At 65.7% G+C, this 56,712-nt stretch carries 55 protein-coding genes (1 of these 55 only partly in view); 37 read left to right on the forward strand and 18 right to left on the reverse strand.

Features of this window, described 5'->3' with window-relative positions:
• The 3 genes from C7411_RS20840 to mqo form a co-directional block, all read right to left on the reverse strand.
• Positions 1–219 (reverse strand): succinate dehydrogenase, cytochrome b556 subunit (locus tag C7411_RS20840; RefSeq protein WP_423802832.1); only part of this gene is annotated, 219 nt, incomplete at its 3' end.
• Between the two features lie 160 nt (positions 220–379).
• Positions 380–682 carry a DUF3579 domain-containing protein gene (locus C7411_RS20845; RefSeq protein ID WP_042270414.1) on the reverse strand — a complete coding sequence of 101 codons (303 nt, stop codon included), beginning with the start codon at positions 680–682 and terminating at the stop codon, positions 380–382.
• Positions 683–792: 110 nt separating this feature from the next.
• Entirely contained in the window at positions 793–2,469 is a 1,677-nt protein-coding gene (gene mqo, locus C7411_RS20850; protein WP_373682619.1) for a malate dehydrogenase (quinone), read from the reverse strand.
• Positions 2,470–3,395: 926 nt separating this feature from the next.
• Here mqo and C7411_RS20855 point away from each other — a divergent pair.
• Complete coding sequence (locus tag C7411_RS20855) at positions 3,396–3,590, forward strand: hypothetical protein (RefSeq protein ID WP_243413265.1); 195 nt, start codon at positions 3,396–3,398, stop codon at positions 3,588–3,590.
• Between the two features lie 104 nt (positions 3,591–3,694).
• Complete coding sequence (locus C7411_RS20860; RefSeq protein WP_133253684.1) at positions 3,695–4,141, forward strand: DUF3331 domain-containing protein; 447 nt, start codon at positions 3,695–3,697, stop codon at positions 4,139–4,141.
• A gap of 19 nt (positions 4,142–4,160) precedes the next feature.
• On the opposite strand, the gene C7411_RS20865 is transcribed toward C7411_RS20860, so the two are convergent.
• A complete protein-coding gene (locus C7411_RS20865; RefSeq protein WP_110385964.1) occupies positions 4,161–5,099 on the reverse strand; it encodes a LysR family transcriptional regulator in 939 nt (312 codons plus the stop codon).
• 157 nt (positions 5,100–5,256) lie between these two features.
• Here C7411_RS20865 and C7411_RS20870 point away from each other — a divergent pair, with 157 nt between their 5' ends.
• The 3 genes from C7411_RS20870 to C7411_RS20880 all read left to right on the forward strand — a co-directional run bounded on the left by C7411_RS20870 (position 5,257) and on the right by C7411_RS20880 (position 8,018).
• Positions 5,257–6,852 (forward strand): efflux transporter outer membrane subunit, encoded by a 1,596-nt coding sequence (locus C7411_RS20870; protein ID WP_110385965.1) that lies wholly within the window; start codon positions 5,257–5,259, stop codon positions 6,850–6,852.
• Positions 6,853–6,936: 84 nt separating this feature from the next.
• Positions 6,937–7,137, forward strand: a complete 201-nt coding sequence (locus C7411_RS20875; RefSeq protein WP_110385966.1) for a DUF1656 domain-containing protein — start codon at positions 6,937–6,939, stop codon at positions 7,135–7,137.
• 17 nt (positions 7,138–7,154) lie between these two features.
• Positions 7,155–8,018 carry an efflux RND transporter periplasmic adaptor subunit gene (locus tag C7411_RS20880; RefSeq protein WP_110385967.1) on the forward strand — a complete coding sequence of 288 codons (864 nt, stop codon included), beginning with the start codon at positions 7,155–7,157 and terminating at the stop codon, positions 8,016–8,018.
• Positions 8,019–8,053: 35 nt separating this feature from the next.
• Here the strand turns inward: C7411_RS20880 and C7411_RS20885 are convergent, their stop codons facing one another.
• Positions 8,054–9,661 (reverse strand): carbamoyltransferase family protein, encoded by a 1,608-nt coding sequence (locus C7411_RS20885; RefSeq protein WP_110385968.1) that lies wholly within the window; start codon positions 9,659–9,661, stop codon positions 8,054–8,056.
• A 50-nt stretch (positions 9,662–9,711) separates the two neighbouring features.
• The gene (locus tag C7411_RS20890; RefSeq protein WP_110386108.1) at positions 9,712–10,764 is read right to left on the reverse strand and encodes a HoxN/HupN/NixA family nickel/cobalt transporter; all 1,053 of its coding nucleotides are present in this window, start codon (positions 10,762–10,764) and stop codon (positions 9,712–9,714) included.
• Between the two features lie 467 nt (positions 10,765–11,231).
• Here C7411_RS20890 and C7411_RS20895 point away from each other — a divergent pair, with 467 nt between their 5' ends.
• From C7411_RS20895 to C7411_RS20990, 21 genes are all read left to right on the forward strand, one after another.
• Positions 11,232–12,317, forward strand: coding sequence for a hydrogenase small subunit (locus C7411_RS20895; protein ID WP_110386109.1), 1,086 nt, complete (start codon positions 11,232–11,234; stop codon positions 12,315–12,317).
• A gap of 68 nt (positions 12,318–12,385) precedes the next feature.
• Complete coding sequence (locus tag C7411_RS20900) at positions 12,386–14,242, forward strand: nickel-dependent hydrogenase large subunit (protein ID WP_110385969.1); 1,857 nt, start codon at positions 12,386–12,388, stop codon at positions 14,240–14,242.
• 59 nt (positions 14,243–14,301) lie between these two features.
• Positions 14,302–15,012, forward strand: coding sequence for a Ni/Fe-hydrogenase, b-type cytochrome subunit (gene cybH, locus C7411_RS20905; protein ID WP_110385970.1), 711 nt, complete (start codon positions 14,302–14,304; stop codon positions 15,010–15,012).
• Positions 15,013–15,019: 7 nt separating this feature from the next.
• Positions 15,020–15,682: a HyaD/HybD family hydrogenase maturation endopeptidase gene (locus tag C7411_RS20910; RefSeq protein ID WP_110385971.1), complete on the forward strand. Its 663-nt coding sequence runs from the start codon at positions 15,020–15,022 to the stop codon at positions 15,680–15,682.
• A gap of 8 nt (positions 15,683–15,690) precedes the next feature.
• Entirely contained in the window at positions 15,691–16,026 is a 336-nt protein-coding gene (locus C7411_RS20915) for a HypC/HybG/HupF family hydrogenase formation chaperone (RefSeq protein WP_221207075.1), read from the forward strand.
• Entirely contained in the window at positions 16,023–16,493 is a 471-nt protein-coding gene (locus C7411_RS20920; protein WP_110385973.1) for a thioredoxin domain-containing protein, read from the forward strand. Before C7411_RS20915 ends, C7411_RS20920 begins: the two co-directional genes overlap by 4 nt.
• Before the next feature lie 50 nt (positions 16,494–16,543).
• Positions 16,544–17,404 carry a hydrogenase expression/formation protein gene (locus C7411_RS20925; protein ID WP_110385974.1) on the forward strand — a complete coding sequence of 287 codons (861 nt, stop codon included), beginning with the start codon at positions 16,544–16,546 and terminating at the stop codon, positions 17,402–17,404.
• Positions 17,405–17,406: 2 nt separating this feature from the next.
• On the forward strand, positions 17,407–17,640 hold the full coding sequence (locus tag C7411_RS37585; RefSeq protein WP_165822851.1) for a rubredoxin: 234 nt from the start codon (positions 17,407–17,409) through the stop codon (positions 17,638–17,640).
• 14 nt (positions 17,641–17,654) lie between these two features.
• Positions 17,655–18,188: a [NiFe]-hydrogenase assembly chaperone HybE gene (gene hybE, locus C7411_RS20930; protein ID WP_165822852.1), complete on the forward strand. Its 534-nt coding sequence runs from the start codon at positions 17,655–17,657 to the stop codon at positions 18,186–18,188.
• Positions 18,185–19,252: a nickel-dependent hydrogenase large subunit gene (locus tag C7411_RS20935; RefSeq protein ID WP_110385976.1), complete on the forward strand. Its 1,068-nt coding sequence runs from the start codon at positions 18,185–18,187 to the stop codon at positions 19,250–19,252. Before hybE ends, C7411_RS20935 begins: the two co-directional genes overlap by 4 nt.
• A gap of 61 nt (positions 19,253–19,313) precedes the next feature.
• Positions 19,314–19,676, forward strand: a complete 363-nt coding sequence (locus tag C7411_RS20940; RefSeq protein WP_110385977.1) for a hydrogenase maturation nickel metallochaperone HypA/HybF — start codon at positions 19,314–19,316, stop codon at positions 19,674–19,676.
• A gap of 16 nt (positions 19,677–19,692) precedes the next feature.
• A complete protein-coding gene (gene hypB, locus C7411_RS20945; protein ID WP_110385978.1) occupies positions 19,693–20,703 on the forward strand; it encodes a hydrogenase nickel incorporation protein HypB in 1,011 nt (336 codons plus the stop codon).
• Positions 20,700–21,875 (forward strand): Kae1-like domain-containing protein, encoded by a 1,176-nt coding sequence (locus C7411_RS20950; protein WP_110385979.1) that lies wholly within the window; start codon positions 20,700–20,702, stop codon positions 21,873–21,875. Before hypB ends, C7411_RS20950 begins: the two co-directional genes overlap by 4 nt.
• Positions 21,866–22,132, forward strand: a complete 267-nt coding sequence (locus C7411_RS20955; protein WP_110385980.1) for a HypC/HybG/HupF family hydrogenase formation chaperone — start codon at positions 21,866–21,868, stop codon at positions 22,130–22,132. The genes C7411_RS20950 and C7411_RS20955 overlap by 10 nt, the downstream gene beginning before the upstream one ends.
• Positions 22,129–23,265: a hydrogenase formation protein HypD gene (gene hypD, locus C7411_RS20960; protein WP_110385981.1), complete on the forward strand. Its 1,137-nt coding sequence runs from the start codon at positions 22,129–22,131 to the stop codon at positions 23,263–23,265. Before C7411_RS20955 ends, hypD begins: the two co-directional genes overlap by 4 nt.
• Positions 23,262–24,338: a hydrogenase expression/formation protein HypE gene (gene hypE, locus C7411_RS20965; RefSeq protein ID WP_110385982.1), complete on the forward strand. Its 1,077-nt coding sequence runs from the start codon at positions 23,262–23,264 to the stop codon at positions 24,336–24,338. The genes hypD and hypE overlap by 4 nt, the downstream gene beginning before the upstream one ends.
• Positions 24,339–24,468: 130 nt before the next feature.
• Positions 24,469–25,956, forward strand: a complete 1,488-nt coding sequence (locus C7411_RS20970; RefSeq protein WP_110385983.1) for a sigma-54-dependent transcriptional regulator — start codon at positions 24,469–24,471, stop codon at positions 25,954–25,956.
• The gene (locus C7411_RS20975) at positions 25,953–26,972 is read left to right on the forward strand and encodes an NADH-quinone oxidoreductase subunit B family protein (RefSeq protein WP_110385984.1); all 1,020 of its coding nucleotides are present in this window, start codon (positions 25,953–25,955) and stop codon (positions 26,970–26,972) included. The genes C7411_RS20970 and C7411_RS20975 overlap by 4 nt, the downstream gene beginning before the upstream one ends.
• 5 nt (positions 26,973–26,977) lie before the next feature.
• Positions 26,978–28,435, forward strand: coding sequence for a nickel-dependent hydrogenase large subunit (locus C7411_RS20980; protein ID WP_110385985.1), 1,458 nt, complete (start codon positions 26,978–26,980; stop codon positions 28,433–28,435).
• 37 nt (positions 28,436–28,472) lie between these two features.
• Positions 28,473–29,888, forward strand: a complete 1,416-nt coding sequence (locus C7411_RS20985; protein ID WP_110385986.1) for a sensor histidine kinase — start codon at positions 28,473–28,475, stop codon at positions 29,886–29,888.
• 398 nt (positions 29,889–30,286) lie between these two features.
• The gene (locus tag C7411_RS20990; RefSeq protein ID WP_110386110.1) at positions 30,287–30,889 is read left to right on the forward strand and encodes an acyloxyacyl hydrolase; all 603 of its coding nucleotides are present in this window, start codon (positions 30,287–30,289) and stop codon (positions 30,887–30,889) included.
• 33 nt (positions 30,890–30,922) lie between these two features.
• Here C7411_RS20990 and C7411_RS20995 read toward each other — a convergent pair whose 3' ends face one another.
• Complete coding sequence (locus C7411_RS20995) at positions 30,923–32,074, reverse strand: porin (RefSeq protein ID WP_110385987.1); 1,152 nt, start codon at positions 32,072–32,074, stop codon at positions 30,923–30,925.
• A 550-nt stretch (positions 32,075–32,624) separates the two neighbouring features.
• Between C7411_RS20995 and C7411_RS21000 the strand changes: the two genes are divergently transcribed.
• Positions 32,625–33,773 (forward strand): porin, encoded by a 1,149-nt coding sequence (locus C7411_RS21000; RefSeq protein ID WP_110385988.1) that lies wholly within the window; start codon positions 32,625–32,627, stop codon positions 33,771–33,773.
• A gap of 14 nt (positions 33,774–33,787) precedes the next feature.
• Here C7411_RS21000 and C7411_RS21005 read toward each other — a convergent pair whose 3' ends face one another.
• Complete coding sequence (locus C7411_RS21005) at positions 33,788–36,991, reverse strand: EAL domain-containing protein (protein ID WP_110385989.1); 3,204 nt, start codon at positions 36,989–36,991, stop codon at positions 33,788–33,790.
• A 273-nt stretch (positions 36,992–37,264) separates the two neighbouring features.
• Between C7411_RS21005 and C7411_RS21010 the strand changes: the two genes are divergently transcribed.
• From C7411_RS21010 to C7411_RS21040, 7 genes are all read left to right on the forward strand, one after another.
• The gene (locus tag C7411_RS21010) at positions 37,265–38,047 is read left to right on the forward strand and encodes a GntR family transcriptional regulator (RefSeq protein ID WP_110385990.1); all 783 of its coding nucleotides are present in this window, start codon (positions 37,265–37,267) and stop codon (positions 38,045–38,047) included.
• Between the two features lie 135 nt (positions 38,048–38,182).
• Positions 38,183–39,826 (forward strand): gamma-glutamyltransferase family protein, encoded by a 1,644-nt coding sequence (locus tag C7411_RS21015; protein ID WP_279306307.1) that lies wholly within the window; start codon positions 38,183–38,185, stop codon positions 39,824–39,826.
• Between the two features lie 124 nt (positions 39,827–39,950).
• The gene (gene oxlT, locus C7411_RS21020; RefSeq protein WP_110385991.1) at positions 39,951–41,273 is read left to right on the forward strand and encodes an oxalate/formate MFS antiporter; all 1,323 of its coding nucleotides are present in this window, start codon (positions 39,951–39,953) and stop codon (positions 41,271–41,273) included.
• 194 nt (positions 41,274–41,467) lie between these two features.
• Positions 41,468–42,337, forward strand: coding sequence for a transporter substrate-binding domain-containing protein (locus C7411_RS21025; RefSeq protein WP_110385992.1), 870 nt, complete (start codon positions 41,468–41,470; stop codon positions 42,335–42,337).
• A gap of 29 nt (positions 42,338–42,366) precedes the next feature.
• Complete coding sequence (locus tag C7411_RS21030) at positions 42,367–43,011, forward strand: amino acid ABC transporter permease (protein WP_110385993.1); 645 nt, start codon at positions 42,367–42,369, stop codon at positions 43,009–43,011.
• Positions 43,008–43,667 (forward strand): amino acid ABC transporter permease, encoded by a 660-nt coding sequence (locus C7411_RS21035; protein WP_110385994.1) that lies wholly within the window; start codon positions 43,008–43,010, stop codon positions 43,665–43,667. The genes C7411_RS21030 and C7411_RS21035 overlap by 4 nt, the downstream gene beginning before the upstream one ends.
• A complete protein-coding gene (locus tag C7411_RS21040; protein ID WP_110385995.1) occupies positions 43,664–44,530 on the forward strand; it encodes an amino acid ABC transporter ATP-binding protein in 867 nt (288 codons plus the stop codon). Before C7411_RS21035 ends, C7411_RS21040 begins: the two co-directional genes overlap by 4 nt.
• A 52-nt stretch (positions 44,531–44,582) precedes the next feature.
• On the opposite strand, the gene C7411_RS21045 is transcribed toward C7411_RS21040, so the two are convergent.
• From C7411_RS21045 to C7411_RS21085, 9 genes are all read right to left on the reverse strand, one after another.
• The gene (locus C7411_RS21045) at positions 44,583–45,413 is read right to left on the reverse strand and encodes a phytanoyl-CoA dioxygenase family protein (protein WP_110385996.1); all 831 of its coding nucleotides are present in this window, start codon (positions 45,411–45,413) and stop codon (positions 44,583–44,585) included.
• A gap of 74 nt (positions 45,414–45,487) precedes the next feature.
• Entirely contained in the window at positions 45,488–46,705 is a 1,218-nt protein-coding gene (locus tag C7411_RS21050; RefSeq protein WP_181431357.1) for an amidase, read from the reverse strand.
• Complete coding sequence (hpxZ, locus tag C7411_RS21055; protein WP_110385997.1) at positions 46,702–47,091, reverse strand: oxalurate catabolism protein HpxZ; 390 nt, start codon at positions 47,089–47,091, stop codon at positions 46,702–46,704. Before hpxZ ends, C7411_RS21050 begins: the two co-directional genes overlap by 4 nt.
• Positions 47,088–48,281, reverse strand: a complete 1,194-nt coding sequence (locus C7411_RS21060) for a YlbE family protein (RefSeq protein ID WP_110386113.1) — start codon at positions 48,279–48,281, stop codon at positions 47,088–47,090. The genes hpxZ and C7411_RS21060 overlap by 4 nt, the downstream gene beginning before the upstream one ends.
• A gap of 2 nt (positions 48,282–48,283) precedes the next feature.
• On the reverse strand, positions 48,284–48,988 hold the full coding sequence (locus tag C7411_RS21065) for an SRPBCC family protein (RefSeq protein WP_110385998.1): 705 nt from the start codon (positions 48,986–48,988) through the stop codon (positions 48,284–48,286).
• Positions 48,989–49,013: 25 nt separating this feature from the next.
• Positions 49,014–49,535, reverse strand: coding sequence for a (2Fe-2S)-binding protein (locus C7411_RS21070; RefSeq protein WP_110385999.1), 522 nt, complete (start codon positions 49,533–49,535; stop codon positions 49,014–49,016).
• The gene (locus tag C7411_RS21075; RefSeq protein WP_110386000.1) at positions 49,532–50,365 is read right to left on the reverse strand and encodes an FAD binding domain-containing protein; all 834 of its coding nucleotides are present in this window, start codon (positions 50,363–50,365) and stop codon (positions 49,532–49,534) included. The genes C7411_RS21070 and C7411_RS21075 overlap by 4 nt, the downstream gene beginning before the upstream one ends.
• A complete protein-coding gene (locus C7411_RS21080; protein WP_110386001.1) occupies positions 50,362–52,770 on the reverse strand; it encodes a xanthine dehydrogenase family protein molybdopterin-binding subunit in 2,409 nt (802 codons plus the stop codon). The genes C7411_RS21075 and C7411_RS21080 overlap by 4 nt, the downstream gene beginning before the upstream one ends.
• 18 nt (positions 52,771–52,788) lie before the next feature.
• Positions 52,789–54,051 carry an amidohydrolase/deacetylase family metallohydrolase gene (locus C7411_RS21085; RefSeq protein WP_110386002.1) on the reverse strand — a complete coding sequence of 421 codons (1,263 nt, stop codon included), beginning with the start codon at positions 54,049–54,051 and terminating at the stop codon, positions 52,789–52,791.
• A 328-nt stretch (positions 54,052–54,379) separates the two neighbouring features.
• Between C7411_RS21085 and C7411_RS21090 the strand changes: the two genes are divergently transcribed.
• Complete coding sequence (locus C7411_RS21090; RefSeq protein ID WP_110386003.1) at positions 54,380–54,946, forward strand: MarR family winged helix-turn-helix transcriptional regulator; 567 nt, start codon at positions 54,380–54,382, stop codon at positions 54,944–54,946.
• A gap of 75 nt (positions 54,947–55,021) precedes the next feature.
• Here C7411_RS21090 and C7411_RS21095 read toward each other — a convergent pair whose 3' ends face one another.
• Entirely contained in the window at positions 55,022–55,282 is a 261-nt protein-coding gene (locus tag C7411_RS21095; RefSeq protein WP_110386004.1) for a hypothetical protein, read from the reverse strand.
• 158 nt (positions 55,283–55,440) lie between these two features.
• Here C7411_RS21095 and C7411_RS21100 point away from each other — a divergent pair, with 158 nt between their 5' ends.
• Both C7411_RS21100 and C7411_RS21105 read left to right on the forward strand, forming a co-directional pair.
• Positions 55,441–56,058 carry an HAD family hydrolase gene (locus tag C7411_RS21100; RefSeq protein WP_110386005.1) on the forward strand — a complete coding sequence of 206 codons (618 nt, stop codon included), beginning with the start codon at positions 55,441–55,443 and terminating at the stop codon, positions 56,056–56,058.
• 68 nt (positions 56,059–56,126) lie between these two features.
• Positions 56,127–56,712, forward strand: partial view of a DUF4410 domain-containing protein gene (locus C7411_RS21105; RefSeq protein WP_110386114.1) — the 5' portion only. It continues 74 nt past the right edge of the window; the window shows 586 of its 660 coding nt (coding positions 1–586); it begins with the start codon at positions 56,127–56,129; the stop codon falls past the right edge of the window.

Genomic DNA, 56,712 nt, shown 5'->3' on the forward strand with positions numbered 1-56,712 from the left:
GTTGGAGAGGAAGCCCTTGAAGACCTCGAAGCTAAGCTCCGAAGTGAGGCTCTGGTCCAACAGGAACAGGATGAAAGGCAGGAACAGGAACAACAACGCACCGCTCACGCGGTGGCCGATCGACACACGGCCGGCCAGAGGCAGGCGGTATGCGGACAATATCTGCCCAAGCCCGATGTTCCGGTATTCCGGCCTCGGTTTTTTTGTGGCTTCTGCCATGCTAGACCCCTTGCAGCGTAAAATCGACTTCAAAGTTGAAAGCATCAGGACTGCGGTGCAACCTGATTAATGCGGTCTCTCTGGGAAGCCGAAAAGACCGGAACATCTGTGCGCCGCGCGCTGTTTTGACAAACCGGCGCGGCAGCGCGGCGCGAGTTGCCTACCCCTTGCTTTGCACCACGAGATCATTGTCCCGGGCGAACTTCAGCACGAAGTCGAAGGCGTACGGCGCGACCTCGCGCAGCCGGGCGTCGAGTACGACACACTTCAGGTTGCCGATAATCATCGGGCACACATAGGGCGAATAGCCGATGTGCAGGTTTTCCCTTCTGACGCCGCGGGCCCTCGGCCCGAAGCTCGACAAGGCGCCGGCCAGGCGCTCGGACCAGTCGCTGGGCCGGAATGTCTTGCCCTTGCTGGTGATACCTTGAATGACGTATGCAGAGGGATTCGCGGTGGTCATATGCCAATCTTTTCAGGCTCTGAAGAGGTGGACGCTCTTCAAATGAGGCGTTCCGTGCTCCAGCGCCCGATGCGGGTAAAAGTCACTCGAACCGGGCGCGGCCGCGGCGTTCAGTGCGCCAGTTCGACACGTCTGCCGCTCGCATTCGTAGTCGCACTCGTAGTCGCACTCGTAGTCGAACAGGCAGCACGGGCCTCGGGCATGTCGGGCCCGGTCGCGCCGCCGTCCGCCGGCAAGCTCAGTTGCAGTATTTCGCTCGTCGTTTTCAACGACTCGCGCGCCTTGTCTGGATTCGACGAAAGCTGCGTGCCGTAACCCGGAATGATCTTGCGGATCTTTGCCTGCCACGCGGACGTTCGAAACTTGCTCTGAAAGGCCCTTTCCAGCAGGTTCAGCATGATGGGCGCCGCCGTCGACGCGCCGGGGGAGGCGCCCAGCAGGCCCGCAATGCTTCCGTCCTTCGAGCAGACGATTTCGGTGCCAAGCTTGAGCACGCCGCCCCTTGTCTTGTCGCGCTTGATGATCTGCACGCGTTGACCGGCTTGCCAGAGTCGCCAGTCTTCCTGGCGGGCAAGCGGAAAATATTCCTGCAATGCCTGGAGGCGGTTGGCGTCGGAGAGCGTTAGCTGACCGGCCAGATACTTGATGAGCGAGAACTCGGAAAGCCCCACACGCACCATCGGAACGATGTTGGTCATTTTCGTGCTGGCGAGCAGGTCGCTGTACGACCCGTTCTTCAGGAACTTCGTCGAGAACGTGGCGAACGGTCCGAACAGAATGGCCTTCTTGCCGTCGAGAATGCGCGTGTCCAGGTGCGGCACCGACATGGGCGGCGAGCCCACAGAAGCCTTGCCGTATGCCTTGGCGAAATGGCGGCTCGTAATCTCGCTGTTGTCCGCGACGAGGAACGAACCGCCAACCGGAAAGCCGCCGTACTCCTTCGCTTCGGGAATGCCGGATTCCTGCAACAGCGGCAGGGAACCACCGCCTGCGCCCACGAAAACGAAGCGGGCGTCGATCTGGCGGGTCTGCACGCGCAACCGGGTATCTTCCAGCGTCACGCGCCATGTACCGTCGTCATTGCGCGAGATCTTCTGAACGTTGCTGTTCAGGAGCAGATTGAAGTTGGACTGACTGCTCAGGTAGCGCACGTATTGACGTGTGACTTCGCCGAAGTTCACGTCGGTGCCCTGCGGCGCCCACGTTGCAGCAACCTTCTGGCGGGGATCGCGGCCTTCCATCATGAGCGGAACCCACTGTGCGATCTCGGCGTGCGATTCCGAATATTTCATGCCCTGAAAAAGCGCATTGGTCTGCAAGGCAGCGTAGCGATTTTTCAGGAAACGGGTGTTATCGTCGCCCCAGACGAAGCTCATGTGCGGCGTCGTGTTGATGAACGAGCGCGGCTGCTTCAGTATTCCGCGGCTGACACCCCAGGCCCAGAACTGCCGCGAGACCTGAAAGTCCTCGTTGATGCGCACGGCCTTCGTGATGTCGACGGCGCCGCTCGAAGTTTGCGGCGTGTAGTTGAGCTCGGCGAGCGCAGTGTGCCCGGTGCCCGCGTTGTTCCAGCCGTTCGAACTCTCCGCGGCGACGCTGTCGAGCCGCTCGGCCATCATCATCGACCACTGCGGTTCGAGCTCGTGGAGCAGGACGCCGAGCGTCGCGCTCATGATGCCGCCGCCGATGAACAGGACGTCGACCCTGGCGTGGTCATTGCCGGATCCTGGTAGCGAGCGGCCAGAATGTTCCTGTCCCGATAGTGCTTCTCGTTTCATTTGTGCCAAGATTCTCACCCGCTGTGGTTGATGCGGAAGTGGTTTGCCGTAACGGCCGCGTGAGCTTGCTTCTTCCCGCAGGCCTTTTGTCGATCTATCCTGCCGAGCTCGCTCGTTTCGATCAGTAATGAAGAACGACAAAAAATGGAATTCAGTTCGTTGACAGTTAATTGAAAAGAAAACCGCGAACACATGACCGATTTCCTTCTTGTCCAGACGAACGTAATGGTATGGGGTCACAACTGCTACATATAGCCGCAGTGTGGTAATGGACCTTTGCTTGATGGGTGTGAATTCCTGATGCAGGACGCGAGCGAACCTCGCAAACGCATTCTGCCGATGATTTCGCTTCAGTATGTGCGAGCGTCAGGATTTCTTTTATTCCAGCGCACATCTATTCAGCGCTCAGGGTCTATGCCGTTGCGAAGAAATGGCGCGTCATGGGAGCAGATTTGGCGACGGATGCGCGAACATGGATGGCGCAGTCAATAAGGCCGCGAGCCGGCGCCGGCGCAGGATCTGCAAGCTGTGGAAAAGATCAATGGCAGATTCCGGAGCGGACTGTTCCAGAATTCCGGGTGAATCCTGGCAACGTCGAGCGGCGTAGAGGGGAAAGTGAAAGGGTGGAAATGGAAGGAGTCGTTTTACCGGGAGGGCGGTCAATCGATATATCGATGCCGTATTCACTGACTATTAAAAGAAGCAGTCGGTAATGCGGAATTGGCCAACGTAGCATTTCCATTTTCAGCATTATGATGTGGTCTTGATAGCCGGCGCATGGGGTGCTGTTTGCCAGCGGGGCGCATGGAAGAAACTCTTCCATTGCCGGCACTTAATCAAGGCGGGGCGGCAAACTATAGTTCGCGGCACAGCAGCACGTTACGCTGCGCGTAAGGAGTTGAGTCGTGAAAGTTATGCCATGCATTCTGGTCGCCATGTCGCTTTTCGCCACCGCTGCGTATGCACAGGGAAACCATGCGCAGCCGTCCGCCGCCACCGAAAACGCCACGCAGAATGAAGCGGCACCGGAGGCACAGAAGTTCGGCCGCGTTGACCACGATCGCCGTGAAGGCAAAAAGGACGACTGTGTCGGTCCGGTGTCGTTCTGCAATATCTATTTCGGCAGCTGAGCGCATGCTTTGGCAAATCGCTCCGGGCAAGTCGGTGCTGGAAGCGCATGATATGGCCCGCCCATTGATCTGAATCGTTTTGCTGAACGGTTCGGAGGTGAAAATTGGACAACTCGAATGGGCATGTGTGGAAAAGCACCGTTGCGCTGCTCGGCCGGATCTCTTCCCCGGATGCCGGCGTAGACAAGTACACAGTGAGCGGCCCCGATAATGGGCCGGGCCTCGCGAAAAGAGCCGCACCGGCGCGCGCCGGAGGACGGGTGGCCGATCTGGCCCACTGCACCATCGTCGATCGAATTTCCGCGTGTTCCATCATGGTTCGCTGGGGCGACGCGACCGTGGGGCACTACGGCGAACAACTCTGGAAGCGCGGCATCGCGCGGCGCTCGACATATTGCATCTTGAGCGGAATGCGGGTGAGGCGAGGGGATATCGTGTATCGGCCCTGCACGCGCGGACTGCGTCCGGCGAATTGCGAAGAGGTGATCCTGGCGGGTGTGCTGGAAGAGGTTGACGCCGGAGTTTGCCAGGTTTCGTCGGGCATCGATTAGGGCGTTGCCCTGTGCAATCTCAGCTGCGCGAGAACTTGCGCAACTCGGACTCGTCCTGCATGAGTGTCGAAGGTAGTTGCTCCCGCAACATCTCCACCCACAGGCGCACCTTCGTGCCGGTATGGCTGCGCGAAGGATGGATTGCGTAGACGCCCAGCGCGCGCGACGTGTAGTCGGGCAATATCCACGCGAGTTCGCCGCTGCGCAGCCCGTGCATTGCCGTGTAGATTGGCAGGAGGCCCACGCCCATGCCTTCGCGCAACGCGACGGCCAGGGCATCCGCAACGTTGACGCGGAACTTCGTCTGTTTCAGGTTGATCGTCTCTTCGCCCGAGGGGCCGCTGAAGCGCCATTGCGCGGGCGGGGCCTCGGGCGTCACGAGTTGCAGGCAGGTGTGCGCGGCAAGGTCGGATGGCGTGCGCGGCACGCCGCGCTGTTCGAGATACCGTGGCGATGCGCACGCAATGCTGAACGTGCTGGCGAGGTAGTGCGATACGTAGCCCGAAGCCGGCAACGCGGGCGCGAGAACGAGCGCCACGTCATAACCCTCTTCGAGCAGGTCTGGTGTTGGCTGCGTGAGCGTCAGTTCCACGCTCACATCGGGAAAACGCCGCCGGAATTCTCCAACGGCAGGCACCACGTAGTTCTGGCCGAAGCCCGTTATCGCATGAACCTTGAGTTTTCCCGACAGACAAGGGAGTGCGTCGGAGGCTTCGACTTCCGCCTGATCGACGCAGGCGAGGATCTGCTCGCAGGAGTTCAGGTAGCGTTTGCCCGCTTGCGTGAGCGCCATGCGGCGCGTTGTGCGGTTCAGCAGGCGCGTGCGCAGACGCGCTTCCAGATCCGATACCGCTCGCGACGCACACGCGGTTGTGGAATTCAGGCGCCGGGCGGCGCCTGTGAAACTGCCGGCCTCGACCACGCGTACGAATATACGCATGTTTTGAAGCGTATCCATGCTCATCCTTTTTTTGATGCCGGGATTGTTACACGTTTCAAAAAAAGAATTGTCGTCTATATCGTGAATAATGCCTTCTAGCATTGCCGGTTATTCCGATGCCATTCAAAAAATACAATGGCGCGTCGCAAACTAACGGCAAGTAAAGGAGTAAATTGTGCAGTCTCCGGTACCGAGAGGACTCGCCGCGCTCACGGTTCTTGCGTTCTCATTGATCATTGCGGGCTGTGCCAGTACCGGGGGAATCGCGCCGCAAGCGCAACATGTGCAAGCGTCGGAACTGGACGCGGGGTCGGCCATTCGCGCCGCCAACAGCGACGCCCAGTGGCCCGCGAGCGACTGGTGGCGCAGCTACAATGACGCGCAGCTCAATGCCTGGATCGAAGCCTCAATCGCGGATAACCCGACGCTCGCGGCCGCCCAGGCGCGCGTGCGCGAAGCGCGTTCGATGGTGGGCGTGGCGCGCGCCGGCTTGCTGCCGCAGGTCAATGGCAGCATGTCCGTGCAGCGCCAGCACTGGTCCGACAATATTTATTACGGTCCGGGCGCGCTCGGCGATTCCAATTCCTGGAACAATACGGCGACGCTCGGTCTTTCCTATCACCTCGACCTGTGGGGCCAGGACCGCAATAACGCCGAGCGTGCGCTCGACATGGCGCACGCCACTGCGGCCGACGAACGGGCCGCCCAACTCGAACTCGAAATCAATGTTACACGCGCGTATATCGATCTTTCGATGAACTACGCGTTGCTCGACATCGCGAAACAGACGCTGGCGCAGCAGGAGAAACTGCTTTCGCTCGCAAAGGGGCGCTTTGCGGGAGGGCTTGGCACGCAGCTCGAAGTGAGCGAGGCCGAAACGCCGCTCCCGGAGTACGAACGCCAGATCGATGCGGTCGAGGAGGACATTGCGCTTGGCAAGAACCGCCTTGCCGCGCTCGCGGGCAAGGGGCCGGGCGCCGGTGAGTCGATCGAGCGTCCGGCGCTCTCGCTCGCCGCGCCTGCGGGGCTGCCGTCTGCGTTGCCGGCCGAACTGATCGGGCATCGGCCCGACGTCGTCGCGGCGCGCTGGACCGTGGCAGCCCAGGCGCGCGGTATCGACGTGGCCAGGGCCGACTTCTATCCGAACGTGAACCTGCTCGTTTCGATGGGCGGCTACGCGGCCGCCGGCCCGCTGTTTCAGTTCCTGAAGTCGATGAGCGGAAGCTACACGGGCGGTCCCGCCGTTTCGCTGCCGATTTTCGACGGCGGACGTCTGCGCGGGCAACTCGGCGCACAGTCGGCGATTTACGACGTGGCTGTGGAGCAGTACAACCAGACCATCGTGACCGCGCTCAGGGAGATCGCCGACCAGGTGGTGCGCATGCGCTCGCTCGCGACCCAGGAAGAGGACAGCCATCGCTCGGTGGCGAATGCACAACGCACATTTGATCTGGCCACCGAAAGTTATCGGCGCGGGTTGCGCGACTATGTGAACGTCGTGATCGCGCAGAAGGACCTGCTGGCGGCGCAGCAGGGTCTCGTGCGCATTCAGGCCGGGCGCCTGAGCGCGCACGCGGCGCTGGTCGGCGCTTTGGGCGGCGGTGCCATCGATTCGTCAAGCAATCCTGTGCAGGCGGAGCTGCTTCCCGCGCACGGCAAAAAGAAACGCGACTTGCCGCCGATGCCCGCAGCATGGCTTGCACCACCGCTGCCCGATGGGGGCGCGCAGCCCACGGCACCGGTGGAGCACCCCACTTCGCACGGTGACTGATGCGCGCTATCCGCGAGGTTCTATTTGTGTGCGCCGCCAATCCGTTCGTTCAGCCGGACCGTTGTCGTTCGGCCGGAGTTTTTCATGCCTCGTGACATTGCCGTTTTCGAAGCTCTCATTCCGACCGCCGTGCTGCTGTTTTTTCTCGGCGCGGCCGTTACCTGGATACTCGATTCGGCGCTCGCCCGCATTGGCGTTTACCGGTTCGTCTGGCACGTATCCCTCTTTCGGGTGAGCCTGCTGGTCGTTGTGTGCTGCGCGCTGGGTCTCGTCGTCTATCGTTGAACTCGATTCGAAGAATTATGAAATTGCGCAATATCATCGGCTTCTTTGCGACGGCCATTATTTTTGCCGTTGCCATAGCGAGCGGCCGCGCCTTGTGGGTCCACTACATGGAAGCGCCGTGGACGCGCGACGGGCGCGTGCGCGCCGAAGTGGTCAATATCGCGCCGGACGTGTCGGGCGCCGTGGTGGAATTGCCCGTGCACGACAATCAATGGGTTCGCAAGGGCGACCTGCTCATGCAGATCGATCCGTCGCACTACCGCATCGCGGTCGAGCAGGCGCAGGCCAATGTCGCTTCGCGCAAGGCCGAATTGCAGATGCGCCGCGACGACGCGAAGCGGCGCGCCGATATGGACAGCCTCGTGGTATCCACGGAGAACCGCGAGAATGCCTCGCACACCGCCAATGCCGCGCAGGCGCAATACGATCAGGCGGTCGCCGAACTCGATGCGGCGAAGCTGAACCTGGAGCGTACGCGCGTGGTATCTCCAGTGGACGGCTATGTCACGAATCTGCAAGTCTGGAAGGGTGACTACGCAATCCTTGGCCAGCCGAAGCTGGCCGTGATCGACAGCCATTCATTCTGGGTTTACGGCTATTTCGAGGAAACCAAACTGCCGGGTGTGAAGCTCGGCGAGAAGGCCGAAATGCGGCTCATGAGCGGCGCCAGATTCGAAGGTCACGTCGAAAGCATCTCCAGCGGCATCTACGACCGCGATAATCCGCAAAGCCGCGAACTGCTCGCCGATGTCAATCCGACCTACAACTGGGTGCGGCTTGCGCAGCGCGTGCCGGTGCGCATCCATATTGACAAGGTGCCCGACAACATGCAGCTTGCCGCCGGCCTCACGTGCACCGTGGTCATCAAGCCCGGAAAATGAACTCGCGGTGAACGGCGGCTGAATTCAGCCGCCGTTCAGATTTTTTCGAGCAGGCACTCGCCGATCAACAGGGCGTCGATGTCGTTTTGCGCGAAGCCGCGCAGGGCGTCCGACGGGGATTCGACGAGCGGCTCGCCCGCCACGTTGAACGACGTGTTGAGGAGCACCGCGATGCCTGTTTCGCGCTCGAACGCGCGCAGCAGCGCGTGGAGGCCGGGGTTGTCCTGCTGCGAGACCGTCTGCGGTCGCGCCGTGCCATCCACGTGCGTGACGGCCGCAAGGCGCGCTCGCCATGCAGGCCTTACCGGGCAGATGCGCAGCATGTAGGGGCTCGCAAGGTCGAGTTCGAAATAGCGCGCGGCGTCTTCGGCCGGCACACATGGCGCGAACGGGCGGAACGCTTCGCGGCGCTTCACGTCGAGGTTCATGCGCTCGCGCGCGCTTGCGCGCTCGGGGCTCATCAGCAGCGAGCGATTGCCAAGGGCGCGCGGTCCCATCTCCGCGCGGCCGGCGTGCAGCGCCACGCAGCGCCCGGCCGCGAGCAGTCTTGCCGCTTGCCCGGCGAGTTGTGCCGGCGTGCCGCGCGTCTCGCGGTAGCGCAGATGCGGCGGCATCGCCGCGAGCGCCGCCTCCACGCTGGCGAGGTCGTATGGTTTGCCGCCATAGGGCGAGAACGGGCCGGGCCGGAACGGCTCGCCGAGCACGCCGTGCCAGCCCCACAACGCGGCGCCGAGGGACGTGCCGCAATCCGCGCCGGCCGGCCCGGCGAACACGGCGTCGAATCCCGCCTGGCGCCACACAAGATCGTTGGCGCGTCCGTTGAGCGACACGTTGCCCGCGAGGCACAGGTGGCGCACGCCCGTCATCGCGCGCACCGTTCGCGCGAGATGCAGCATGGCGCGCTCACATTCGCGCTGCGCCGCATAAGCGAGCGCGGCGCGCGCCGCCTCGTCCGGCAGCGACGGCGCGTGGCGCAGATGCGAGCCGTGCGCATCGCAATCGGCGCTGTAGTCGACGTCGAGCCCATCGAAGCGGCCTCGAAATACCGGCGCGCGCGCCGGGTCGCCGTAGGGCGCGAGGCCCATTGTCTTGCCCGTTTCGCGCGCGCCGAAGCCGATGGCCTGGGTGACGGCCTCGTAGAGCGCGCCGATGCCGCACGACGTGCTGCGCGCCACCTCCTCGATCCGCTTGCCGCGTGCGATCCAGACGCTCTGCGACGCGTGGCGCGCACCCTGATCGCGGCGATGGCCGTCGACGACGAGAATGGCCGCTTCGTCGAACGGCGAGCAGTAGTATCCGGCCGCTGCATGGCACAACGCGTGTTCGACGTCGAGTTGCGCGACGTTGCCGAAGTGCGGCGGCGGGAACGTCGCGCCGCCGCCCGCGACGCGCGCAACGAGCGCCGGCCGGGCATGTTCGGGCAGCCCGAGCGCGCTGCGGCACGCGGCCATTGCGTCGCTCGGGTAGGCGTTCGAATGCTTGATGCGGTCGAGGCGCTCCTGACTCGCGTGCGCCACCGCGCGCGCGCCGTGCGCGCTGAGCACCCAGGCCGCGCCGGCGTCGGCGGCCGGTCCGGGTTGCAGGCCCAGTACGCCGCCGGCGCGGGCGTTGCCGGATATCGAGGAGGTGAAAGCGGTTGACATGAGGTGGGCTTGCTTTGATGGTTCGGGCGGCGGCGTGAGACGAGCCGCGATCATACCCGTGCGCCCGTGCGAACTCTTCGGCGCTGATACCCGGCAGCGAAAAGCCAGCTACCTGCGAAGACGGCCACGATGGCATACCCGGTCGAGCCCAGGTGCGCGTCCAGCGCGCCCACGCCGTCCCAGAGCGATCCGTGCAGCGCGAACTTATCGCCGATCAGCCCGATGCCCTCGATCCCGCCAATCAGCAGCGCAAGCGCCGCAGAGAGCGCCGTGACGCCAACGTTGTAGCGGTGCTTGCGGGCGGGGTCGCGCAGCGCCCAGCCATAGACGCCGAGCATCAGCATGCCGTCGGCCGTGTCGATGAGCGTCATGCCGGCCGTGAAAAGCGCCGGAAAGACCATGATCGACCAGATCGGCAAGTCATGCGTCGCGCTCGCGGCGGAGAGACCGAGCACGCCGATCTCGGTCGCGGTGTCGAAGCCCAGACCAAACAGCACGCCGAGCACATACATGTGCCAGCTTTTCGTGACGATGCGCGTGAGCGGCCGCAGGACGCGCGCGAGCAGGCCGTGCGCATGCGGCGCGGCGTCGTCGTGCGCGCTGCCGGGCCTCGTGCGGCGGTACGACTGGATCACGGCCCGCAGCGTGAGCAGGTTGGAAATCGCGATTGCGAACAGAAAGACCGTCGAAACGGCGGTGGCGATCGTGCCTGCGACGTCGCGCACGGCGTCGAGCCGTTCGCGCAGGCCGAACGCGGCGGCGGCAATCGCCGCCGAGGCGAGCACCACGATGGTCGAGTGCCCCAGCGAGAACATCAGTCCGATCGTCACGGGCCGCTTGCCGTCGTGCATCAGCTTGCGCGTGACGTTGTCGATCGCGGCGATGTGGTCCGCGTCCACGGCGTGACGCAAGCCGAACGTGTAGGCCAGCATGCACGCGCCAAGCAGCGCGGGGCGCGAGCCGAACATCGCGACGGCCCAGCACCACGCGGCGAGATTGCAGGCGAGAAGCATCGACAGCACGACGCCGATTTTCGCGCGCGTGGCGGAGCGTTTCGGGAGTGACGGCGGGCGATGCGGGGAGGGAGGCAACGGAATATCCATCGTTTCATGCTCGAATCGGTCGCCGGCCGTCTCGAGTGAACGGCGCGCCAGCGAAAGGCATTCGATCAAGCAACCTCCGTTCCACCTTGCTGGCCATGCCTGTGGCCAGTGCCATTAGAGGGTTTCCCAGCGCGATACGTGGTCGCGCTTGCCTCCCCGCCAACGGATTGCGCGCGCGGCGCGAGTGGTCACGCCGTTGCCACTTTGGCGCGCGAATGGTCGCGTCGTGGCTACCTGCGCCGCCTGAACGCTGCGTCGCGACAGGCGTACGACATACCGTCCGCTGAAGCAATTTTTCTTTTGTGATCTAGATCAAGGGCACCTCCGACGCCGGTTTGGTGCACCCTCGCGCGCAGTTGGCACGAATCTTGTTCCTTGAGACCGCTAAACGCCGACAGGGGGGCGCCCGGAGACGCCGCCGTATGCCGGCGTCTCCGGGCCGAAGGCCATCAAGGAACCACACAGTGATCGAAACGTTTTATGAAGTCATGCGACGCCAGGGGATCTCGCGCCGCAGCTTCCTCAAATTCTGCTCGCTGACAGCGACGTCGCTCGGCCTCGGGCCGGCGTTCATGCCGAAGATCGCCCACGCGATGGAGACCAGGCCGCGCACGCCGGTGCTCTGGCTGCACGGGCTCGAATGCACGTGCTGCTCGGAGTCGTTCATCCGCTCGGCGCACCCGCTGGCGAAAGACGTCGTGCTCTCGATGATCTCGCTCGACTACGACGACCTGTTGATGGCCTCCGCGGGACACCAGGCCGAGGCCATCCTCGAAGAAGTGATGGCGAAATATCGCGGCAACTACATCCTCGCGGTCGAAGGCAATCCACCGCTGAATCAGGACGGCATGAGCTGCATCATCGGAGGCAAGCCGTTTGTCGATCAGTTGCGCCGCGTGTCGAAGGACGCGAAGGCCGTGATCTCGTGGGGCTCGTGCGCGTCGTGGGGCTGCGTGCAGGCGGCGAAGCCGAACCCGACGCAGGCGGTGCCGATCCACAAGGTCATCACCGACAAGCCGATCATCAAGGTGCCCGGCTGCCCGCCGATCGCCGAGGTGATGACGGGCGTGATCACCTACATGCTCACGTTCGACCGCATGCCGGAGCTGGACCGCCAGGGCCGCCCGAAGATGTTCTACAGCCAGCGCATTCACGACAAGTGCTACCGCCGTCCGCATTTCGACGCGGGCCAGTTCGTCGAGTCGTGGGACGACGAAGCGGCACGGCGCGGCTACTGCCTCTACAAGGTCGGCTGCAAAGGCCCGACGACCTACAACGCCTGCTCGACCGTGCGCTGGAACGGCGGCACGAGCTTCCCCATTCAGGCGGGCCATGGCTGCATCGGCTGCTCCGAGGACGGGTTCTGGGACAAGGGCTCTTTCTATGACCGGCTCACCCAGATCAACCAGTTCGGCGTCGAAGCGAACGCCGACAGGATCGGCGGCACCGCGGCCGTCGTGGTGGGCGCCGCCGCGGCGGCGCATGCTGCCGCTTCGGCGATCCAGCGTGCCAGATCGAAGCACGACGCGAAGCAAGACCGCGACGGCCGATAGCCGCATCTAGCGTCCCGCGCCGGGGCGCCGCCGACAAGCACAGGAAGCAGCACAGGAAAAAAACAAGCATGACAGCCATTTCCACCCAAGGGTTTCAGCTCGACAACAGCGGGCGGCGCATCGTCGTCGATCCGGTCACGCGCATCGAAGGTCACATGCGCGTCGAAGTCAACGTCGATTCGAACAATGTGATCCGCAACGCCGTCTCCACCGGCACCATGTGGCGCGGACTCGAAGTCATTCTCAAGGGCCGCGATCCGCGCGACGCGTGGGCGTTCGTCGAGCGCATCTGCGGCGTGTGCACGGGATGTCACGCGCTCGCCTCCGTGCGCGCCGTCGAGGACGCGCTCGACATCCGCATTCCGCCGAACGCGCACCTGATCCGCGAGATCATGGCGAAGACCTTGCAGGTGCACGACCACGTGGTGCACTTCTACCACCTGCACGCGCTCGACTGGGTCGATGTGGTCTCGGCGCTGAAGGCCGACCCCAAGCTCACGTCCGAGTTGCAGCAGCGCATCTCGCCCGCGCATCCGATGTCGTCGCCGGGCTATTTCCGCGACGTGCAGACGCGCTTGCGCAAGTTCGTCGAAAGCGGCCAGCTCGGTCCGTTCATGAACGGCTACTGGGGCAACCCCGCCTATGTGCTGCCGCCGGAAGCGAACCTGATGGCCGTGACGCACTACCTCGAAGCGCTCGACCTGCAAAAGGAGTGGGTGAAGATCCACACGATCTTCGGCGGCAAGAATCCGCACCCGAACTACCTTGTGGGCGGCGTGCCGTGCGCGATCAACATCGACGGCGATCTGGCCGCCGGCGCGCCGATCAACATGGAGCGCCTGAACTTCGTGAAGTCGCTCATCGACGAAGCGATCACCTTCTGCCGTAACGTTTATGTGCCCGATCTGCTTGCGATCGGCACGATCTACAAGGCGCGCGGCTGGCTTCATGGCGGCGGGCTCGCCGCGACCAACGTGATGGACTACGGCTCATATCCGCTCGTCAACTACAACCCTTCCACCAACCAGATGCCGGGCGGCGCGATCCTCAATGGCGACTGGAACACGATCCTGCCGGTCGATCCGCGCGACCCCGAGCAAGTGCAGGAGTTCGTTGCGCACTCCTGGTATCAATACCCGGACAACGACCGCGGGCTGCATCCGTGGGACGGCATCACCGAGCCGCATTACGAACTCGGGCCCAACACGAAGGGCACGCGCACCGCGATCGAGTCGATTGACGAGAGCGCGAAATACTCGTGGGTCAAGTCGCCGCGCTGGCGCGGGCACGCCATGGAAGTCGGGCCGCTTGCGCGCTACATCCTCGGCTACGCGCATGCGCAGCAGGGCAATACGCATTGCGGGCGCATCAAGGAGCAGATCGAAACCTCGCTCGTTGCCGTGAACCAGGACATGCCGAAGCTGCTTGGCTTGCCGGAAACTTCGCTCGGCGCGAGGCAACTGCTGCCGACCACCATCGGCCGCACGCTCGCCCGCGCGCTCGAAGCGGAGTATTGCGCCGAGATGATGGCTGACGACTGGCAAAGCCTCATCGACAACATCCGCAACGGCGACACCTCGACCGCGAACGTCGACAAGTGGGACCCTTCGACGTGGCCCGCCGAAGCGAAGGGTGTGGGCGCGGTCGCGGCGCCGCGCGGGGCGCTCGGCCACTGGATCAGGATCAAGGACGGCCGCATCGAGAATTACCAGTGCGTCGTACCGAGCACCTGGAACGGCGGCCCGCGCGACGCGAAGGGGCAGATCGGCGCGTTCGAGGCGAGCCTCATGAACACGCCCATGGCGAACCCCGAGCAGCCCGTCGAGATCCTGCGCTCGCTGCATTCGTTCGATCCTTGCATGGCGTGCTCGACGCACGTGATGAGCGAGGACGGCGCCGAAATGACCGCCGTGACCGTGCGCTAACTCCACCAGGCCGCCACGGCGCCTGCGCTTGCCGGCGCCGTGGCGGCCAAGAAAGGATGATGACGATGCAATCGTATTCCCGATGCGAAGAGGCGCGCGACACCGTTCCGCCCGCCGAGGCGATTTACGTGTACGAAGCGCCGGTGCGCATCTGGCACTGGATCAACGCGGCGTCGATCGTGGTGCTGGCGGTGACCGGCTATCTGATCGGCTCGCCGCTTCCCACGCAGCCCGGCGAGGCGAGCGCGCATTTTCTGATGGGCTATATCCGCTTCGCGCACTTCACCGCCGCCTACCTGTTCGCCATTGGACTGGCGGCCCGCGCGTATTGGGCCATTGTCGGCAATCACCACGCGCGCGAAATGTTCTGGGTGCCGGTGTTCTCGCGCGAGTACTGGCTTGACATGTTCGCGATGCTGCGTTACTACGCGTTCCTCGGGCCCACGCCGCGCCAGTTCAGCGGACACAATCCGTTGTCGCGATTCGCGATGTTCTTCGTGTTTCTGCTGGTCTCGCTCTTCATGATCGTGACCGGCTTCGCGCTGTACGGCGAAGGCGCACAGGCGGGTTCGTGGCAGCAGATCGCGTTTGGCTGGGTGCGTCCGCTGCTCGGCCAGTCGCAAGGCGTGCATACCTGGCATCACCTCGGCATGTGGGCGATCCTGATCTTCGTGATCCTGCATGTCTATGCGGCGGTGCGCGAGGACATCATGGGCCGGCAAAGCGTGGTCGGCTCGATGATCTCGGGCTACCGCACGTTCAAGAAGTGAGGCCGCGATGCTGACTTCCCCGCAAAGCGGCGCGCCGGCCATCGTCGTGCTCGGCATCGGCAACGTGCTGTGGGCCGACGAGGGCTTTGGCGTGCGCTGCATTGAGGCGCTTCAGCAGCGCTTCGAATTCGCCCCGCACGTGAGCCTCATGGACGGCGGCACGCAAGGGCTGTATCTGGTCCAGTACGTCCAGGCCGCCGACAGCCTGCTGATTTTCGACGCCGTCGATTACGGTCTCGCACCCGGCACGCTGAAGATCGTTGAGGATGACGATGTACCGGCGTTCCTCGGCGTGCGCAAGATGAGCCTGCACCAGACCGGCTTCCAGGAGGTGCTGATGCTCGCGCGCCTGACTGGCCGGTATCCGCGCCGCGTGCTGCTGGTCGGCTGCCAGCCCGACGAAGTGGACGATTATGGCGGCAGCCTGCGGTCCGCCGTGAAGGCGTCGCTGGAGCGCGCGCTCGAACTGGGCGTCGAGCGCCTCGCCGCATGGGGCGGCGAGCCCTCGCCGCGCCGCACGCCGCTGCGCGCCGACGATGCGGTCACGCTGCCGCATCTCGCGCTCGCGCGATACGAAGGCGAGCGGCCGAGCGAGGCAGAGGCGTGCCGCACCGGCGACGAGCGTGTGTTGCTGCGCACGCGCCGCGAGGAGCCGCCGTCGTGTGCATAGGCGTGCCGATGCGTGTGATCGAGGCGCAGGGCTTGCAGGCGTGGTGCAACGGGCGCGGTGAGCGCCGCCGCATCGACACTTCGCTGGTTGGCCCTTGCAGCGCCGGTGAATGGCTGCTGGTTTTTCTCGACGCGGCGCGCGAGAAGCTCGACGCGACGCGCGCGGCGGAAATCGACGCGACGCTCTCGCTCGTCGAGCGGGCGCTGGCGGGCGACGCCGCCATGGCCCGCGCGAACGCGCATTTTGAAATGCCGTCCGCGCTCAGCGTGGACGACCTGATCCGGCTGACCGGCGGCGCGCAAGCGGCGCGCGGCGGTCACCGGTCTTCCGGGGAATCAACATGACCAATACGAGCGGCGCCGCGCATGACGCGGCGCCCGTGGTGCAGCGGCTGATCGACGACGGACACGCCGTGTTCGTGGACGAGCGCACGCTCGACGAGTGGCTCGCGGACGGCGGCGAATGTGTCGTGCTACTCGCGGGCGACCCGGTGCGCTTTCCCGAATCCCTTGACGTGGCCGTGGTGCTGCCCGAACTCGCGCGCCTCGCGGCGGGCCGTTTTGGCCGTACATTGCGCTCGGCGGTGGCGACGCGCGCAGGCGAGGACGCGATCGCGCGCCGCTTCGGCTCGCAGCGCTGGCCCGCGTTGCTGTGGCTGCGCGACGGCGGCTATGTCACGACGCTTGCGGGCATGATGGACTGGGACGATTACGTGGCCAACGTCGCCCATGCGCTCGCGCAGCCGACTACGCGGGCGCCTTCGGTCGGAATTCCCGTCAACGCCGCCGACTCATCGGCGCGCTGTCACTAGCCATCGTTAAGCGTCGATTGAACATCGATAAATTATCGGGATTGCAAACCATGTCCATGATTCCGTTTCCCGTTCCCGTCGTGCCGTTCGGCCCTGGCAGCCAGGACGAGGGCGATGCGGTGCTCGACTATCTGCCGATGCCGCAAGGCATGCGAACCTATGTGGCGCCGTCGCTGCCCGAGCGCGCCGATGCGCGCTCGCTCGACGCCGCGCGCGGCGTGCTGCGCGACGTATTGCGCGTGCTGGCGGCATACGAACCTGGCACGTCGCCCGAAGCGGTCGATCTGACGACCTGCGATGTGGCGGCGCTGCGCATTCTCAACGACGTGCTGGGCGAGGGCGAGGTCAGCGCGCGCATCGACGATGCGCAGCGCGGCAGCGTCTTGATCCAGGAGACCGTGTTTACCGGGCTGTGGCGCGTGGTCGAGCCCGGCGGCGCGAGCGCGGCCGACCGCCTTGAAATCGGCGCGGCTCCGGCGCTTCTCGCGCGGCCCGCACAGGGCACGCAGCCGATGGCGCCGTTGCCGGAGTTGCTGCCGCTGGGCGTGATGAACGCGCCTTCGATCCTGAGCGAGGTACGCGATCACGTGGCGCGCTGGCGTGCCGGCGATGCGCCGCACGTCCTCAACCTGACGCTCCTGCCGTTGTCGCCCGGCGACGAACAACTGATCGACGCCGTGCTGGGCGAGGGCGCGGTGCAGGTGCTCTCGCGCGGCTATGGAAATTGCCGCGTGGGCAGCACGGCGGTCGCGAACTGCTGGCGTGTTGCCTATTTCAACTCGCAGGACACGCTGATCCTGAACACGATCGAGATCACCGATCTGCCGGAGGTCGTGCGCGCCGCGCCGGAAGACCTCGCGGATTCGCGCGAGCGGCTGGCCCAGTTGATCGAGTGGGTGGGCGAGGCGTGACGATGGAAGAGCGTACGAAGCAATTCGAGGGCAGCTATCTCGGCGACAGCAGCCGCATCGGGGCGCATACGCGCCTCGAATGCAAGATCTGCTGGTGGATCTACGATCCCGAACAAGGCGACCCGGTGTGGCAGATTCCACCGCACGTGCCGTTCGCCGCGCTTCCCGCGCACTGGCGCTGCCCAGTTTGCGACGGCGCGGCGGACCAGTTCATGGTGCTGGGGGACGCGGCTTGACCGCGCGGGCCGTCGTGCAAGATGCTGTGCGGGACACCGTGCGCGGCGAGCCACGGGTGGCGGCACTGGTCGCGCACTTCGAGACGGCCGCGAACGGCGCGATGCGCGACATGCCGGTCGTGAATCGCGCGTTGCGCGTCGAGGCGATCGGCTTCGCGCAGATGGCAGGCGAAGCGGGGGCGCGAGGCGCATGGCTTGGCGTGCTGATCACGCCGTGGTCCATGAATCTCGTCTGGTTGCCCGGTGCGACGCAGGACTCGGAGCCCTGTCCGCGGCCGGGCGGCAAGACGCGCTTGCGCATAGGCAACGTCGATTTCGAATGGATCGGCGCGCACGCGCAAGACGTGGGCGCGTATGCGTGCTGCTCGCTCTTTTCGCCGATGTTCGAATTCGCGGGGCAGGACAGTGCTGCGGCGACCGCGCGGGCCGTGCTTGCGCAGTTGTGCGGCGGAGAAGGGGGCGGGCAGGGCGATGGGAAGGCCGTCGAGCCGCGCGCGTCGCGTCGCGCGTTCCTGTTGCGGCTGGGCGCGTTCGGGAGCGCTGCATGAGCGCGGCGACGCTGGCCGCGCTGGCCGGGCAGTACCGGGTGCGCCCCGGCCGGCAGGACAGCATCGCGGGCGGCCGCCCGCCGCTCGCCGCCGCGCTGCTGCGCGGGCAAGCGGCGGCAACCGCCGCGTCGCGGCTTGCGGCGCTGTTTGCGCTGTGCGGACTCGCGCACAGGCTCTGCGCGGAGCTTGCCGTCGGCGCGGCGGGCGCTTCAGGGGAGCACGAGCGGGAGGATACCGCCAATGCGGCTCATGCCATGCTGCTCACGCGCGAGACGCTCGCCGTGCATCTGCGCTGCATCTGGACCGACTGGCCCGCGCGGCTTGCCGCCGCCGCGCCGCATAGGCTGCCCGATGTCGAGGCGGCAGGCGCGCCCGGCTGGGTGGAGCGGCATGTTCTCGGCATGCCCGCGCGCGCATGGCTCGCGCACTGGGCGGACGATCCGCGCGGATGCCTGAGCGCCTGGAGCGCGCGGGCCGCGACGTTCCCGGCCCGGTTGCTGGCGGACTGCCGCGCATACGCCGACACGATGCGCGCCACGCCGCGGCCACTCGTGATCGACGAAGCGCGGTTAAGCGAACTGGCCGGGGCGATTGCCGGGAGTGCGGCTTTCGCGCACGCGCCCTTGCAACACGGGCTGCCCGCAGAGTCCGGCGTGTGGACGCGTAGCGACGATCCGCGCGCGCTGGACTACGATACGCCCTGGCTGCGGCTTGGCGCGCGCGTCGCTGACGTGGCCCGGCTGGCGGCGGGCGATGGCAGTGCAGGCGCGCTGCGCTTTGGCGCGCGGACGTGCGCGCCCGGCGAGGCGCTCGGCTGGTGCGAGATGGCGCGCGGCGTACTGGTTCATTGGGTGCGGCTCGCGCCGGACGATGTGGCGCGCATCGAGGACTACCGCGTGGTCGCGCCAACCGAGTGGAACTTCCACCGCCAGGGCACGCTCGCGCAAGCCTTGTCGCGGCTCGACCGCACGCCGGATGATCGAGCGCTGGCCGCGCGCACAGGCGTGTGGATGGGCGCTTTCGATCCGTGTATCGCCTATGCGGTCGACACGGGCAGCGCGTGAATACAGAGCATGGAAACAAGGCATAGAGACAAGGCATCGAATACCGGGCAGGACCCACGATATGCATGAAGTAAGCCTGGCTGGCGGCGTGCTGGCATCGGTCGAAGCGGCCGCCGAGCGCGAGCGCTTTGTCGGCGTGAAGGTGCTGAGGCTCGAAGTCGGGCGCCTCGCGGGCGTCGAGGTCGAGGCGCTGCGCTTCGCCCTCGAAGCGATCGCCCCCGGCACCTGCCTCGCCGGTGCACGCGTCGTGATCGAGGAACCCACGGGCAGCGCGTGGTGCATGAACTGCAGCGCGACCGTGCCGCTGGCCGCGCGTGGCGACCCCTGCGCGTGTTGTGGCGGCTACTGGCTCCAGCCGAACGGCGGCACGGAGCTGCGCATTGTCGACCTGATCGTCGACGATGCCTGGCAAACATCGGATTAGCACAAGGAGAAGCAACATGTGCGTGGTATGCGGGTGCGACAGCATCGGCGATCGGCAAAACGCCGCTCAGGGGCACGAGGGCGCGCAGGCGCACGGCCACTCTGGTTCTCATTCCCACGCCTACCCGGGCGCATCGGGCGAGGACCTCCACTACGGTCTCGGGCTCGCGGGCGTGACGTTGCCCGGCCTCGACCAGGGTCGCACCATCAAGCTCGAGCAGGACGTGCTGGGCGAGAACAATCGCCATGCCGCCGCCAACCGGCGGCACTTCATGGCGCATGGAGTGCGTGCGCTCAATCTCGTGTCGAGCCCGGGTTCGGGGAAAACGACGCTGCTGTGCGCGTCGATCGCTGCGCTGCGCGAGCGGATGCCGGGCCTGCCCCTCGGCGTGATCGAGGGCGACCAGCAGACGGCGAATGACGCCGAGCGCATTCGCGCGGCCGGTGCGCCCGCGATCCAGGTGAACACGGGCAAGGGCTGCCATCTCGATGCGGCGATGGTGACGGCGGCCTTCGGGCGCCTGCCGCTGCACGACCATGCGCACGAGCACGAGCACGAGCGTGGTCGCGGCCACCGCCATGACCACGAGCACGAACATGAACACGCGCCCCTCGCACCCAACGTCCCGCGCAGCGTGCTGTTCATCGAGAACGTCGGCAATCTCGTCTGTCCCGCGTTGTGGGATCTCGGCGAAGAGGCGAAGGTCGCGATTCTCTCGGTCACGGAGGGTGAGGACAAGCCGCTCAAGTATCCAGACATGTTCGCTGCCGCGCGCCTCATGATCGTCAACAAGATCGACCTGCTGCCTTATGTGCAGTTCGACGTCGAGCAGTGCATCGTGTATGCCCGCCGCGTGAATCCGTCGCTCGAAGTGATCCGGCTTTCAGCCACGACCGGCGAAGGCCTCGATGCGTGGCTCGACTGGATCGCGCGTGCGCGCGACCCGATTGGCGAGCGCATCGGCGTGCTGGAGAGCGAGCTTGCGGCGCTGCGCGCGCAGCAGCGGCACGCCGGAGGCGCCGCATGACGGCGCGTGTGCAGCATCTGCCGCATTCCCTCGGCGATCAGACGGTGCTTGCCACCGGCGCGTGGCTCAAGAACGCCGCGTGCGTGTGCATCGGCGGCGAGGTGCACTGGTCGCCGCTGCACGGCGATCTCGACGACCCGGCGCACTGCGTGGCGCTCGATGTGTCGGTGGCCGCGCTCGTCGAGACCGCCGCGCGCGCGGGGCGGCCCGTGCGCGCAATCGCGCACGATCTGCACCCCGACTTTTACAGCACGCGCGTCGCGCTCGAATGGGGCGAGCGCCTCGGCGTGCCGGCCGTCGCCGTCCAGCATCATCACGCGCACATCGGCGCGGTGGCGGCCGAGCACGGGCTGAGCGAGCCCGTTATCGGCCTCGCGCTCGACGGCGTGGGCCTCGGCACGGACGGCGCCGCATGGGGCGGCGAACTGCTGGAGGTGGCGCCCGCCGGCTGGCGGCGCCTGGGCAGCCTCACGTCGCTTGCGCTGCCCGGCGGCGACGCCGCGGCGCGCGAACCCTGGCGCATGGCCGCCGCCGCCTTGCACGCGCTCGGGCGCAGCGACGAAATCGTGCCGCGCCTCGCGGCCGCCGTGGGCGACAGCGCGGCGCGCACGGTCGGCGTCATGCTCGCGCGCGGCCTCAATTGTCCGCTGAGCACCGGCGCGGGACGCTGGTTCGACGCGGCGGCGGGACTGCTCGGCGTGTGCCTGCGCCAGCGCGCCGAAGCCGAGGCGGCCATCGCGCTCGAAAGGCTCGCGCGTGGCTACCTGGTCGCGCACGAGGCCCCCGAGGTGGCGGGCCTGTGGCGAGTCGCGGACAACGGCGAACTCGACCTGCGTGCGCTCCTCGCCGAGTTGCTGACGCTCGCGGACGCGGGTGAGGCCGCGCGCGGCGCGGCCGTCTTTCATCTTGCGCTGGCCGAGGCGCTCGCTCACTGGGCTGCGCTTGCCGCGCAGGGGCGCGCTGTGCTGTTCGGTGGCGGCTGTTTTGCGAACCGGCTGCTCACTGCGCACCTGCGCGAGTCGCTCGCGGCGCGCGACGTGCGCACCCTCATGCCCGAGACGGTGCCCTGCGGCGACGCGGGCCTCGCGCTCGGCCAGGCCTGGGTCGCCGCATACGATCCGCAAGTGTTCTCCCTGCCCACGACCGCACGAGGAGTCAGCTCATGTGCCTAGCCATTCCCGCACGGCTCATCGAATGGTCCGACGCCGAGTCGGGTGTCGTCGATCTCGGGGGCGTGCGCAAGACGGTGTCGCTCGCGCTCGTGCCCGACGCGCGCCCGGGCGATTACGTAATCGTGCACGTCGGCTTCGCGCTGGGCGTGATCGACCCGGAAGAGGCCGAGCGCACGCTCACGCTGTTCGGCGAGGTCGCCCAGTCGCTTGGCGAGGCGCACGACGCGTCCGTCGCGCAACCCGGAGCCGCGCAATGAAATATGTCGACGAATTCCGCGACGGCGAACTCGCCGCTCGCATCGCCGGGCGCATCGAGCAGGAGACGCAGACCGGGCGCCGCTACCACTTCATGGAATTCTGCGGCGGTCATACGCACGCGATTTCGCGCTACGGCGTGGCCGATCTCCTGCCTGAAAACGTGCGGATGATCCACGGCCCCGGCTGCCCGGTTTGCGTGCTGCCGATCGGGCGCGTCGATCTGGCGATTCGCCTCGCGCTCGAGCGCGGCGTGATCCTCTGCACCTATGGCGACACGATGCGCGTGCCTGCCTCGGACGGCCTGTCGCTCCAGCGGGCCAAGGCGCGCGGCGCGGACATCCGCATGGTGTATTCGCCGCGCGACGCGCTGCGCATCGCGCGCGAGCATCCGGATCGCGAGGTCGTCTTTTTCGCCATCGGTTTCGAGACCACCACGCCGCCCACGGCGCTCGTCGTGCGCGAGGCGGCGGCGAGCGGCGCGGAGAACTTCAGCGTACTGTGCTGCCATGTGCTCACGCCCGCCGCGATCACGCATCTGCTCGCCGCGCCGTCCGTCGACGCGAACGCGGTGCCGCTCGACGGCTTCGTCGGTCCCGCGCACGTGAGCATCGTGATCGGCTCCGCACCCTACGAGGCCTTCGCGCAACGGTATCGCAAGCCGGTCGTGATCGCCGGGTTCGAGCCGCTCGATGTGATGCAGGCGATCCTCATGCTCGTGCGCCAGGTCAACGACGGGCGCGCCGAAGTGGAGAACGAATTCGCGCGCGCCGTCACGCGCGCGGGCAACGCGGCCGCGCAGGCGCTCATGCAGGACGTGTTCGAAACGCGCGAGTCGTTCGAATGGCGCGGCCTGGGCGAGGTTCCGGCGAGCGCGCTGTGCATTCGCCCGAAGTACGCGCGCTACGACGCGGAACGCCGCTACGAACTCGCCTACCGGCCCGTCGCCGATCATCGCAAGTGCGAGTGCGGGGCGATCCTGCGCGGTCTCAAGCACCCGCGCGACTGCACGCTGTTCGGCACAGTCTGCACGCCCGAGAATCCCATGGGCTCGTGCATGGTGTCGAGCGAAGGCGCGTGTGCCGCGCATTACTCTTATGGTCGTTTCAAGGATATTCCGGTCGTCGCAGCATGAGCCCAGCCCACCCATCTCCGGTCAAGCCCGCCTACGTGCGGCCCCTGAACTTTCGCGACGGCCGCATCGACATGGGCCACGGCGCGGGCGGCCGCGCGTCGGCGCAACTGATCCGCGAGCTGTTCGTCGCGGCCTTCGATAACGAATGGCTGCGCCAGGGCAACGACCAGGCCGCGTTCGCGCCGCTTGCGCCGGGGCCCGGCGAGCGCATGGTGATGGCCACCGACGCGCACGTCGTCTCGCCGCTGTTCTTTCCGGGCGGCGACATCGGCAGCCTCGCCGTGCACGGCACCGTCAACGATGTCGCGATGGCGGGCGCGCGGCCTTCGTATCTCAGCGCGAGCTTCATCCTGGAGGAGGGTTTCCCGCTGGCGGATTTGCGCCGCATCGTAGAGTCAATGGCCGTGGCGTCGCGCGCGTGCGGCGTGCCGATCGTGACGGGAGACACCAAGGTCGTCGAGCGCGGCAAGGGCGACGGCGTGTTCATCACCACGACCGGCATCGGCGTCGTGCCCGCGGGCATTCATATCGACGGCTCGCAGGCGCGGCCCGGCGACGTCGTGCTGCTCTCGGGCACGATCGGCGAACATGGCGTGGCGATCATGTCGCAACGCGAGGGCCTGGGCTTCGAAACGGAGATCCGCTCGGACAGCGCCGCGCTGCACACGCTCGTGGCGGACATGCTCGCCGTCGCGCCCGGCGTGCGCGTGCTGCGCGACCCCACGCGCGGCGGCCTTGCCACGACTCTCAACGAGATCGCCGGCCAGTCGGGCGTCGGAATGCGCATTCAGGAGCGCGCGATTCCCGTGCTGCCGCAAGTTGATGCGGCGTGTGAGTTGCTGGGCCTCGATCCGCTTTATGTCGCCAATGAAGGCAAGCTGGTCGCGATCTGCGCAAGCGGCGACGCGCCGCCACTGCTCGAAGCGATGCGCGCGCATCCGTTGGGCGCGGCGGCGGCGCGCATCGGCGAAGTGGTCGAGGACGCGCACGGCTTCGTGCAGATCGAGACGAAATTCGGCGGCCGGCGCATTGCCGACTGGCTCTCGGGCGAACAACTGCCGCGGATCTGCTGATGCGTTCGTGCCGGTGGTGACGTTCGGTATCGGGAGACTCAAGGTATGATTGCAGATTGCCAGCCCCTCCAGTCGTGTTGCGTTCGCGGGGAGCCCTGAAAGACCGGTTCCCCACGGCTTCGATCAAGCAATGAGTTCGCCCGTTCCCGCCAGTCCCGCGCCGTTCCCGCTGCACCAGCCCGCCACCGTGCTCGTCGTCGACGACGAGCCGCGCTTGCAGGAGACGACCCGGCGCGTGCTGGACGACGAGTTCGAGGTGTTGACGGCGGGCTCTGCCGACGAGGCGCGCGCGATCCTCCAGGAGCGCGCCGTCTCCGTGATCCTGTGCGACCAGCGCATGCCGGGGCAGACGGGCGTCGAATTCCTGTGCGAGGTGCGCGAGACCTGGCCCGACATCGTGCGCATCATCGTCTCGGGCTATACCGATTCGGAAGACATCGTCGCGGGCATCAACCGGGCAGGCATCCACCAGTTCATCCTCAAGCCATGGCTGCCCGATCACCTGATCGAAACCGTGCGCCAGGCCGCCGAGGCACAGTCGCTTCAGCACGACATGCGCCGCCTCGATCTCGAACTGCGCGGCAGTGTTCCGCTGTTGCGGCGGCGCAGCCATGAAAAGCTCGCGCGCGTGCAAAGCGAGTTCGGCTTCGATTCGATCGTGCGCTCGCCGGGCAGCCCGCTCGACCCGGTCTGCGCGCTCGCCGCGAAGCTCGCGCGCTACGACCTGTCGCTTCTCATTCTTGGCGAATCGGGCACGGGCAAGGAACTGCTCGCGCGCGCGATCCATTACGCGAGCCCGCGCGCGGCGGGTCCCTTCGTGGTCGAGAACTGCGCGGCCGTGGCCGACACGCTGCTCGAATCGGAGCTGTTCGGCCACAAGCGCGGTGCGTTCACGGGCGCGTTCCAGGATCACACGGGCCTTTTCCAGCAGGCCAACGGCGGCACGATTTTCCTCGACGAGATTGGCGACATGTCGCTCTCGTTCCAGGTCAAGCTGTTGCGCGTGCTCCAGGAAGGCGAGGTGCGTCCCGTCGGCTCGACGCGCGCCGTGCCCGTGGATGTGCGCGTGATCGCCGCGACGCATCGCGATCTGGAACGCGAGGTCGAAGCGGGGAGGTTTCGCGAGGACCTGTACTATCGGATCGCGACCGCGACGCTCTCGATGCCGCCGCTGCGCGAGCGCAGCGGCGACCTGGTGCCGATCGCGCAGAAGCTGCTTCAGGACATTGCCGGCCAGGTCCCGCAGCGCGGCGGACTGGCGTTCGCGGGCAATGCGCTGGCCGTGCTGCTCAGCTATCCGTGGCCGGGCAATATTCGCGAGCTGCGCAACGAAATCTACCGGGCAGTGGCGCTGAGCGACGACGACCTGATCCGCGCGGACGCGTTTTCGCCAAAGGTGCTGCGCGGGCAGCCCGCCACGCCGGTCGCCTCCGGCATGGTCATGCATGCGACGGCTGGCACCCTGCAAGAACGACTCGACGCGATGGAGGCCATGTTGATCAAGGAAGCGCTGTTGCGGCACCGCTGGAACAAGACGCGCGTTGCCGCCGAACTGGGTCTCTCGCGCGCCGGACTGCGGCAGAAGATGCAGCGCTTCGGGCTGGAGGAGCGCACATGAGCACGGCTGCAACGGGCGCGTTCAACGTGCTATGGCTTCAGTCGGGCGGCTGCGGGGGCTGCAACATGTCGCTGCTGTGCGCCGATACGGTCGATTTTGCGGGTACGCTCGCGCGCGCGGGCATCCACGTGCTCTGGCATCCGTCGCTTTCGGTCGAGACGGGCGCCGAGGTGCAGACCATCCTCCAGGCGTGCCTGGACGGCGAAATAGACTTGCACGCGCTGTGCGTGGAAGGCGCGATGCTACGCGGTCCTAATGGTACGGGGCGCTTTCACGTGCTCGCGGGCACCGGCGTGCCGATGAGCGACTGGGTCGCGCGGCTTGCGCAGGTCGCGCACTACACAGTGGCGATCGGCACGTGCGCGGCGTTCGGAGGCATCAGCGCGGGCGGGGCGAATCACACCGAGGCGTGCGGCCTCCAGTTCGACGGCGAGCGGCCCGGCGGCCTGCTCGGGCAGGCTTACCGGTCGCGCCGCGGTCTGCCGGTCGTCAACGTTGCGGGCTGTCCGACTCATCCCGAATGGGTGCTCGACACGCTCGCGAGCCTGTCGATGAACCTGCTCGATGCAACGGGGCTCGATGTGCTTAACCGGCCGCGCTTTTACGCCGACCAGCTCGTTCATCATGGTTGCACGCGCAACGAGTTCTACGAATACAAGGCGAGCGCCGAAAAACCCTCCGACCTCGGCTGCATGATGGAGCACATGGGCTGCAAGGGCACACAGGCGCACGCCGACTGCAACACGCGTTTGTGGAACGGCGACGGCTCGTGCACGCGCGGCGGCTACGCGTGCATCAACTGCACCGAGCCGGGCTTCGAGGAACCGGGCCACCCGTTCCATCAGACGCCGAAGATCGCGGGCATTCCGATCGGCTTGCCGAGCGATATGCCCAAGGCCTGGTTTGTCGCGCTGGCTTCGCTTTCGAAGGCGGCGACGCCGAAGCGCGTGCGCGAGAATGCGACGGCGGATCACACGAAAGTGCCGCCCGCGGTGCGCTCGACCGTGCGCAAGTAGGCCCCATGTCCCGGCTCGTTATCGGTCCATTCAATCGTGTCGAAGGCGACCTCGAAGTGCGCCTCGACATCGCGCACGCGCGCGTGACGAGCGCTCACGTGAACGCCACGATGTATCGCGGCTTCGAACAGATTCTCGTGGGGCGGGAGCCGCTCGACGCGCTCGTCTATGTGCCGCGCATCTGCGGAATCTGCTCGGTCTCGCAAGGTGTCGCGGCCGCGCGCGCGCTCGCGAGTCTCGCGCACGTGAGCCCGACGCCGAATGGTCTCATCGCGACGAATCTGATGCTGGCCGCCGAAAATCTCGCGGACCACCTGAGTCACTTCTACCTGTTTTTCATGCCGGACTTCACGCGGCCCGTGTATGAGGGGCGGTCGTGGCATGCGCAGGCGGTCGACCGATTCACGCCGTATCGCGGCGAAGGCCATCGCGTGGCGCTCGCCGCGCGGCAGCGCTGGCTGCGCCTGATCGGCACGCTCGGCGGCAAGTGGCCGCATACGGGCTCCGTCCAGCCGGGCGGCAGCGCGCGGGCGATCGAGCACGGCGAGCGTCTGCGCCTGCTTGCCTGCATCGGCGAATTCAGGCAATTTCTCGAAGAGACGCTGTTTGCCGCGCCGCTCGAAGAAGTTGCGCAACTCGACAGCGAAGCCGCGCTCGACGCCTTGCGCACGCGCTCGGCGCAGCGGGGCGACTTGCGCTTTTTCCTCTCGATCGTCGAGGATCTCCGGCTTGACAGGCTTGGGCCGGGGCCGGGCTTGTACCTCTCGTACGGCGCGTATCCGCAACCGGACGGCACGCACGCGCTGAGCGGCGGCGTTTGGGACGCTCATGCAACCCGGCTCGATCCGGTCGATCTGGCGGCGATCACCGAGGACGCCACGCACGCCTGGCTCGACGACGCGGGCGGTCCGCGCCATCCATCCGTGGGCGTGACCGCGCCGCTGGCCGACAAGCCCGGCGCCTATACGTGGAACAAGGCGCCGCGCCTGAACGGCGCGGTGCTGGAAACGGGCGCGATCGCGCGCCAGTTGACCGACCGGCATGCGCTGATCGCCGATGCGACCGCGCGTTGCGGCGGCACGGTGTACACGCGCGTGCTGGCGCGCCTGCTGGAACTCGCGCGCGTGGTGCCGATGATGGAGCAGTGGGTGAAGGCGCTGGCACCCGGCGAGCCATACTTCGCGCCGTTCACGCTGCCGCACGAAGGCAGCGGCGTGGGGCTGAACGAAGCGGCGCGGGGCAGCCTCGGGCACTGGGTCGAAGTGAAGGGCGGCCGGATTTCGTGCTACCAGATCGTCGCGCCGACCTCGTGGAATTTCTCCCCGCGCGACGCGTCGGGGCGGCCTGGCGCGCTGGAAGCCGCGTTGGTCGACGCGCCGGTGCAGCCGGGAGAAACGACGCCGGTCGCGGTCCAGCACATCGTGCGCTCGTTCGATCCGTGCATGGTCTGCACCGTGCACTGAGGCCGAACGCAGCCGCAGCGAAACCCTTACGAACGTCATGGCACGCAACACATCCCAGCGTCGCGATCGAACCCCGAAGCGCCAGAACACGCCGGGCGGGGAAGCGCTCAGCCGCGCTGTCGCCAGCGGTGACGCGCCGCGCGGGATCGAGGGGCTAGACGACGCGGCCTGGCTGGAAGTCATCCACAAGATGGACGAGGTGTACGCGCAACTCGTCGAGGACGAAATCGCGCTGGAAGAGAAGAATGCACAGCTGGAGCAATCGCAGCAGTTCATTCTCGGCCTGCTCTCTTCGATGTCGGACGTGCTGGCCGCCTGCAACGAGCGTGGTGAGATCGAGGAAACCAACGCCGCGCTGTGCGGGTTGCTCGGGCAGCCGGACAGCGTGGTGCGCGGCTCGCGCTTCGAACACTGGCTGGCCGACGAAGCGAGTGCCGCCGCGCTGCGAGAAACGGTGCGCGCCGGGGCTCCCATGCGCGACGCCGGAATCGAGCTGAATCTGCGCAGCCGCGACGGTGTGGCCGTACCTGTGGATTTCAGTTGCACGCCGCGCGGCGGACCGCGCGGACGCCGTGACGGCTATCTGCTGGTGGGGAGGCCGATGGGCGAGCTCAAGCGCGCGTATCGGCAGTTGCGCGAGGCGCACGAGGCGCTCAAGCAGGCGCAGCAGCAATTGCTGCACTCCGAGAAGATGGCCGCGCTCGGCCGGCTCGTGGCGGGCGTGGCGCACGAGCTGAACAACCCGATCAGTTTCGTGCTGGGCAATGTGCACGTGCTCAAGCGCTATGCCGAGCGCCTCACGCGCTTCGTGGATGCTTCCTCGCAACCGGCCACGCCGTCGGAGCGCGCACGCTTGCGCGAGACGCTGCGCGTCGATTCGATCCTGACCGACCTGCCCTCGCTGATCGACGGCACGATCGAAGGCGCGCAGCGCACGGCCGACATCGTGATCGCGCTGCGGCGATTTTCGGCGGTCGATCGCGAAGAGCGCGTGGCCGTGGACCTGAACGATGTCGTGGAGCGCGCGATTCAATGGATCCGTAAAGGCGCGAGCCCGGATTTCGATGTGCACTGGACGCGCGGCGCGCCCATGCTCGTGCGGGGCAATCCCGGCCAGTTGCTCCAGGTGCTGATGAATCTGATCCAGAACGCCTGCGACGCCGCCACCGGCGCGCAGCGCGAGCGCCCGGAACTGTGGATCGAGCTGGCCTGTCGCGAGGGCAAGGTGCGCGTGACGATACGCGACAACGGCCCCGGCATTGCCGACGAACATCTGCCGCACCTGTTCGAGCCGTTTTTCACGACCAAACCGCCGGGCCGCGGCACCGGCCTCGGTTTGTCGATCAGCTATGGCATTGTCGAGCGCCACGAAGGCCGGTTGACGGCGCGCAATGCGTCCGATGGGGGCGCGGTGTTCACGGTCGAAATTCCGCAACTGGGCCCCGAGACGTGAGCGGCCGCCTCGGCCTGTGCTTACGCAATGAAAGGTCGATGCGGTATTGGGCGGTTGATTGAGATTAATCGTGAAATAATTATTTTCCTGTCTGGAAAAAGAAGCCTATTTCTTCTTGGGAAAAGAAATTATAGATATGCCTTTGCCTCGCATTATTTCGTTAAATGCGATATTCGAATTATGGAGAATATTGAAACGATGCAATGCGAGAATTCACATTTATTCTCTCCCTCTCTATTGTTAGCATGATCGCTCATCGTCACCACGCGAAGCGATGATGTTTTCCCCGCTTAACCTCCAGCAACCTCGCATGGAGGTTTTTTTTCGCACTTTGCTGCATTTGCCGCGTTGTGGGCCGCGGGCGTGGTGGCGAAAGAAGCGTCGATCCGGCTTTCGAAATGGCGTCGATCAACCGGGGACTGGATGCAAAGGCAAAAAGAAAGAGGAAGAAATTGAAAGAAGGAAGGTTTCGGCTCGGGGTGCTGTTTGCCGCGCTGTGCGCGAGCGCGACGTCCGCATATGCTGGGCAATGGGGTGTTCAATTCGCAGGCGGCGTGGCGGATCACGATGTTCGCAAAGCCGATCTCGGTATTGTTTGGGACCCGGGACTGAGTTGGTGGGAAATTGGCGGCTATCATTTCACCGTGGTGGGTGAAGCGCATGCCGCCTACTGGGATATTCAGGAAAAACCGGGCTCGCATCCGAACATCTGGGAATTCGGGCTCACGCCGGTGTTTCGCTTCATCAGGAGTTCCGGATATATCCGGCCATTCGTCGAAGCCGGCGTGGGCGTGCGACTGCTTTCTCACGTGGATGAAACGCCGGACCGTAGCTTCTCGTCTTCGTTTCAGTTCGCCGACATGGTGGGCGTGGGCGCGCAGTTCGGGGCGCACCAGAACTACCAGGCCGGTTTCCGCTTTCAGCATTTGTCGAACGCGGGTTTGAAGCACCCCAACCCAGGCATCAACTTCAGCCAGGTATATCTTCAGTATAACTTCTGATTCCGTTGTCGTAGATACCCGGTGCCGAAGCGGTTAGAAACGGGTGCGCAACCCGGCTGTCGCCACCACCTGATTCGCGGTGGAAGACGCGCCGCCCGACGTGTTGATGAACGCGACGTATTGCTTGCCGCTCACATGCTGGTACATGGTTTCGGCGTAGACATCGGTTCGCTTCGAAAGCGAGTAGATCACCTGCGCGTTGACCTGATTCCACTTCGGGTCGGCTCCATAGGTCGTGCTGCCGCTCACATGGCCGTCCGTGTAGGCGTAGGCGATGCCGAGCTTCAGCGCCGGGGTTAGCGCGTAGCGGCCGTTCAGTTCGAAGTTGTCGAAGCGGACCGTGCCGTTTGCCGAGCCGAACGACTTCGTGCCCTGGTACTGGCTGTGGGAATACACGAAGCCGAGCACGGCCGGACCCACCGTGTAGTTGATACCGGCGGCGGCGACGCGCTGCACGTCTGCGCCGAGCAGGAAACCGGCTGTGCCGTTAGCCGTGGACTCCGCCGTGTCGATCGCGCCGGTCGTGTTCGTGCTGTTCGAGCCGTTAATCTGGAGATAGCTGGCCGCCACTTTCAGCGGTCCGTTCCCATAGCTCGCACCCACGCTGTATGCACGGTTCGCACTGAAGTCGGTGCTGTTCGAGAAGGCATATAGTCCGCCGAACTTGAAGCCGCCGATATTCGGGCTATTGAATTTGACGGCGTTGTTGATGCGGACCGAGTAGTCGAGATTGTCGTTGTCGAACGGATGGGAAAAGCCGGTCTTGCCGAACGTCGACGCCACTTCGGACAGGGGCGCGACGAAATCGACGCCCGAGTCGTACTGGCGGCCGAGCGTCAATGTCCCGTAGCTGGCGCTATCGAGGCCCACATAAGACTGACGCCCGAAAAAACGGTTGTTTTGTCCCATCTTGCCGTTCTGGACGTTGAATCCGTTTTCCAGCACGAAGACCGCATGCAGCCCGCCGCCAAGATCCTCGCTGCCGCGCACGCCGAACTGGCTGCCGTTGATGTTGCCGCTCGTGGCCTGGACGAGCGAGCCCGTGCTCGTTCCTTTTTTCACGTTGTTCGTGTACATGAGACCGGCGTCGATCAGACCGTACAGCGTCACGGAATTCTGTGCGTGGGCGAGTGGCGCGAGCAGGCTGCTTGTGACCGCCGCGCCCAGGAGAAACTTCTTTGACAAGGTTGACTCCGGGGAAAAATGAGAGCACCGCGAGGTGTGCGAAATGGAAGGGCGATCATAGGAGCGGGTGGATTTCAGGCGAAACGATCTCTTGTCATATCGAAATCGATGCCGCTGCTTTTGGGATTGAAGACGGGGGAGAGATTGGCTATTGACCTGGCAATGCGAAATAAAATGAAGCGAGGATGAGGGGAGACGCGAAAGCCTTGTCGTTCGGCGCTTTTCGGCGCGCCGGCAGATCGCTATAGGAGCGAGGAAATCATGCCGACAATCAGGCTTGCCGACGCACCGCAGCGGGCCGCCGAAATTCGATTGCTCAGCGATCAGGAAGAGTCTCTTCCAGTTTTCGGCTGAAAGCCGTCGCGTCGAGCCTGCTTTGGCCGTCCTGGTATCCGACGAGTCGATTGTTGTCGATTCTGGAAAGGGCTATTCCAGATCGGCCCATATAAGCCGAAAAAGCGACGCACTATGCTCCCGCCACTGATCGCAATCAGTCCAATTGGCAAGCTTGTCGAGTTGCTGGAAAAATTCATCCGGGGAGGCAAATCTAATGAGAAAAGTCACGATTTTCGGCGCCATCGGCGCATTTTCCGCTGTCGCGGCAACGTCGGCGTTCGCGCAGAGTTCCGTCACCTTATATGGACTCGTCGATACGGCAATCCGTTATCAGACGAATGCCGCGCCGGATGGCAAAGACCTGATCGGCATGACGGTCGGTCCGGAAACTCACAGCCGATGGGGCCTGCGCGGCAGCGAAGATCTGGGCGGCGGTCTTTCCGCGGTCTTCCGCCTTGAAAACGGCTTCGAACTCGGCGACGGGAAACTGCACGTGCCGAACACGCTGTTCAGCCGCCAGGCGTACGTCGGCCTCTCGAGCAGCCAGTTCGGCTCGGTCACTTTCGGCAACCAGTACGCGCCGATGTACGACACGCTGGGCGATATCTTCGACCCGTTGGAGGTGGGCGACTACTGGCAAGACAGCTGGATGTACAACGGGATCGGCAATTACCTGACCGTGCCCAACTCGGTCAAGTACAAGTTCTCGTCCAACGGCCTGAGCATCAACGCGATCTATGGCTTTGGCAACCATGCGGGTGCAATGGGCCTTGACAGCACGTATGGCGTAGAGCTGACGTATGAGCACGGACCGGCGTCGATCAACGCGGGCTATCAGCAGACTTCCGTTTCGTCGGTGAACGGCAGTTCGGTCAATGGCGCGAAGGTCAGCTTCCTGCACGTGAGCGGCGCCTATCAGATCACGCCGAGCATCCGCCTGCTGGCGGGTTGGTTGCACGGTCAGGACCAGACCGGCACGACCGACTTCAACATGCAGCAATCCGGCGCGCCGACGCTGCACGGCGGCAGCCCGAACCGTATTGACGACACGTTCTACGTTGGCGGCAACTGGCAGGCCACCGACCCATTGCTGATTACCGTGGCGGGCTACTATGGCCACACGCGCAATGCCGAAATGCTCGACGGCTCGCTCGGCCGGGGCATCAACTATTCGGCCACGGTGCTTGCCGAGTATTCGTTCTCGAAGCACACCGAGGTGTACGGCACCGCGGACTTCGCGCGCGGCAACGGCGCCTTCGCTGCCGACTACCCCGGCGTGACCAACGCGGCGACAGGCGCTGTCGACAGGATTGGCCGCACCAACAATGTCGGTGTGGCGATCGGCATGCGGCAGATGTTCTGATTATTGCTCGGCATTCACACCAATGCCGCATCGCGCGAACGCAGCCACAGCGTGAGCGCTTCGTGCGGCATTGGCTTGGCGTAGAGAAAGCCCTGCAGTTCATCGCAGCCGATGCGGCGCAACGCGTTGGCTTCGTGTTCGTGCTCGACGCCTTCCGCGACCACCCGCAGGCCGAGTTCGTGGCCGAGTTCGACGATCGCGCGAATCACGGCGAGATCGGAAGGCTCGGTGAGCCGCCCGTGCACGAACGCGCGATCGATCTTGATCCGGTCGAGCGGGTAGCGGTGCAGATAGCTGAGACTCGAATACCCCGTGCCGAAATCGTCGAGCGACAGCTTGACGCCCAGCGCGCGGATCTTCTTGATGGCGTCGAGATAATGACCGACGCTTTCCATCAGCACGGTCTCCGTGATTTCGAGTTCGAGCCGGCCCGGCTCCACGCCATGCGCCTCGAGCGTATCGCGCAGATGGGCGACTAGCCGTTCGTCGTCGCGCAACTGGATGGCCGAGAGATTGATCGATACGCGCATGTCGGGCAAACCGGCTTCGCGCCAGCGCGCGATCTGGCGGCACGCCTCCTCGATCACCCACGCGCCGATCGGCAGGATTAGCCGCGTTTCCTCGGCGATGGGAATGAACTCCGACGGCTGGACGAGGCCGAGGTCGGGATGTTGCCAACGCAACAAAGCTTCGACGCTCATCAGTTCCCCCGTCGATGCATCCACGCAAGGCTGGTACGCAAGCCACAGTTCATTGCGCTCGACAGCCGTGCGCAAGCGCGCTTCCAGTTCGAGTCGATGCCGCGTGCTTTCGGCCATGTCGGGCGAGAAGAACTTCACGAGATTGCGGCCGCTCGACTTCGCACGATACATGGCGGCGTCGGCGTTTTGCATCAGCGCTTCGATCGTCGCGCCGTCGTCGGGATACATGGCGATGCCGATGCTGCACGCGACCTGCAAGGTCATGCCGCCGATCGAGTGGGGCTCGCGCATGAGCGGCAGCAGCCGTTCTTCGATGAGCCGCGCCACGTCGGCGCTGCCGCCTACGCCCGAGAGCAGCACCGTGAATTCGTCGCCGCCGAGCCGGCTCACGGTGTCGCCCGCTCGCACCGATTGCAGCAGACGCCGCGACACCGAGCGCAAGAGTCCGTCGCCCGCGTGGTGGCCGAGCGTATCGTTGATGTCCTTGAAGCGGTCGAGGTCGATGAAAAGCACGGCCACGCGGCCGTTTGTCTGGCGCGCGTGCTCGATGGCCGCACCGACGCGCCCGGTGAAGAGCGCGCGATTGGGCAACTCTGTGAGCACGTCGTGTTCGGCGAGAAACTGGATGCGCGCCTCGCTCTTCTTGCGGTCGGTGATGTCGATGAGCGTGCAGATATAGTGCGAGACGCTTGCGCGTTTGTCGCGCACGGCGCTGATCATGAGCCACGCGGGGTAGTCGCCGCCCGCGCGCCGGCGCACGACGGCTTCGCCGTTCCAGACGCTTGCAATGTCGACGAGCGCGGTCAGTTGCGGCATCAACGGTTCGCCGTTCGGCGACGCCAGCACGAAATCGGGTAGCGTGCCGCACACGTCTTCGGGGCGATAGCCCGTGGCGCGATAGAACGAAGCGTTCGCGGTGAGCAGACGCCGGTTCCCGTCGAGAATCAGAATCGCCTCCGACGAAGCCTCGAACACCTTCGCCCATAGTTCGAGCCGCTGCTCCATGAGCTTGATCTGGTTGATCGGCGTGAAGGCGGTCAACACGGCGTCGCGGCCCTGAAACGAGAGGCGGCGCGCCGAGAGCATGGCCCACGTGGGCTCTTCGCTACCCATCCAGCGCACTTCGAACTCGTCCACGGCGTCACGATCGGAAAGCTGCTGGAAAAAGCGCGCGCGCACCGCGGAGTCGAGGCCCAACGCCCACGGGTCGGACGTGCAGCCATTGAGCCAGTAAAGCGCAGGGCGATTCGCATGCAGCACCTCATGGCCTGGCACGGCCGTGACCATCATCGGCACAGGCGTCGCTTCGACGAGCGCATGCTGCGCCTGCGAGGCGCGCGCGGTGGCCGCGAGTTCCTTCTGCACATCGCGCTCGCGATCGAGCTGCACGAGCATGTCGTTGAAGCCCAGCACGAGCTGGCCGATCTCGTCCTGGCTGCGCCATGTGGCGCGCACGCCGTGGTCGCCCGTGCGGCGCACGGTGTCCATCACGCGCGCAAGCTCGCGCAGCGGCCGCGAGATCTGTTGCGCGACGAGATAGACCATCGACAAAATTCCGCACAGCAGAAAGAGCGCGGTGCCTAGATGGAGCCACATGCGCGAGAAGAGGCCGCGTACGCGCGCATGCAGCAGCGTGTCGAGCTCGGCCCCCGTGGCGCGCCAGGCCTCGCCCACGCGCGCGACGAGCGCCTCGTGCGCGGCCTGTGCGGCCGCGCGGCTCGTGGCGTTGCCGCCGGACTGCGCGACCACCGTGCGCGCCGCCTCGCGATATGCCTCTAGCGCGTCGAGCAGATTCGCGACCGGTGTGGCGAGCGCGCGCTTCACGTCCTTGTTGGCGGCTGCCGCTTCGGCGAAATCCGAGCGCAAGCCTTGCGCGACGGCGTCGAGCTGGCCTTCGAGCACGAGATAGCGCGTGCTCAGATCGCGGCGCGCGGGCGCACTGTCCGCGCCGACGCCGCCTTCGCGCAAACGTTGGCCGATGCCGTTCGCGGCGTCGAGCAGTGCCGGATAGCGCAGGATCGACAGCGACATCGAGTAATAGCTGTCCAGGTCGGGGTCGAGAATCAGGTTGGACTGATTGCCCACGCGTGTGATGAGTTCGAGGCATGCGTCGAGCGCCGCGCGCACGACCTCGGGCGCAGGCGGATATTCCGCGTGTGCGGTGGCCGCGAGCGCACCGAGTGCTCCACGCGCGCGTGCGTTCAGCTCGCTGCTCTCCAGGTTCGCGCCATATTGCGCTTCGGCGCTCGCGAGCGCTGACGTCAGGCGGGCGACCTGCTGCGTGTCGACACGACCGTCGGCGCCGCTTTGGGCGACGTCGATCAACACGTCTCGCAACGTGCCGAGATACGCATTGCCGATGATCTCTTTCTGCGAGAAGTCGATCGAAATATATTTTTCGTGAATCAGGATGCCGCTGATATACACCACCGCGCTCAGATCGAGCAGATAGATCAGCAGCAGCTTGCGCCCGACACGCAAGCGCCCAAGCAAGCGAAGAAACGGATTGTGTTTCATCGGACGCGCCAAAACGACACCGGAAATTGCGCCATATTCATGACCGAACAAACGACTCGCCTGAGAGCAGGCGGCTCACATCGGAGCGCACGTGACTCTTGCGTAACGGCAAAAGGTTACGGCAACTTTAACGTGCCAAAATCAATTCACTGCGTGGATGCGCGCTTGCTTCGGCGTGGTGCCCGGGTGCACCAAATGTGGCCGGATTGTGGGGCGAATTCGCGATCGCGATTCTTTTCCGTCGCGCGGGCTCCTTTGATAAGCTTTCCGACCATGCACGATATCAAGCCGAACATGACGCTGGAGCAAAGCCTCGCGATTGCGCCGGACGCCGCGCTTTCGCGCGCGGATCGCGTCTACTACACGCTGCGCGACGAAATCTTCGACATGCACCTCCTGCCGGGCGACCGGCTCACGGAAGGCGCCATCGCGGAGCGCTTCGCGGTTTCCCGCACGCCCGCGCGCGAAGCGTTGCAGCGCCTGCAGAGCGATGGCCTGATGCAGGGCTACGTGCGCGGCGGCTGGGAAGTCGTGCCGATCGACAACAAGCGCTTCGACGACCTCTACGAAATGCGCCAGATGATCGAAACCTTCGCGGTGCGCAAGCTCTGCAACGGCGAAGCGCCGCAAGCGGGGCTCCATCTTCTGCTCGATGCGCTCGATCGCGTCTGGAAGGTCGGCCGCACGCAGCGCATAACCGATGGCCGCAAGCTCGTCGAACTCGACGAAGCGCTGCATCACACGCTGGTCGAGGCCGCGGGCAACGACGAACTGACCTCGACGATGCGGCGCGTGACCGACCGCATCCGCGTCGTGCGCCGCCTCGATCTCGTGCACGGCGACGGCATTGCCGAAACCTATGAGGAGCATGCGGCCATTCTCGACGCCATTCGCCGCGGCGACAGCGCGTTGAGCGTCGAACTCGTCTCGCATCACATCGGTGGCAGCCAGGCCAGCGTGAACGGTCTCACCATGCAGCGGCTGATCGCGGCACGCACCGAGACGGGGCGCAAAGCCACGGTTGCGGCACCGGCGCGGCCTCGGCGCACCATCTGACGGCATTGCACGCTGCCGCCACGCGTCTCGCGCCGTGGCGCTGAACGCCTTGCCCAGCAAGCCTTATCAGGGTTTTTACGAGGTACTGGCACGAATCTGGCTTTGACGAATTTCGTTGTATACAAGGAAACGTCAATGCCTCTGGAAGTCTTCGCAGCAAACGCGCACGGCGCGGCCAGCACACTCAACCCCACACGCGGTTCGCGCGGCATGGCGGTCGCCCCGCATGCGCTTGCGTCGCAAAGCGCGCTCGCCGTCCTGCGCGAAGGCGGCAACGCAGTCGAAGCGATGATCGCCGCCGCTGCGACCATCGCGGTGGTCTATCCGCACATGAACAGCATCGGCGGGGACGGCTTCTGGCTGATCTCGCGCCCGGGCCACGCACCCATCGGCATCGAGGCGTGCGGCGCGGCGGCGATGCGCGCGGACATCGACAGGTATCGCTCGCTCGGTCTCTCCGCGGTTCCGGCGCGCGGCCCGCTCGCGGCCAACACGGTCGCGGGCACGGTCTCCGGATGGGACTTCGCGCAGCGGTTCTCGCAAGACGCGCTCGGCGGCCGGATGCCCGTCGCACGCTTGCTCGAAGACGCCATTCACTACGCCAGGCACGGCGTTCCGGTCACACGCAGCCACGCCGACTGCGTCGCGGGCAAAGGCGGTGAACTGCAAGGCGTGCCCGGCTTCGCGCAGACCTTCATGCCCAACTCGCGCGCGCCGCAGACCGGCGAGCGCTTCTGCAACGCGCGTCTTGCCGCGACGCTGCAACAACTCGCCGACGCCGGTCTCGACGACTTCTATCGCGGCGATCTCGCGCGCAGCATCGCAAGCGACCTGGCGTCGCTGGAAACGCTCATCACGCTCGAAGACCTCGAGCGCCACCGCGCCCGCGAACGCACGCCGCTCGCGCTCAAGCACACGCTCGGCACCGTGTACAACATGCCGCCGCCCACGCAGGGTCTCGTGTCGCTGCTGATTCTCGGCGTGCTGGATCGCGTGCTGGCAGACGGCATGGATCCCCTCGGACCCGAGTTCGTGCACGCGTGCGTTGAAGCGACCAAGCTCGCCTTCAAGGTGCGCGACGCGCATGTGACCGATCCCGACCACATGCGCATCGACGCGGCCGCGCAACTCGAACCTGCCGCGCTCGACGCGATGGCACGCCAAATGTCGATGTCGCGCGCGGCGCCGTGGGGGCAGGGCCGCGGCCCCGGCGATACGGTCTGGATGGGCGTGATCGATCGAGACGGCGTGGCCGTCAGCTTCATCCAGAGCATCTATCACGAGTTCGGCAGCGGCATCGTGCTGCCGAACTCGGGCATCAACTGGCAGAACCGCGGCTGTAGTTTTTCGCTCGATGCGTCGTCGCTCAATCCGCTCATGCCGGGCCGCCGTCCTTTCCACACGCTCAATCCGGCGCTCGCCCAATTCGCCGACGGGCGCACGATGGTCTACGGCAACATGGGCGGCGACGGCCAGCCCCAGTCGCAAAGCGCGGTGTTCTCGCGCATCGCGAACTTCGGCTGGAATCCGCAGGCCGCGATCGACGCGCCGCGCTGGCTGCTCGGCCGCACCTGGGGCCAGTCCACCGATTCGTTGAAGCTCGAAGCGCGCTTCCCCGCACAGACCGTCGACGCGTTGCGCGCGCTCGGCCACGACGTGGAAGTGCTCGCCGCCTACGACGAAGCGATGGGCCACGCCGGCGCCATCGTTCGTTATCCAGACGGATTGTTCGAAGCCGGCCACGATCCGCGCAGCGACGGCGCCGCCGCAGGCTGGTAAGGCACACAACCGCAGCAGCACCCGCAGCACGCAACTGAAGCTGTCTCACCATCCGGTCCGGCATCTCGCCGGACCGGAGGGAGCTTTTCGTCCTTTTAATTCCGCATCAAAACGGGGAATGCATATGAACACACGCATCCAGACGCTGCAAGACCATGCGGCCGCCAATGCGCCCGCCGTGGCCGCGCACAATCGCTGGCTTCAACTTGGTCTGGGCCTGCTCTGCATGATGGCGATTTCCAGCCCGCAATATGTGTGGACGCTCCTGACCAAACCGTTGTCGGCGAAGCTCGGCGTGCCGCTGCCCGAGTTGCAGGTGACGTTCTCGTTGCTCATCATCTTGCAGACGTTCTTTTCGCCGTTTCAGGGCAAGCTGATCGACCGCTTCGGACCGCGCCTGCTGATCTCGCTCGGCACGGTGATGTCGGGCCTGAGCTGGGTGCTGGCGTCGATGGTCACGAGCACGTCGATGCTGTATCTCACGTACGGTGTCGTCGGCGGGCTGGGCACGGGTATCGTCTACGTTGGTGTGGTCGGCCTCATGGTGCGCTGGTTCCCCGATCGCCGCGGCTTTGCGGCGGGCGCGGTGGCGGCGGGTTACGGCATGGGCGCCATCGTCACGACCTTTCCGATCTCGGCTTCGCTCGCGTCGCGCGGCCTCGACGCCACCCTGTGGATCTATGGCATCGCCTTCGCCGTCGTGGGCTTTCTCGCGTCGCAGGGCTTGCGCGTGCCGCGCGATGTCACGCCGGCGCAGGCGTCTGCGCCCGCGCTGGCGGCATCGGGCGTGCCGAACCTGCGCCCCTCGCAGATGATGCGCTCGCCGCTTTTCTGGCTCATGTTCGCGATGATGACGATGATGTCCACGTCGGGCCTCATGGTCACCTCGCAGATGGCGACCTTTGCCGCCGACTTCGGCATCACGAAGGTCGTCGTGTTCGGCATGGCGGCACTGCCGCTCGCGCTCACCATCGACCGCTTCACCAATGGTCTCACGCGTCCGCTGTTCGGTTGGGTGTCGGACCGTTTCGGGCGCGAAAACACCATGTTCATCGCCTTCGCGCTCGAAGGCGTCGCCATGGCGCTGTGGCTCCTGACGCGCGAGAACGCCGTATTGTTCGTGCTGCTCTCCGGCGTGGTCTTCTTCGGCTGGGGCGAGATTTTCTCGCTCTTTCCTTCCACGCTGACCGACACGTTCGGCACGCGCCACGCCACGGAGAACTACGGCTGGCTGTACATTTCGCAGGGCATCGGCTCGATCTTCGGCGGACCGCTTGCCGCGCTGCTGCATCTGCATGCGGGAAGCTGGGTCCCGGTGTTCAGCGTGGCGATCACGCTGGACATCGTCACCGCGGTGCTCGCGATGTTCGTGCTCAAGCCGATGCGCGCGCGCTTCCTTCAGAAGACGGCGGGTATGTCGTATATCGGTGCGAGAATGCACGAATAGAAAGCCTGACAAACATATGTGGTGCACCACATATTTGCGACATGTTCGCACAATCGGCCCGCGCCGCCATGGCACTGGGGTTCCGGCGACAAAGAAGATCGTTGGCATACCACTTGCATGATCCAGGGCGAATCGTGAGTACCAGGACGAATTATCGATTCGACGGTCATCATCCAACACCTAAGGGGTTCTTCATGTCAGTCCGTCTCACCCGCCGCGTTCCCGGTCAGTCGAAACAGCGCACCACTGTCATGCTTTTGCGCACCTGCGCGCTCGCATTCGTCGCCACCTTCAGCATCAGCCATGCGAGCTACGGGGCCAGCGTCGAGGAAATCAAGGCGCGCGGCTATCTGAGCGTCGCGACCGAGGATGACTACAATCCGTTCGAGTTCGTCGACAACGGCAAGAACACCGGCTACGACAACGAACTGCTCGCACTGGTGCGAAAGAAGATCGGGGTCGATGTGAAGCAGCAGATCATGCCGTGGTCCGGCATCCTGCCGGGCGTGACGACCGGCAAGTACGACATGGCGCTCACGGCCGTGCTCGTCACCGACGAGCGCAAGAAGACCTTTGACTTCGCGTCGCCAACCTGCGAGGCCGTCACGTTCTATGCCACGCGCAAGGGCTCGCCGATCAGGACGCCGGACGACCTCGTCGGCAAGGTCGTCGGCGCGGAAACGGGCAGCGCCATGCTCGCGGACCTCAAACTCTTCGACGAGCAGCTGAAAAAGAAGCACGGCGGCAACGGCCTTAAGCAGATCGTCGAATATCAGTCGTACCCGGAGGCCTATCAGGACCTCGGCCTCGGCCGCGTCGACGCCGTCGCCAACACGCAGATCAGCCTGAACTCGCTCGTGAAGACACGCCCCGACACGTTTACGGTCGGGCAGGCAATCGGCAAGCCGACCTACATTGCGTGGGCCGTGAAGAAGGGCAACACCGACGTGCTGAAGATGGTCGACTCCGCGCTGCTCGAGCTGCGCAAGAGCGGCGAGATGTATCAGCTTCAGCAGAAGTGGCTCGGCGCGAGCTACAAAGACATGCCGCAGTCCGTCAACTGACATCTGAACGCCTTTGCGACTGTGCATCGATGAACGCCTTCGATTACTGGAGCATCGCTCAGGGCGCGCTGGCGACCGTGGTTCTTTCGGTCGCCAGCATCGTGGCCGGCGTGCCGCTGGGCCTCGCGCTCGCGCTTATCCGCTGGGCGCGCGTGCCGTTTCTCCACCGCCTCGTGGTCGCGTACGTGAGTCTCATCCGCTCGTGCCCGGCCGTGACGCTCACGCTGCTTATCTTCTTCGCGCTCCCGCAGTTCGGCATCTCGCTCGACCCCACACCCGCCGCGATTCTCGCGCTCACCATCAGCACTGCCGCGTTCAACTGCGAAATCTGGCGCGCGGCGCTCATGAACTTTCCCCGCGACCAATACGATGCCGCTCTGGCTTTCGCCATGCCGCGCAGCCTGCGCTTTCGCCGCATCGTGATGCCGCAGATCTGGCGGGCGAGTCTGCCCGGCCTCGTCAACGAGATGACCTTGCAGATCAAGTCGACGCCCGCGGTGGCGGTCATCGGCATCGTCGAGATCACGCGCGCGGCCCTGCGTGTCGGCGCGCGCACGTATGATCCGCTGCTGCCTTTCGTTTTTGCGCTGGTCATTTACGGGCTGATCGTGTTCGTGCTCATCAAGGCGCAGCGTATGATCGAGCGCCGGCACCCCGTGGAGGCCCGCGCGTGAAGGAGAACTTTCTGATCATCTGGCAACAGCGCGCGGACGTGTTGTCGGGCCTGTACGACACGCTCGGCCTGCTCGCGGTGGCGGCCGCCGCGTCGCTGGTTCTGGGCGCGCTGCTCACGCCCGCGCTGATGTCGAGACGCCCGGCGATTGCGCGGCTTGCCATGCTCTATGTGGACGCCATGCGCTGCGCGCCTTTCCTGTTGTTCGTCTATCTGATCTATTTCGGTCTCCCGACAGCAGGCATTCGCATGTCGAACTGGTGGGCGGGCGCCGTCGCGTTGATCCTCTACAACACGGCCTACATGGCGGAGTTGCTGCGCGGCGCCTGGGCCGGCTTGCCCACGCCGATGATCGAAGCCGCGCGGGCCTACGGCTTTCACGGTTTCGGGCTGGTCCGGCGCATCATCCTGCCGCAGGTCTTTACGGTCGCCTTGCCGATGATCGGCAATCAACTCGTGCAGATCGTCAAGGACAGCGCATTCCTCACGGTAATCGCGGTTGGCGAGCTCACGCACCAGATGAACGGTATTCAGGCCACTTATTTCATTCCGTTCGCCGCGTTCATCACGGCTGTGCTGCTGTACTGGGCCATCTGCCTCGTGATCGAGGGCGGCAGCGGCTTACTGTCGAGATTCGCCGAGGAACGCAGAGCATGAACATTTCGAACGATGTCCCGTCCGCCATCATGCGCGCCGCCGTCGCGGAACATGCCGACGCGCAAACGGTGCTGCGGCTCAACGGCATTTCGAAGTCGTTCGGCGAGAACCACGTGCTGCGCGACGTGTCGCTCACCGTGCACAAGGGCGAGACCGTCTGTCTGCTCGGGCCTTCGGGTTGCGGCAAGTCCACGCTGCTGCGCTGCGTGAACTGGCTCGAAGTGCCCGACGCGGGCACGGTCCACGTGTCCAACCAGCGCATGGGCGTGCGCGAAGGCTCGTCGATCAAGATGAGCGACGCCGAGCTTGCGCGCTCGCGCGCGCGCATCGGCATGGTGTTTCAGCATTTCGCGCTGTGGCCTCATTTGACGGTCTTGCAGAACGTCATGGAAGCGCCGCTGCACGTGCTCGGACGTCCGCGTGAAGAGGTGCGCGAGGAAGCCCGGCATCTGCTGGAGCGCGTCGGGCTCGCGGGGAAGATGGATGCGTTTCCCTCGCGTCTGTCGGGCGGTCAAAAACAGCGCGTAGGCATTGCGCGGGCGCTGGCGATGAAGCCCGACATCCTGCTGTTCGACGAGCCGACCAGCGCGCTCGACCCGATGCTCGTCGGCGAAGTGCTGAACGTGATGCGCTCGCTCGCGCAGGAGGGCGCGACCATGGTGATCGTCACGCACGAGATGGAGTTTGCACGACAGGTGGCGAGCCGCATCGTCTTCATGGATGCGGGCGAGGTGATCGAGAGTGCGCCGCCCGAGCGATTCTTCGGTGCGCCGCAGACGCCTCGCGCGCGGCAGTTTCTGGCGCGTTTTCGTTCGCCGCGCGAGGCCCCCGGCGATTGGAGCGGGGTGCCCACGCTTGCCTGAAGCGCACGCGCATCGCCGCGTCAGGAGCGCGGCGATGCGCGCGTTGCCAGGATCATTGCGGCGAGACCATGTCGGCGGCCTGCTTCACTTCTCCGTCCTTGTATTTGCCCCACGTTTGCGCAAGTTCGCTCATCGAGCGCGGATCGCAGTCGTATTCGGGCAGCGTGTCGGGGTCCCAGTGACCGAAGCGGTCGGTGCCGCGCACGAGCGTTGCGCGCCGGCGGCCCGTAGCCGAGCGCACATGCGCGGGCACATAGAAGAATGCGAAGCCGATGCGCCTGTCGTCCGAGCGGTTGGGCAGCGAACTGTGCGCGGTGCGCTCGTGATGCATCGAGAACTCGCCGGGCTGGAGCGGCATTTCGACGGCAAGCTCCTCGTCGATACCGACAAGCGTTTGACCCTTCGCCAGCATGTTGTCCTTCGCATAGGTCTCGACATGCTTCAGATCCGGGCCGCTATGCGAAGCCGGTAACACGCGCAGCACGCCGTTGACGGAATTCGCGGGCGTGAGCGCGACCCAGACCGTCACTTCCTCGTGCGGCGTGAGCCCAAAGTAGGTCGAGTCCTGATGCCACGACACGTAGCGAGGATCGCGCCCGTTCTTCGCGAATATCGACGCGCCGAACAGCATGATGTCCGGCCCGATGAGATCCTCGACCGCATCGAGAATGGCGGGGTGACGCGCGAGTTCGACGATTGCCGGCAAGGCCAGGTGGCCCTTGATCTTCAAGGTCTTGTTGACGTCCTCGCCGGAGGCGGCCTCGTATTGCTCGATGATGCGGCGATACGCCGTTGCGTCTTGCGCGCTGATCGCCCGCATCGGAAAGACATAGCCATTTTGTTTGAAATGCGCCACCTGCGCATCCGTCAAGTGCTTCGTCATAACGTTCCTCTGGTGTGGGTTCGAGCGGGACAACACATGCGTCATCTGGACGCCAGGATCGACCTGGCGGAAACTCATCGATCTGCCATGCGTATGGCTTCGTGCACGGCGTGCGCGATGCGCAACACGCCTTCGTCCTCGCCGCGCGCACCGATGATCGAGAGGCCGACGGGCGCGCCTTCGAAGCGCATCCACGGCATGCTGACTTGCGGCAGGCCCGCGAGGCCGGCGACACAAAGCATCTGCTGCGCACGCGCTCGCGCGTGATCGACCGTTTGCGCCGAAGCGTCCGCGCGCGGCGCGACGCCCGGCACCGTCGGCACGAGCCAGAACGTTGCGTGCGCAAGCGCATCGGTCATCGTTCGGATCGCTTCGACGCGCACGCGCTGTGCTTCGGCGATCTGTTCGCAGGTCACCTTGAGGCTCGTCGCGAAGCGCGCGCCCACGTCGGGGCCGAAGCTCCCGGCATGCTCGCGCACCCACGCTCCGTAACGTTGCGCGATCTCCGCCGCCTGCAACACGCGAAACGCCTGCGCCCAATCGGCAAGCGATTTGCTGGGCGCGACCCGCTTCACCGCGCCCCCAAGCGCGCGCAGCGACGACTCGAAGCACGCCGCCACTTGCGCATCGAGGCACGCGAGCATATTGCGCGGCACGTGCAGTGCGAATGATTCGCCGTCAGGCGCGACGACGCTGCGCGCCAGCACCTCGAACAGGTCCGTTAGCGTGCGTGCGTCGCGCGCGAACCAGCCGATCGTGTCGAAGCTGTGCGCGAGCGTGAGACAGCCGTCCGTCGCGATGCGGCCGTGCGTGGGTCGCATGCCCCACACGCCGCAATAGCTCGCGGGCAGGCGCACCGAGCCGCCGCAATCGGTGCCGAGCGCGATGTCCGCGTGACCCGCCGCCACGGCCACGACCGAACCCGACGACGATCCGCCCGGAATGCGCGTGGGATCGGCGGGATTGACGGGCGTGCCGTAGTGGGCGTTTACGCCTGCCAGGCTGTAGGTGAGTTCGTCGGTCACGGTCTTGCCGATCCACTGCGCGCCTTCTTCGAGCAACGCGCGAACGGCGAGCGCGGTGCGTGCGGCGACCGGCTGGGCTTCGCGCCACGCGGGATTGCCGCTGCCCGTGCGCAGCCCCGCGATATCGAACACATCCTTCACTGCGAGGCGCTTCCCCGCGAGCTTGTCGCCCGTGCGCGCGGGCAATGCGCCGGCGGGCAGGGCGTCGAAGCCATCGGCAACGAATGCGCCGTGCAGGCGTGGCTGGAGAAGATCGCTGCGGATCATGACGGATCCATCCAGCTGACATGCGCGGCGACGACACGCCACTGGCCGTCGATGCACGCCCACGTCTGCGACTGTCGGCCGATACGCGATTCGCCTGCGCGCGCGAACGTGATGTTCGCCACGGCGAATTGCGTGCCGAAGGTCGTCACCGACCGATCGATGATCGTGCGCGTCAGGCCCTTGCCGGGCCGCTGCGCGCGAAAGGCGCGGATCGCTTCGTAGCCCTGCAGATTTTCCGTCGCGCCGTAGCGCAGCGTATGCGGACTGTTCCAGAACAGCGTGTCGAGAACGGCAATGTCGTTGGTCGTGAGCGCCCGCTCGTACGCGTCGAATGCGGCTTCGACGGCGGCGAGCGTTGCGGGATCGTTGACTGGCTCCGTGCTCATGCGGTTTCACCGTGGAGGCTGTTCAAGGCGCGCGCGAAGAGTTCGGGGGGAGCGGTGTAGATGCCTCGGCCCAGCAAGCCCGAGCGCCCATCTGCGGCGATCATCGCAATCGCCGCGCGCGCCGCGATGTCTTCGCGAACGACGCGCGCGGCATCGAGCACGCCCGGCAACCGGCTGAACGCGGGGTGAGGCGCCGTGTGGATGCGCGATTGGCGATCGTGCGCGGCCGCTGGGAACCAGGCCTCGAAGGCTTGGGCAGGCTCGGGGGCATGGGCGAGCGCCTGTGCACCGAACCCGGCCGCGTCGATCGCGCCGCTGTCGCCCGTGAGCGGCGCGGCCGCTGCCACCTGGTCGGGATCGATGCGCGGGCCTTCCGGCGCGCGCGCGTCGGCGGTGATCCAGCGCGAGGGCGCGCCCGCGAGCCGGATGCCCACGCGCTCGCCGTTGCCCGCGAGCGTCACTACCAGCGTCGACGCCGGCTCGCCCGCCTGCGCCGCCGCCGACAGCATCAGCGCGCACGCGGCCATCCAGGGCGTCAGGAAGAAGAGGGGCGTTTGTGCGAGCATCGCATCGACCTCGGCGTGATTCAAACGTGATGCCAGCAACGCGCGCAGCGCCGCGGTCGCGCCGGTTGTGCGCGCATGCAGGTCGTCGCCGCTGTCGAGACCGGCTTGCGCGAGTGGGAACAGGTCGAGTGGACCGTACGCGAGCCGTCGATCCAGCACCGGCGCGAGCACTTCGTCGCGCCACTTCATGCGTTCGAGGATTCGCGGGTCGCGGCTGCCGAAGCGGATCTGCGGGCCCGCGCCGCTGCCGAGCAACGACCACGAGCGCGCCGCGCAGACCTGCGCATCGGCCACCTCGACGAGGCTCGAGCGCGGCGAGATTACGGCGGCGAGCGGCGTGACCACGCCGTACGACTGGGCGCTTTCAAGGCGCACCTCACCTTGCGAGATGAGACGTTCCGCGTGCGCTTCGTCCTTGGCCCAGCCTTCGTAAAGGCAGCATAGGACTGCGGACGAACGCACCACAGCGGAAGGCCGGCGTGCGTCTTCGAAAGGCGGACCGGCGTGCAACAGCGTGAACTCCGGCAAACGCACCGCGTCGCGCGCGGCAACGACGCCGCGCCATTGCGGGCGCACCGCATGCACGTGGCGCAGGGCGCGCGCGTTGGCATCGTCGGCGCGCATCGTCAGCGGCTTGCGAAACTGAAGAGCCCGCGCAACCGCGACCAAAGCAGCTTCCAGAACAACTGGCCGACGTCGAGGGGTGCGTTAGCCGGCTGGGCGCGCGTAGCAGCGCGGCGCGGTGCGGCGGGGGCGTCCTGCGCGGCTTGTGCTGGTTGCGCGGGAACTTCGGTTGTGCGCACAACCGGCTGAGTCGCAACGTCTTCGGGCTCGACGGGCACCGCCTCGGCCGGCGCATCCACGCGGATCTGCGCCGCGCCTGCCTCGTCGAGTTTCGCCTTGAGGTTCGCGGCGAACGCTTCGGTCATGCGCGTGGCCAGCTCCTTCACGATGCCGCCGCGCGAGAACTGCGCGAGACTGCCGCTGATCGCGTAGTCCACCTTCACATCGACGCGCGTTTCACCCGCGCTCACCTGAGCGAGCGCGAACGACGCCACGCCCTTCACGCGCGAGGAACTCTTGCGGTCGAGGCCCGTGCCGGTAATGCTGCCGCGATGCCCGGCGTCGTCGAGCGTCATCTCGCCGTCGCCCGCGAACGAGGCGACGATCGGCCCGAGCTTGACGGTTATCGCCAGCTTGAGCAGGCCGTTCTCGACCGGCGCGGTGAGCGATGCGCCAGGCAGGCACTCGACGATGCCGGGCGTATCGTGAAAGCGCGCCCAAACAATGTCGCGCGGATAGGGCACGGTGAAGCCTTGTTCGATTTCCATGGCGAAAGATTCCGTATTCGATGCTTCAAGCCGTAACGGCGACCGCCGCAAGCGGGGCCGCCGCGCTCGCGCGGCGCGCGTCGAGCACGCGGCGAATGGCGCGCACGATACCCACATAGCCGGTGCAGCGGCACAGGTTGCCGGAGAGTTCGAGGCGCACGCGGGCATCGTCGGCGTCGGGCAGGCGGGTGACGATGTCGCGCGCGCTCATCAGCATGCCAGGCGTGCAGTAGCCGCATTGCAGCGCGTGTTCGGCGCTGAAGGCGGCGCGCAGCTCGTTCATGGTGGCGTCGTCGTCGAAGCCTTCGATGGTGCGCACCGCGCTGCCCGCGCAACTGATCGCGGGGGTGATGCAGGAGCGGGTCGGCACGCCGTCCACGTCGATCGTGCATGCGCCGCAAACGCCTTGTTCGCAGCCGATGTTGGTGCCACACAGCATGCGCTGCTCGCGCAGGAAGTCGGCGAGGCTCGTGCGCGGCTCGACGCGGTCCGCGACCGTCGCCTGATTGACGACGAGCTCGATCGTCTTGACGTAAGCGTCGCTCACGATGCGCTCCCTTTTTGATTGCGGATGTCCGCCGCCGCTCGTACGAGCGCGGCGCGATGCACCTCATGTTCATAGCTGCCCGCCTCGACGCCCGCCGCTTCCAGATGAGCGTCGAAGCACGCTGCGGGCGGATCGGCGGCGAGCAGCTCGCGCGCGTCGGCGATCGCGTAAGGCGGCGCGTCGAGCGCGCCGATCACGGCGCGGCACACGCCGCGCACCGCGTCGTCGATGAACACGGCGATGGCTTGCGCGAACTCGCCCGGCTTGCGGTTGACCTTGTAGTAGCTCCAGCGTGCCGTTGGCGAAAGGCGCGTGAAGCGCACGGCGGTCAGAATCTCGTCGGCTTCGAGCGCGGTCGTGAATGCGCCCGACATCCACTCGCCGTTGCCGATCGTGCGTGTGCCCCCCGGACCGCTCACCAGGCATTGCGCGTCGAGTGCGCACATCGAGTTGATCCAGTCGGCTGCCGGGTCGGCGTGCACGAGACTGCCGCCGAGCGTGCCGCGATTGCGCACCGCACGATAGGCGATGCCGCGCGCGACATGCTCCATGAACCCGCGCGTGCCGGTGTCGATCTTGCCGTCCTCGATTTGCGCATGCGTAATGCACGCGCCGAGCGTGACGACCTCGTTTTCGATGCGGCACGCACGCAGCGCCTCGATGCCGCGCAGATCGACGAGTCTTTCCGGCTGCGCGAGGCGCAGATTCATCATCGGTCCGAGCGACTGGCTTCCGGCCACGAATTTGCCATTGCCATCGGCTGGGCCGATAAGCGCAATCGCCTCGTCGCAAGCGACCGGCTTCGCGTAGTCGTAGGGCGCGGCTTTCATGCGGGGAGTTCCTTGAGTGAGTTGGCCTGCTGCTCGCGCCGCCTGGCGAGCGCTTCGACGATCAGGCGCGGCGTGACCGGCAATTGGTCGATGCGCACGCCCAGCCCGCGCAGCGCATCGTTGACGGCGTTGGCCAGCGCCGCGGGCGGCCCGATTGCACCGCTTTCGCCAATGCCTTTCTGCCCGAACTCGGTATAGGGCGCCGGCGTTTCCATGTGCTCAATGCGGATGGAGGGCACCTCGGTCGCGCCAGGCAAGAGATAGTCGGCGAGCGTCGAGGCGAGCGGCTGGCCGTCTTCGCTGTACGGCATCGCTTCGTAAAGCGCGGTGCCGATGCCCTGGGCCGCGCCCCCGTAGACCTGGCCGTCGACGACCATGGGATTGATGAGCACGCCGCCATCTTCGACAATGGCGTAGTCCAGAATTTCGGTTTGGCCGAGCACCGGATCGACGGCGACGATCACCGCATGGCATGCGTAGCTGAACGTGCCCGAATCGCGCTTCGCCTGATACGACGTCGAGACTTCGAGGCCGCGCGGATCGACGTCGGGCGGCAGCAATTGCGGCGCGAGATACCAGGTGCGCGCGATCTGCGCCAACGTGCGCGAATCCTGCTTGCCGACGACCGCGCCGCTTTCCCAGCGCACATCGTCCAACGGTTCCTGGAGGAGGTGAGCGCCGATCTTCAGGAGGCGCTCCTTGAGCTCCTTCGAGGCGCGGCCCACCGCGCCGCCCGCCATCACGATCGAGCGCGAGCCCCATGTGCCGGTCGAGTACGGCGTGACGCCCGTATCGCCGAGCACGACGCGTACGCGGTCCGTGTCGATGCCAAGCACTTCGTGGGCAATCTGCGCGAGGGTGGTCTCCATGCTTTGGCCGTGCGAATGCACGCCGGCGCGCACTTCGAGCACGCCGTCGGGCGTGAGACGGATTACTGCGGGCTCATAGCCCGGCACCATCGGGATGCCCCAGCCGTGGTACACCGACGTGCCGTGCGCGCCCTGTTCGCAGAAGACCGACATGCCGAAGCCGATGCGCCTGCCGTCCGGCTCGCCGCGCTCCTGACGCGCGCGCACCGCGGGCAGATCGATCGCGGCCATCGCGCGGCGCACCGCCTCGGGATAATCGCCGCTGTCGAAGTGCTTTTTGGTGATGTTGTCGTAGGGCATCTCGTGCGGCTGGACGAGATTGCGCAGCCGCACCTCGTAAGGCTCGATGCCGGCCTCGAGCGCAATCGCATCCATGACGGTTTCGATCGCATAGCACACGCCCGTTCTCGCCACGCCGCGATATGGGAGGATCGGCGGCTTGTTGGTCGCGACCGACCAGGTCCGGCAGCGGAAACGGTCCATCTTGTACGGCCCCGGCAGAATGCTGCCGACCTGCGCCGCCTCCAGGCACGCGGAGAACGGATACGACGAGTACGCCCCCGAATCCACATGGGCTTCGCACTCCACCGCAAGCAGGCGGCCGTCGCGATCCGCGTAGCCGGTGATGTCGTAATCGTGCTCGCGGCAGTTCGCGTTGGCGGTGAGCTGTTCGCGGCGGTCTTCGATCCAGCGCACCGGCTTCTCCAGATGCATCGCGAGCCAGCCGCAACATACTTCCTCGGGCAGCAGAATGCCCTTGTAGCCAAAGCCGCCGCCGACATCGGGCGCGATCACGCGCACCTGTCCCTCGTCGAGGCCGAGACATTCCGCGAGACCCGTGCGCGTGATGTGCGGCATTTGTGCGGATGTATGGACGATGAGCTGTGACAGGCGGCGGTCCCAATGGGCGACGACGCCGCGCCCCTCCATCGGCGCCATGCTTTGCCGCGCCGTGCGCAGCTTGCGATGCACGCGGATGGGCGCATCGCGCCGAATGGCGTCGAGATCGACGTCGGGGTTCGCATCGACGAAGGTTTCGAGAAAAACGTTGTCGCCCCAATGCTCGTGCACGAGCGCGGAGTCTTCGCGGCGTGCATCGAGCATGTCGACGACAGCGGGCAGTTCCTCGAAGTCGACGAACACCTGCGCGGCGATATCTTCGGCTTGCGCGCGCGTGGCGGCCACGCACATTGCGACGGGCTCGCCGACCTGGCGCACCTTGCCGCTCGCGAGTACGGGCTGCTCGGAGCGCTTGAAGCCGGGCAGGCCCGAATTGGCGACGATGGGCTTTACGCCCTCCAGATCGGTCAGCGTGTACACCGCATGCGCGAAAGGTTCCGGCTTCTCGATGCCGACGATATGACCATGCGCGATCGGGCTGCGCACGAACGCCACGTCGAGCATGCCGACCATGCGGATGTTGGGAACGTACTCGCCGCGCCCGTGCATGAAGCGCTCGTCTTCCTTGCGCCTGAGCGATGCGCCGATGCCTTGCGGACCCTTGTCGCCGCCGTTGGCGTGAGGACGTTTGATCATCGTTTTCGCCTCGCGTGGTCAGGCCGCGCGTGCGAGCGGCAGGGTGGGCGAAACGGCGTCGTGCCGCACGCCGTCTCTCAGGCAGAACAGCGGCGACAGCATGCGGTCGGTAATGATCTGGGTGCCCTCGTTGTCTTCCAGCACCCAGCGGCCGCGGCGGTCTTCCAGCACGCTGATGTCCGCGCCGCGTCCCACTTCCAGCGAGCCGATCCGGTCTTCCATACCGACCATCTTCGCGGCATTGCAGGTCGCCATCGCGACGACGTGTTGCAGAGGCAGTCCGAGCGCAAGCATGCTCGTCATCGCGCTGACGAGACTGAACTGCGTGCGGCCGAGGAACGCGTGTTCCTCGTCGGGATGGCTCTCCGGCGTGCCGGCGGGGGCGGGAACATGCGTGTTGTAGCCGTGCATGTCGGCGCCGAGCGTGTCGGGCACCACGCCGGCATCGAGCACGATGCGCGCCGTCCTGAAGCTGAAATGCGAGCCGTGGCCTACGTCGATCTTCAGGCCTCGCGCGATCGCTTCGTGTACGAGCGGATGCAGTTGTCCGTTCTCCTCGACGAAACCGCCCGGATGGCGGCTAAACGGATGCGCGAGGATGTCGCCCGGCTTGAGCGTCTGAACCACCTGATCGAAGATCGAGTCGGGCTCGACCGGCAGGCCGCCGCTGCGGGGTTTCGGCCACAACTGCCCGAAGTGAATATACAGGGGCAACTGCGCGCCACGGCCGATCTGCGCGGCGATCTTCATCACGTCGAGCCCCCAGCGCGCGAAGCCGCCGATTTCGGCATGCGCCTTGATGCCTTTCACGAGATCGGAATTCGCCTGGATGGACTTGACGGTCGCTTCGGCATCGAGGCAATCGGGGCGATACAGGTCGGGGTAGTAGTGCCCTTCGAGGCCGCCGACAAGATACGCGGAGATGAAGGCGAGCACGCGCGTGGCCGAGCGCTCCGCTACGTAGTGCCGAAAGCCAGGAATCGTGATGCAGCTCGGTCCGCCCTGATCGATGATCGTCGTCACGCCCGACTGCACGCCGCACTGATCCGCGTTCAGGCCGAAGCGGCCGGTCACGTACTGATAGATGTGGCCGTGCGTGTCGATGAGACCGGGCAGCACCAGCTTGCCGCTGCAATCGATCGGTTGCGCCTGAGGCGCCTCGTTCGCGAGGTCGGGGCCGACGGCGGCGATCACGCCGTCTTCCACCAGAACGTCGAGCGTGGCGTCGATTTTCCGGGCGGGGTCGATGACGCGGCCCCCTTTGAGCAGAACGTGTGACATGTACGGTTCGATAGCCGATTGGGAAGATGTGTGGTGTACCGCAAATAGTGTGCCGGTTTTTTCGCGCGGCTTTCCGCGGTCGCATTTTCTTCTTCGGATCAGTGACTTATGGCCGCAGCCATGGGTCGATGTGCGCCTTGCTGCGGAGCTTCGATCGCCCGGTTCGCACCGATTCGGCGAGTGCCGGCGAGCGCGTGCACCAAGCGCAGGCGCGATGCCTTTTTATGGTGATTAGTTGGTGTACCGCGCATTTGCGATGTGCAGTGGTTACGGCCTAGAATGCGCATCGGAGCGTTCGAATTTCACCCATTTCCTTTGAGCCGACTTCATGCGAACCACCGTCACCGATTCCATTGACATTCAAGGCGTGCGCGCAGAGCTTGCCGAGCGGCAGGCGCGTTCGCCGCTGTTTTCGCGGCCGGGTTTTCTGATACGTCGCATGCATCAGATCCACACATTCCTGTTCGCGCAGGAAACGAGCGAGTTCAATATCACGCCGGTGCAGTACAGCCTGCTTACCGCGCTCGAATCGCTCGGGGAGATGGATCAGAACTCGCTCGCCATCGAAGTCGGGCTGGAGCGTTCGAGCGTCGCTGAAGTCATTCCGCGTTTGAATGCGCGGGGGCTCGTGAGCCGCACACAGGTCGAACACGACAAACGACTGCGGCTCGTCAAGCTGACACCGGCGGGCAAGCGTCTGGTCAGGAAGATGGCGAGCGCCGTGCAGCGCGCGCACGATCGCACGATCGAGCACCTGTCGCCCGTCGAGCGCGATGTGTTCATGTTGCAGTTGATCCGGCTGGTGGAGGCCAACAATCCGGACAGCGCCGTGCCTTTCCGGTTGCCCGACAGCCAGTTGCTGGCGCAGGATGAGAGCGAGGCGGGCACGAGCTGAATGAATCTCGCAGGCGCAACTTTGCTCTGCGAGCCTAAATGCGACGGAACCCGCTGACCCGGCTCGGCGGGTGCCTTACTCGCTTTCGGGCAGATCGAGCGCCTTGCGCTCGCGGCGTTCTTCGTTGCCGCGCCGCGCACGCTGGCGCTGGCGCGAAAGCACGGTGATGATCTGGCCGGTGGTGGCGTCGGCCGGGATTTCGTTGCGGATTACGTTTGCGACCATCGGCAGTCCCTTGCGCTGGCGGCGCAGCGCCTGCGCGATCGCCTGGCGGCACGCCGGCCCGTGGCAATCCCATTCGTCGCGCAGTTTTCCGCAGTAACGGCAGGTGTTCATACGTCCCAGTCTACCCAAAATCGAACGATGGTATCGGGGCGCGATCAGCGCGCGCCGCGCCTGTGCCCGCTCGTGTGTCGCCCGGCGCGCGCCGGCGGTATGATCGGCAGCGGACGCAGTGGGTTCGCAGTGGGATATTTTCGTGGCGGGAGCGGCAGATGGCGGCGATCGGCGTAGTCCTGTTCGACATGGAGGGCGTGCTGTCCCACTACGATCGCGACGCGCGCGTGGCGAGCCTCGCGGCCGCCACCGGCGCTCCGCCCGCAACGGTGCGTCACGCGATCTGGGGGTCGGGTCTCGAAGCGCGCGCCGACGCCGGCGAGATTGACCCCGACGCTTATCTGCGCGCGCTCGGCGAGCTGCTCGGATGCGAGGTGGGGCGCGACGTGTGGCTCGCTGCGCGGCGCGCGTCGATCACGCCGAACGAGGCGGCGCTCGCGCTGGCGCAGCGTGTGGCCGCGCGATGCCGCATCGCGGTGCTGACCAACAACTGCTCGCTCGTCACGCATCACCTCGACTATCTGAATCCGCCCGTTGCGCGGCTTTTCGGTTCGCAGGTGTATTCGTCGGCGACGTTCGGCGCGGTCAAGCCGGCCGCACAGACCTACCTTGGCTGCGTTGCACAGCTCGGTGCGCAGCCCGAGGAAACGCTCTTCATCGACGACAGCGAAGCGAACGTCACGGGCGCGCTCGACGCGGGGCTGCAGGCGTGCCACTTCGTCGAAGCCGGGTGGCTCGCGAGCGACCTGGCGCGGCTCGGGCTCATCGACGCTTGACCTGGTGGCCGTGCCGCACGCGCGGCCACTGTATGCATGAATGGCTGGCGAACGTACGGGAGTTCGCGATGAAAATGCAATGGAACTGGAGACGGGTCGCGACACTCTGCCTGTGCGCGTTCGTACCGCTTGCCGCAGCTCAGCAGCCGGGCGCGCCGCTCGTTTACGTGATGGACTTCGAACTCGACGCGGCCAACGTCAAGCAGGATTCGAATCCTGTGGAGAATGCGCGCGAGCACATGGGCGGCTTGCTGCCGAGACCGCTGTTGCGCCACCGCGATCCGCAGCAGCAGGCCGATCAGGTCGTCGCGAAGCTGGCCGATGCGCTGGTGAACGACCTGCGCGCGAAGGGCCTCGACGCGCGCCGCCTGCCTGGCGGCGCGCCGCTACCCGCGCAGGGATGGCTCGTGCGCGGCGTATTCCTGAGCGTGGACGAAGGCAACAGTCTGCGGCGCGCAGTAGTGGGTTTCGGTTCGGGCGCGAGCCAGATCGAGCTGGCGGTGGCCGTGGACGACCTCGCCGCCCAGGCGCCGCAGCCGCTTTATCAGGTGATCGACAGCGAGTCGAGCCACGCGAAGCCGGGCGCCGGCGCGGCGATCGCGCTCAATCCCTATGTAGCGGCGGCTAAATTCGTGCTTGCGCGCGCCGATGACC

The sequence above is a fragment of the Paraburkholderia silvatlantica genome (genome assembly GCF_003096715.1).
Lineage (GTDB): Bacteria > Pseudomonadota > Gammaproteobacteria > Burkholderiales > Burkholderiaceae > Paraburkholderia > Paraburkholderia silvatlantica.

Excerpts from the sequence above, each read along its gene's own strand:
- C7411_RS21025 (WP_110385992.1), top strand. The coding sequence starts at position 41,468 with ATGTCAGTCCGTCTCACCCGCCGCGTTCCCGGTCAGTCGAAACAGCGC.
- C7411_RS21085 (WP_110386002.1), bottom strand. The coding sequence starts at position 54,051 with ATGTCACACGTTCTGCTCAAAGGGGGCCGCGTCATCGACCCCGCCCGG.
- oxlT (WP_110385991.1), top strand. The coding sequence starts at position 39,951 with ATGAACACACGCATCCAGACGCTGCAAGACCATGCGGCCGCCAATGCG.
- cybH (WP_110385970.1), top strand. The coding sequence starts at position 14,302 with ATGACGATGCAATCGTATTCCCGATGCGAAGAGGCGCGCGACACCGTT.
- C7411_RS20875 (WP_110385966.1), top strand. The coding sequence starts at position 6,937 with ATGCCTCGTGACATTGCCGTTTTCGAAGCTCTCATTCCGACCGCCGTG.
- C7411_RS20880 (WP_110385967.1), top strand. The coding sequence starts at position 7,155 with ATGAAATTGCGCAATATCATCGGCTTCTTTGCGACGGCCATTATTTTT.
- C7411_RS20980 (WP_110385985.1), top strand. The coding sequence starts at position 26,978 with ATGTCCCGGCTCGTTATCGGTCCATTCAATCGTGTCGAAGGCGACCTC.
- C7411_RS20950 (WP_110385979.1), top strand. The coding sequence starts at position 20,700 with ATGACGGCGCGTGTGCAGCATCTGCCGCATTCCCTCGGCGATCAGACG.
- C7411_RS20845 (WP_042270414.1), bottom strand. The coding sequence starts at position 682 with ATGACCACCGCGAATCCCTCTGCATACGTCATTCAAGGTATCACCAGC.
- C7411_RS20915 (WP_221207075.1), top strand. The coding sequence starts at position 15,691 with ATGCGTGTGATCGAGGCGCAGGGCTTGCAGGCGTGGTGCAACGGGCGC.
- C7411_RS21060 (WP_110386113.1), bottom strand. The coding sequence starts at position 48,281 with ATGCGCGCCGACGATGCCAACGCGCGCGCCCTGCGCCACGTGCATGCG.
- C7411_RS20885 (WP_110385968.1), bottom strand. The coding sequence starts at position 9,661 with ATGTCAACCGCTTTCACCTCCTCGATATCCGGCAACGCCCGCGCCGGC.
- C7411_RS21010 (WP_110385990.1), top strand. The coding sequence starts at position 37,265 with ATGCACGATATCAAGCCGAACATGACGCTGGAGCAAAGCCTCGCGATT.
- C7411_RS21065 (WP_110385998.1), bottom strand. The coding sequence starts at position 48,988 with ATGGAAATCGAACAAGGCTTCACCGTGCCCTATCCGCGCGACATTGTT.
- C7411_RS20865 (WP_110385964.1), bottom strand. The coding sequence starts at position 5,099 with ATGGATACGCTTCAAAACATGCGTATATTCGTACGCGTGGTCGAGGCC.
- C7411_RS21100 (WP_110386005.1), top strand. The coding sequence starts at position 55,441 with ATGGCGGCGATCGGCGTAGTCCTGTTCGACATGGAGGGCGTGCTGTCC.
- C7411_RS21000 (WP_110385988.1), top strand. The coding sequence starts at position 32,625 with ATGAGAAAAGTCACGATTTTCGGCGCCATCGGCGCATTTTCCGCTGTC.
- C7411_RS21090 (WP_110386003.1), top strand. The coding sequence starts at position 54,380 with ATGCGAACCACCGTCACCGATTCCATTGACATTCAAGGCGTGCGCGCA.
- C7411_RS21030 (WP_110385993.1), top strand. The coding sequence starts at position 42,367 with ATGAACGCCTTCGATTACTGGAGCATCGCTCAGGGCGCGCTGGCGACC.
- C7411_RS37585 (WP_165822851.1), top strand. The coding sequence starts at position 17,407 with ATGGAAGAGCGTACGAAGCAATTCGAGGGCAGCTATCTCGGCGACAGC.
- hypE (WP_110385982.1), top strand. The coding sequence starts at position 23,262 with ATGAGCCCAGCCCACCCATCTCCGGTCAAGCCCGCCTACGTGCGGCCC.
- C7411_RS20900 (WP_110385969.1), top strand. The coding sequence starts at position 12,386 with ATGACAGCCATTTCCACCCAAGGGTTTCAGCTCGACAACAGCGGGCGG.
- C7411_RS20920 (WP_110385973.1), top strand. The coding sequence starts at position 16,023 with ATGACCAATACGAGCGGCGCCGCGCATGACGCGGCGCCCGTGGTGCAG.
- C7411_RS20925 (WP_110385974.1), top strand. The coding sequence starts at position 16,544 with ATGTCCATGATTCCGTTTCCCGTTCCCGTCGTGCCGTTCGGCCCTGGC.
- hypB (WP_110385978.1), top strand. The coding sequence starts at position 19,693 with ATGTGCGTGGTATGCGGGTGCGACAGCATCGGCGATCGGCAAAACGCC.
- C7411_RS21050 (WP_181431357.1), bottom strand. The coding sequence starts at position 46,705 with ATGATCCGCAGCGATCTTCTCCAGCCACGCCTGCACGGCGCATTCGTT.
- C7411_RS20970 (WP_110385983.1), top strand. The coding sequence starts at position 24,469 with ATGAGTTCGCCCGTTCCCGCCAGTCCCGCGCCGTTCCCGCTGCACCAG.
- C7411_RS20940 (WP_110385977.1), top strand. The coding sequence starts at position 19,314 with ATGCATGAAGTAAGCCTGGCTGGCGGCGTGCTGGCATCGGTCGAAGCG.
- C7411_RS21040 (WP_110385995.1), top strand. The coding sequence starts at position 43,664 with ATGAACATTTCGAACGATGTCCCGTCCGCCATCATGCGCGCCGCCGTC.
- C7411_RS21075 (WP_110386000.1), bottom strand. The coding sequence starts at position 50,365 with ATGAAAGCCGCGCCCTACGACTACGCGAAGCCGGTCGCTTGCGACGAG.
- C7411_RS20990 (WP_110386110.1), top strand. The coding sequence starts at position 30,287 with ATGGCGTCGATCAACCGGGGACTGGATGCAAAGGCAAAAAGAAAGAGG.
- C7411_RS21015 (WP_279306307.1), top strand. The coding sequence starts at position 38,183 with ATGCCTCTGGAAGTCTTCGCAGCAAACGCGCACGGCGCGGCCAGCACA.
- C7411_RS20955 (WP_110385980.1), top strand. The coding sequence starts at position 21,866 with ATGTGCCTAGCCATTCCCGCACGGCTCATCGAATGGTCCGACGCCGAG.
- C7411_RS20935 (WP_110385976.1), top strand. The coding sequence starts at position 18,185 with ATGAGCGCGGCGACGCTGGCCGCGCTGGCCGGGCAGTACCGGGTGCGC.
- C7411_RS20910 (WP_110385971.1), top strand. The coding sequence starts at position 15,020 with ATGCTGACTTCCCCGCAAAGCGGCGCGCCGGCCATCGTCGTGCTCGGC.
- C7411_RS21095 (WP_110386004.1), bottom strand. The coding sequence starts at position 55,282 with ATGAACACCTGCCGTTACTGCGGAAAACTGCGCGACGAATGGGATTGC.
- C7411_RS21080 (WP_110386001.1), bottom strand. The coding sequence starts at position 52,770 with ATGATCAAACGTCCTCACGCCAACGGCGGCGACAAGGGTCCGCAAGGC.
- C7411_RS21005 (WP_110385989.1), bottom strand. The coding sequence starts at position 36,991 with ATGAAACACAATCCGTTTCTTCGCTTGCTTGGGCGCTTGCGTGTCGGG.
- C7411_RS20855 (WP_243413265.1), top strand. The coding sequence starts at position 3,396 with ATGTCGCTTTTCGCCACCGCTGCGTATGCACAGGGAAACCATGCGCAG.
- C7411_RS20890 (WP_110386108.1), bottom strand. The coding sequence starts at position 10,764 with ATGGATATTCCGTTGCCTCCCTCCCCGCATCGCCCGCCGTCACTCCCG.
- C7411_RS21045 (WP_110385996.1), bottom strand. The coding sequence starts at position 45,413 with ATGACGAAGCACTTGACGGATGCGCAGGTGGCGCATTTCAAACAAAAT.
- C7411_RS20975 (WP_110385984.1), top strand. The coding sequence starts at position 25,953 with ATGAGCACGGCTGCAACGGGCGCGTTCAACGTGCTATGGCTTCAGTCG.
- C7411_RS20985 (WP_110385986.1), top strand. The coding sequence starts at position 28,473 with ATGGCACGCAACACATCCCAGCGTCGCGATCGAACCCCGAAGCGCCAG.
- hpxZ (WP_110385997.1), bottom strand. The coding sequence starts at position 47,091 with ATGAGCACGGAGCCAGTCAACGATCCCGCAACGCTCGCCGCCGTCGAA.
- hypD (WP_110385981.1), top strand. The coding sequence starts at position 22,129 with ATGAAATATGTCGACGAATTCCGCGACGGCGAACTCGCCGCTCGCATC.